Annotated in this window: 56 protein-coding genes, 2 pseudogenes and 1 other annotated feature; of the genes and pseudogenes, 45 read left to right on the forward strand and 13 right to left on the reverse strand. The window is 39.5% G+C overall.

The genetic code is table 11. The annotated features are described in order from the left end of the window. From IQ19_RS23335 to IQ19_RS23345, 3 genes are all read left to right on the forward strand, one after another. Nucleotides 1–257 (forward strand): integrase core domain-containing protein (locus IQ19_RS23335; protein ID WP_144545603.1); only part of this gene is annotated, 257 nt, incomplete at its 5' end. 207 nt (nt 258–464) lie between these two features. Next, nucleotides 465–983, forward strand: a complete 519-nt coding sequence (locus IQ19_RS23340; RefSeq protein ID WP_144545605.1) for a GNAT family N-acetyltransferase — start codon at nt 465–467, stop codon at nt 981–983. Between the two features lie 72 nt (nt 984–1,055). Then, nucleotides 1,056–1,211, forward strand: coding sequence for a DUF1540 domain-containing protein (locus IQ19_RS23345; protein WP_144545607.1), 156 nt, complete (start codon nt 1,056–1,058; stop codon nt 1,209–1,211). Between the two features lie 96 nt (nt 1,212–1,307). On the opposite strand, the gene IQ19_RS23350 is transcribed toward IQ19_RS23345, so the two are convergent. Then, entirely contained in the window at nt 1,308–1,577 is a 270-nt protein-coding gene (locus IQ19_RS23350) for a hypothetical protein (RefSeq protein ID WP_144545609.1), read from the reverse strand. Between the two features lie 123 nt (nt 1,578–1,700). Between IQ19_RS23350 and IQ19_RS23355 the strand changes: the two genes are divergently transcribed. Next, on the forward strand, nt 1,701–1,904 hold the full coding sequence (locus IQ19_RS23355; protein WP_144545611.1) for a hypothetical protein: 204 nt from the start codon (nt 1,701–1,703) through the stop codon (nt 1,902–1,904). Nucleotides 1,905–2,095: 191 nt separating this feature from the next. On the opposite strand, the gene IQ19_RS23360 is transcribed toward IQ19_RS23355, so the two are convergent. Then, nucleotides 2,096–2,671: a DUF1259 domain-containing protein gene (locus tag IQ19_RS23360; RefSeq protein ID WP_144545613.1), complete on the reverse strand. Its 576-nt coding sequence runs from the start codon at nt 2,669–2,671 to the stop codon at nt 2,096–2,098. Nucleotides 2,672–3,064: 393 nt separating this feature from the next. Between IQ19_RS23360 and IQ19_RS23370 the strand changes: the two genes are divergently transcribed. After that, entirely contained in the window at nt 3,065–3,436 is a 372-nt protein-coding gene (locus IQ19_RS23370) for a flavodoxin domain-containing protein (protein WP_144545615.1), read from the forward strand. An 880-nt stretch (nt 3,437–4,316) separates the two neighbouring features. Here IQ19_RS23370 and IQ19_RS23375 read toward each other — a convergent pair. Beyond that, nucleotides 4,317–5,255, reverse strand: coding sequence for a DMT family transporter (locus tag IQ19_RS23375; protein ID WP_144545617.1), 939 nt, complete (start codon nt 5,253–5,255; stop codon nt 4,317–4,319). A 1,664-nt stretch (nt 5,256–6,919) separates the two neighbouring features. On the opposite strand from IQ19_RS23375, the gene IQ19_RS28210 reads away from it, so the two are divergent. Continuing rightward, a complete protein-coding gene (locus IQ19_RS28210; protein WP_199749538.1) occupies nt 6,920–7,066 on the forward strand; it encodes a hypothetical protein in 147 nt (48 codons plus the stop codon). 42 nt (nt 7,067–7,108) lie between these two features. Here the strand turns inward: IQ19_RS28210 and IQ19_RS23380 are convergent, their stop codons facing one another. Genes IQ19_RS23380 through IQ19_RS23390 form a run of 3 tightly spaced genes read right to left on the reverse strand, consistent with a single transcriptional unit; the run spans nt 7,109 to nt 8,517 of the window. Further along, nucleotides 7,109–7,405, reverse strand: a complete 297-nt coding sequence (locus IQ19_RS23380) for a putative quinol monooxygenase (RefSeq protein ID WP_144545619.1) — start codon at nt 7,403–7,405, stop codon at nt 7,109–7,111. A gap of 21 nt (nt 7,406–7,426) precedes the next feature. Beyond that, entirely contained in the window at nt 7,427–8,062 is a 636-nt protein-coding gene (locus IQ19_RS23385) for a nitroreductase family protein (RefSeq protein WP_144545621.1), read from the reverse strand. Nucleotides 8,063–8,088: 26 nt separating this feature from the next. After that, nucleotides 8,089–8,517: a MarR family winged helix-turn-helix transcriptional regulator gene (locus IQ19_RS23390; protein WP_144545623.1), complete on the reverse strand. Its 429-nt coding sequence runs from the start codon at nt 8,515–8,517 to the stop codon at nt 8,089–8,091. Nucleotides 8,518–8,775: 258 nt separating this feature from the next. Here IQ19_RS23390 and IQ19_RS23395 point away from each other — a divergent pair, with 258 nt between their 5' ends. The 4 genes from IQ19_RS23395 to IQ19_RS23410 are packed head-to-tail and all read left to right on the forward strand — an operon-like array spanning nt 8,776 to nt 10,776. Next, nucleotides 8,776–9,243, forward strand: coding sequence for a flavodoxin (locus IQ19_RS23395; protein WP_144545625.1), 468 nt, complete (start codon nt 8,776–8,778; stop codon nt 9,241–9,243). Further along, nucleotides 9,236–10,123, forward strand: a complete 888-nt coding sequence (locus IQ19_RS28215) for a hypothetical protein (RefSeq protein WP_199749539.1) — start codon at nt 9,236–9,238, stop codon at nt 10,121–10,123. The genes IQ19_RS23395 and IQ19_RS28215 overlap by 8 nt, the downstream gene beginning before the upstream one ends. 15 nt (nt 10,124–10,138) lie before the next feature. Then, the gene (locus IQ19_RS23405) at nt 10,139–10,597 is read left to right on the forward strand and encodes a flavodoxin (protein ID WP_144545627.1); all 459 of its coding nucleotides are present in this window, start codon (nt 10,139–10,141) and stop codon (nt 10,595–10,597) included. A 38-nt stretch (nt 10,598–10,635) separates the two neighbouring features. Then, nucleotides 10,636–10,776, forward strand: coding sequence for an FbpB family small basic protein (locus tag IQ19_RS23410; RefSeq protein WP_144545630.1), 141 nt, complete (start codon nt 10,636–10,638; stop codon nt 10,774–10,776). A gap of 366 nt (nt 10,777–11,142) precedes the next feature. On the opposite strand, the gene IQ19_RS23415 is transcribed toward IQ19_RS23410, so the two are convergent. Both IQ19_RS23415 and IQ19_RS23425 read right to left on the reverse strand, forming a co-directional pair. Next, on the reverse strand, nt 11,143–11,937 hold the full coding sequence (locus IQ19_RS23415) for an HAD family hydrolase (RefSeq protein WP_144545632.1): 795 nt from the start codon (nt 11,935–11,937) through the stop codon (nt 11,143–11,145). A gap of 804 nt (nt 11,938–12,741) precedes the next feature. Next, entirely contained in the window at nt 12,742–12,951 is a 210-nt protein-coding gene (locus IQ19_RS23425) for a hypothetical protein (protein WP_144545634.1), read from the reverse strand. A gap of 461 nt (nt 12,952–13,412) precedes the next feature. Here IQ19_RS23425 and IQ19_RS23430 point away from each other — a divergent pair, with 461 nt between their 5' ends. Next, the gene (locus IQ19_RS23430) at nt 13,413–14,345 is read left to right on the forward strand and encodes a D-2-hydroxyacid dehydrogenase (RefSeq protein WP_144545636.1); all 933 of its coding nucleotides are present in this window, start codon (nt 13,413–13,415) and stop codon (nt 14,343–14,345) included. A 202-nt stretch (nt 14,346–14,547) separates the two neighbouring features. On the opposite strand, the gene IQ19_RS23435 is transcribed toward IQ19_RS23430, so the two are convergent. Together IQ19_RS23435 and IQ19_RS23440 are read right to left on the reverse strand one after the other, a co-directional pair. Next, a complete protein-coding gene (locus IQ19_RS23435; protein WP_144545638.1) occupies nt 14,548–14,844 on the reverse strand; it encodes a 4a-hydroxytetrahydrobiopterin dehydratase in 297 nt (98 codons plus the stop codon). Continuing rightward, the gene (locus IQ19_RS23440; protein ID WP_144545640.1) at nt 14,841–16,574 is read right to left on the reverse strand and encodes an aromatic amino acid hydroxylase; all 1,734 of its coding nucleotides are present in this window, start codon (nt 16,572–16,574) and stop codon (nt 14,841–14,843) included. Before IQ19_RS23440 ends, IQ19_RS23435 begins: the two co-directional genes overlap by 4 nt. An 89-nt stretch (nt 16,575–16,663) precedes the next feature. Further along, nucleotides 16,664–16,872 (reverse strand) — a binding site (T-box leader). Nucleotides 16,873–17,064: 192 nt separating this feature from the next. On the opposite strand from IQ19_RS23440, the gene IQ19_RS23445 reads away from it, so the two are divergent. From IQ19_RS23445 to IQ19_RS23460, 4 genes are all read left to right on the forward strand, one after another. Further along, complete coding sequence (locus IQ19_RS23445; RefSeq protein WP_144545642.1) at nt 17,065–17,541, forward strand: 2-thiouracil desulfurase family protein; 477 nt, start codon at nt 17,065–17,067, stop codon at nt 17,539–17,541. A 116-nt stretch (nt 17,542–17,657) separates the two neighbouring features. Beyond that, nucleotides 17,658–17,891, forward strand: a complete 234-nt coding sequence (locus IQ19_RS23450) for a cyclase (protein WP_144545644.1) — start codon at nt 17,658–17,660, stop codon at nt 17,889–17,891. A gap of 390 nt (nt 17,892–18,281) precedes the next feature. After that, nucleotides 18,282–18,563 carry a hypothetical protein gene (locus tag IQ19_RS23455; protein WP_144545646.1) on the forward strand — a complete coding sequence of 94 codons (282 nt, stop codon included), beginning with the start codon at nt 18,282–18,284 and terminating at the stop codon, nt 18,561–18,563. A 313-nt stretch (nt 18,564–18,876) separates the two neighbouring features. Next, a complete protein-coding gene (locus IQ19_RS23460; protein ID WP_144545649.1) occupies nt 18,877–19,446 on the forward strand; it encodes a nucleotidyltransferase domain-containing protein in 570 nt (189 codons plus the stop codon). 262 nt (nt 19,447–19,708) lie between these two features. On the opposite strand, the gene IQ19_RS28730 is transcribed toward IQ19_RS23460, so the two are convergent. After that, nucleotides 19,709–19,885 carry a DUF3291 domain-containing protein gene (locus IQ19_RS28730; RefSeq protein ID WP_242021107.1) on the reverse strand — a complete coding sequence of 59 codons (177 nt, stop codon included), beginning with the start codon at nt 19,883–19,885 and terminating at the stop codon, nt 19,709–19,711. Between the two features lie 602 nt (nt 19,886–20,487). On the opposite strand from IQ19_RS28730, the gene eutB reads away from it, so the two are divergent. From eutB to IQ19_RS23525, 12 genes and pseudogenes are all read left to right on the forward strand, one after another. Continuing rightward, nucleotides 20,488–21,504, forward strand: a complete 1,017-nt coding sequence (gene eutB, locus IQ19_RS23470) for a hydroxyectoine utilization dehydratase EutB (RefSeq protein ID WP_144545741.1) — start codon at nt 20,488–20,490, stop codon at nt 21,502–21,504. A gap of 349 nt (nt 21,505–21,853) precedes the next feature. Further along, nucleotides 21,854–23,566 (forward strand): PucR family transcriptional regulator, encoded by a 1,713-nt coding sequence (locus IQ19_RS23475; protein ID WP_144545651.1) that lies wholly within the window; start codon nt 21,854–21,856, stop codon nt 23,564–23,566. Nucleotides 23,567–24,264: 698 nt separating this feature from the next. Beyond that, on the forward strand, nt 24,265–25,452 hold the full coding sequence (locus IQ19_RS23480) for a M24 family metallopeptidase (protein ID WP_144545653.1): 1,188 nt from the start codon (nt 24,265–24,267) through the stop codon (nt 25,450–25,452). A 16-nt stretch (nt 25,453–25,468) separates the two neighbouring features. Then, nucleotides 25,469–26,473 carry a cyclodeaminase gene (locus tag IQ19_RS23485; RefSeq protein ID WP_144545655.1) on the forward strand — a complete coding sequence of 335 codons (1,005 nt, stop codon included), beginning with the start codon at nt 25,469–25,471 and terminating at the stop codon, nt 26,471–26,473. A gap of 14 nt (nt 26,474–26,487) precedes the next feature. Continuing rightward, entirely contained in the window at nt 26,488–27,690 is a 1,203-nt protein-coding gene (locus tag IQ19_RS23490; RefSeq protein WP_144545657.1) for a cystathionine gamma-synthase family protein, read from the forward strand. 29 nt (nt 27,691–27,719) lie between these two features. Next, nucleotides 27,720–28,967 (forward strand): M20 metallopeptidase family protein, encoded by a 1,248-nt coding sequence (locus tag IQ19_RS23495; protein WP_144545743.1) that lies wholly within the window; start codon nt 27,720–27,722, stop codon nt 28,965–28,967. Beyond that, nucleotides 28,957–30,012, forward strand: coding sequence for a homoserine dehydrogenase (locus tag IQ19_RS23500; RefSeq protein WP_144545659.1), 1,056 nt, complete (start codon nt 28,957–28,959; stop codon nt 30,010–30,012). The genes IQ19_RS23495 and IQ19_RS23500 overlap by 11 nt, the downstream gene beginning before the upstream one ends. A 21-nt stretch (nt 30,013–30,033) precedes the next feature. Continuing rightward, nucleotides 30,034–31,476 (forward strand): aldehyde dehydrogenase family protein, encoded by a 1,443-nt coding sequence (locus tag IQ19_RS23505; RefSeq protein WP_144545661.1) that lies wholly within the window; start codon nt 30,034–30,036, stop codon nt 31,474–31,476. A 283-nt stretch (nt 31,477–31,759) separates the two neighbouring features. After that, complete coding sequence (locus IQ19_RS23510) at nt 31,760–33,304, forward strand: BCCT family transporter (RefSeq protein WP_144545663.1); 1,545 nt, start codon at nt 31,760–31,762, stop codon at nt 33,302–33,304. A gap of 346 nt (nt 33,305–33,650) precedes the next feature. After that, nucleotides 33,651–34,019, forward strand: a complete 369-nt coding sequence (locus IQ19_RS23515; RefSeq protein WP_158638894.1) for a tyrosine-type recombinase/integrase — start codon at nt 33,651–33,653, stop codon at nt 34,017–34,019. Between the two features lie 229 nt (nt 34,020–34,248). After that, nucleotides 34,249–34,451 (forward strand): annotated as a pseudogene (locus IQ19_RS23520) (MBL fold metallo-hydrolase); the annotation flags it as partial. Nucleotides 34,452–34,635: 184 nt separating this feature from the next. Further along, entirely contained in the window at nt 34,636–35,202 is a 567-nt protein-coding gene (locus IQ19_RS23525) for a DUF4256 domain-containing protein (protein WP_144545667.1), read from the forward strand. A gap of 376 nt (nt 35,203–35,578) precedes the next feature. On the opposite strand, the gene IQ19_RS23530 is transcribed toward IQ19_RS23525, so the two are convergent. Continuing rightward, entirely contained in the window at nt 35,579–35,989 is a 411-nt protein-coding gene (locus IQ19_RS23530; RefSeq protein ID WP_144545669.1) for a MerR family transcriptional regulator, read from the reverse strand. A 242-nt stretch (nt 35,990–36,231) separates the two neighbouring features. Between IQ19_RS23530 and IQ19_RS23535 the strand changes: the two genes are divergently transcribed. From IQ19_RS23535 to IQ19_RS23565, 6 genes and pseudogenes are all read left to right on the forward strand, one after another. Beyond that, a complete protein-coding gene (locus tag IQ19_RS23535) occupies nt 36,232–37,272 on the forward strand; it encodes an NAD(P)-dependent alcohol dehydrogenase (protein ID WP_144545672.1) in 1,041 nt (346 codons plus the stop codon). Between the two features lie 469 nt (nt 37,273–37,741). After that, a complete protein-coding gene (locus IQ19_RS23545) occupies nt 37,742–38,119 on the forward strand; it encodes a hotdog domain-containing protein (RefSeq protein WP_144545674.1) in 378 nt (125 codons plus the stop codon). 142 nt (nt 38,120–38,261) lie between these two features. Further along, nucleotides 38,262–39,203, forward strand: a pseudogene (locus IQ19_RS23550) (aminotransferase-like domain-containing protein); the annotation flags it as partial. A 118-nt stretch (nt 39,204–39,321) separates the two neighbouring features. Continuing rightward, nucleotides 39,322–40,617, forward strand: a complete 1,296-nt coding sequence (locus IQ19_RS23555; protein ID WP_144545676.1) for an MFS transporter — start codon at nt 39,322–39,324, stop codon at nt 40,615–40,617. Nucleotides 40,618–40,851: 234 nt separating this feature from the next. After that, nucleotides 40,852–41,130 carry an ArsR/SmtB family transcription factor gene (locus IQ19_RS23560; protein ID WP_144545745.1) on the forward strand — a complete coding sequence of 93 codons (279 nt, stop codon included), beginning with the start codon at nt 40,852–40,854 and terminating at the stop codon, nt 41,128–41,130. Nucleotides 41,131–41,227: 97 nt separating this feature from the next. Beyond that, nucleotides 41,228–41,614, forward strand: coding sequence for a VOC family protein (locus IQ19_RS23565; RefSeq protein WP_144545748.1), 387 nt, complete (start codon nt 41,228–41,230; stop codon nt 41,612–41,614). A gap of 209 nt (nt 41,615–41,823) precedes the next feature. Here the strand turns inward: IQ19_RS23565 and IQ19_RS23570 are convergent, their stop codons facing one another. Continuing rightward, on the reverse strand, nt 41,824–42,468 hold the full coding sequence (locus IQ19_RS23570; RefSeq protein WP_144545678.1) for a YczE/YyaS/YitT family protein: 645 nt from the start codon (nt 42,466–42,468) through the stop codon (nt 41,824–41,826). Between the two features lie 115 nt (nt 42,469–42,583). Between IQ19_RS23570 and IQ19_RS23575 the strand changes: the two genes are divergently transcribed. The 12 genes from IQ19_RS23575 (at nt 42,584) to IQ19_RS23630 (ending at nt 57,326) form a co-directional block, all read left to right on the forward strand. Continuing rightward, nucleotides 42,584–43,036, forward strand: coding sequence for a MarR family winged helix-turn-helix transcriptional regulator (locus tag IQ19_RS23575; RefSeq protein ID WP_144545680.1), 453 nt, complete (start codon nt 42,584–42,586; stop codon nt 43,034–43,036). Between the two features lie 25 nt (nt 43,037–43,061). Beyond that, entirely contained in the window at nt 43,062–43,580 is a 519-nt protein-coding gene (paiA, locus tag IQ19_RS23580; protein ID WP_144545682.1) for a spermidine/spermine N(1)-acetyltransferase, read from the forward strand. A gap of 306 nt (nt 43,581–43,886) precedes the next feature. Next, the gene (helD, locus tag IQ19_RS23585) at nt 43,887–46,223 is read left to right on the forward strand and encodes an RNA polymerase recycling motor HelD (protein ID WP_144545684.1); all 2,337 of its coding nucleotides are present in this window, start codon (nt 43,887–43,889) and stop codon (nt 46,221–46,223) included. 1,046 nt (nt 46,224–47,269) lie between these two features. Continuing rightward, nucleotides 47,270–48,241: a tripartite tricarboxylate transporter substrate binding protein gene (locus IQ19_RS23590; protein ID WP_144545685.1), complete on the forward strand. Its 972-nt coding sequence runs from the start codon at nt 47,270–47,272 to the stop codon at nt 48,239–48,241. Nucleotides 48,242–48,314: 73 nt separating this feature from the next. Beyond that, the gene (locus IQ19_RS23595) at nt 48,315–48,839 is read left to right on the forward strand and encodes a DUF6033 family protein (protein WP_144545687.1); all 525 of its coding nucleotides are present in this window, start codon (nt 48,315–48,317) and stop codon (nt 48,837–48,839) included. Nucleotides 48,840–48,862: 23 nt separating this feature from the next. Next, a complete protein-coding gene (locus IQ19_RS23600) occupies nt 48,863–50,362 on the forward strand; it encodes a tripartite tricarboxylate transporter permease (protein WP_144545750.1) in 1,500 nt (499 codons plus the stop codon). 74 nt (nt 50,363–50,436) lie between these two features. Beyond that, a complete protein-coding gene (locus tag IQ19_RS23605) occupies nt 50,437–50,877 on the forward strand; it encodes a hypothetical protein (protein ID WP_144545689.1) in 441 nt (146 codons plus the stop codon). Between the two features lie 131 nt (nt 50,878–51,008). Then, nucleotides 51,009–51,692, forward strand: a complete 684-nt coding sequence (locus IQ19_RS23610; protein ID WP_144545691.1) for an RraA family protein — start codon at nt 51,009–51,011, stop codon at nt 51,690–51,692. Nucleotides 51,693–51,709: 17 nt separating this feature from the next. Further along, a complete protein-coding gene (locus IQ19_RS23615; protein ID WP_144545693.1) occupies nt 51,710–52,588 on the forward strand; it encodes an NAD(P)-dependent oxidoreductase in 879 nt (292 codons plus the stop codon). A 110-nt stretch (nt 52,589–52,698) separates the two neighbouring features. Further along, nucleotides 52,699–53,868 carry an MFS transporter gene (locus IQ19_RS23620; RefSeq protein ID WP_144545695.1) on the forward strand — a complete coding sequence of 390 codons (1,170 nt, stop codon included), beginning with the start codon at nt 52,699–52,701 and terminating at the stop codon, nt 53,866–53,868. A gap of 66 nt (nt 53,869–53,934) precedes the next feature. Beyond that, on the forward strand, nt 53,935–54,786 hold the full coding sequence (locus IQ19_RS23625) for a MurR/RpiR family transcriptional regulator (RefSeq protein ID WP_144545697.1): 852 nt from the start codon (nt 53,935–53,937) through the stop codon (nt 54,784–54,786). Between the two features lie 983 nt (nt 54,787–55,769). Beyond that, nucleotides 55,770–57,326, forward strand: coding sequence for a glycine betaine uptake BCCT transporter (locus IQ19_RS23630; protein WP_144545700.1), 1,557 nt, complete (start codon nt 55,770–55,772; stop codon nt 57,324–57,326). Nucleotides 57,327–57,671 lie beyond the last annotated feature (345 nt).

The following is a 57,671-nucleotide window of genomic DNA, read 5'->3' on the forward strand; positions in this document are numbered from 1 at the left end:
CCTATCAAAATCGAATAAAAGAGAAGGATTTAGTCAGTAGTATGTCGCGCAGAGGAAACTGTTGGGACAACGCAGTAATTGAGTCTTTTCATTCGAACCTAAAATCAGAGGAATTTCAGTATGTTAAATTTAATTCTTTATCTTTAGAAGAAGTAAGAGAACGTGTAGATCAATTTATGAGGTATTATAACGAAGAGCGTATCCAAGAAAAATTAGGCTACCACACACCAATAGAGTTTGGTGATATGGCAGCCTAAGAAGGTGTTTTATTACTGTCTCAAATGACTAGGTCAGTCTAAAAACACGCAGGTGCTTTTTCGTGCTTATATACGCATGTGCAAAGGGGATGACCCTTTACACCTTTCATTGAAAGACTATAAACACAAGTCGCTTTGAAATTGAGAAGGGAATCCTTTCAAAACAGCCGAATAATATAATTATAAATTTTAATAGGGGAATAGAAAATGGATCTAAAAACAGAGAGATTAATACTGCGCAAGTTTAAGGAAGAAGATTGGCAAGCCGTTTTTGAATACACTTCCAATCCGGAAGTGATGGAATATATTCCGGAAGGCGTTTTTTCGGAAGATGATTCAAAAGAATTTGTCCGCAAACAAAGTGGAGAAAGTGCAAAGCATTTCCCCGTCCTAATAAAGGATGAAAATGTCCTGATTGGCCATATTTCTTTTCATAAGTATTTTGGTGACCATACATATGAGATAGGCTGGATCTTTAACCCGAAGTTTTATAATAAAGGCTATGCTTCAGAAGCTGCTTTTGCAGTGCTGAAGTATGGTTTTGAGGAGCTTGGTCTGCATCGAATTATCGCGACCTGCCAGCCAGAGAACCCGCCTTCTTATCGGGTGATGGAGAAAATCGGGATGAGGCGTGAAGGATTTTTCAAAAAATGCATTCCGCATGGTGATGGGTGGTGGGATGAGTATTATTATGCGATTTTGGAGGAAGAGTGGAATTTAGAGTAACACCTGACTTTTAAATGAGCTATTATAGCACCCTCCTGTATTGTTAAAAATAACAAACAGGAGGTGATATACATGGCTAAAGATGTTCTTTGTGAAGTAAATAACTGCACGTATTGGGAAAATGGAAATAAGTGTGGTGCAGAAGCTATTTATGTTGTAAGCCATACGGGCAAACATGCTTCCAATAGCAAAGAAACAGATTGCAAAACATTTGAACCAGAAGTTTAAGCAGGCAGGGTAACCAATTTTGGTTACCTCTTCTTTCTTTATTATTGATAATAATTATCAGTTTCATTCATACTTTTAGATAGTTATAAAAAAATGTTATAGAGTTGGTTCTTGTGTTTTGCGGAGAGGCGTGAGCTTTTTCATGTTTTTAAATATTTTATAATGTGCAGTTCCCACTTTCTCTTCTACATAGTCCAACGAATAGTCTCCCGATGGATCCGATAGTTCCCCGATGGCTCTTGAAAGATGATCGATAACCGATCTGTATGATTCACTTTTCTTCTGGTCTTCCAACGAATTCATTTCTACCATAATGTCATGAGCAAGGTTTTGAATTCTTCGTAAACGGATTTGTTTCGTTTGCATATTATCGCATCCTCCCTTTTTTGAATCAGTATTTATATATGGTTTTTTTCTGAAAACATAACTAAAAATCGTTTCAGACTGCCGCTGAATTTTTGAAATATTATAGCAAGTGGGAGAAGCGTCATGAGGAGGATAGGGATAGCCTTATTAGTGGGCGGGTTAATTTTATTTATGTCTGGAATCTATTTGTCTGCCTTTTGGAGTGCAGTCGGGACTTTCATCGGAATCATCGGAGGGATCGCCAAGGGAAGTGCTTCATATTTCCTCGCAAAAACATGCCAAAAAAAGCTGTATGGAGAATTTAAAGTGGAATTTTATATGGTTTGATTTGTTTTTATCATTTTTATTTTAATAAGTTCAGTCTTAAATATCCTTTTTAAGATGACTGAAAAGAAACATTTGGGCATGACGTTGGTATTAAGCCTGGTTTTATCCATCATCACTGTTGCCGTACTAGGACATTAGGGGGTTAGCTAATAAAAAACCATTTGTGATGTAAATCATCACAAATGGTTTTTTTAGAAAAGATCTACTTTCCTAGCTGCTTCGATGCTATTTCTGGCAAATTCAAATGGGTCGCCGACATTTTCCCAGTGCATATACATGAGACGCGGTTCTTCAAAAAGCCAATGGTTGTGTAAAGCAGTAACAATAATTCCCCTTTTTCTTAATTCTGATAGGAACGGATTAATCTCTTTTTGAAGGATAACGGTTTCACCCAAATTAAGAGTATCCATGCCGCGGCCGTTTTCAAAAGAAAGTGCGAAGGGAAGTGCAAGTGGGGAACGGGTGGTGCGGTCCAGTATTGTTGCATCAATATCTCGAAGGCGCTGAACTACACAGGCTGGCTCAGTTACCACTACATCTCCTCCGATAATGTCCGCAAGTTCCTGGCACGCTGATGGACTCAAACCTCTTACAGCACTTCGGCTTCTGTGTTTATCTCTTTTTCTCCCTGTCTGGGCTTGTACCTCAGATGGGGATTCAAACTCTTCATCAGAATCATTGTGAAAGTCAAAATTAAAATCCTGACGACGATTGGAAACCCTTAAAAATTTTTGATTGCCAAATCTGTCATATTCTCTCCAACTCATTCTTTTAGCCTCCTTGTCCTTGGTTGAACACACAAACATTTTATTCTTATGAATTAGAAATGAATGGGTTATTTGTTTAAGGCAAACACCTTTTTTGACAAATCAGGTCTTGATTAGTAAATGAAAAAGTAAAAAGCAGCTTGTAGACTGCAACACTCCCATCCTCTTCTTATTTCCCACGCAGGGAATGAAGACTACCTTGGCGATCGAAGCTGTTAAAAACGGGAGCCCGGATTTAAAAATTTTTCTGAAAAGCCCTTTAGCACGTTTGAGATGAAAAGCTGCTTTTTTCGCAATAAGCTGCGATTTACATTTTGCCTTCTTCAGTGAAGCGGACAAAGGTAAAGCGGTTGTCTTCAGGATTTTTCCTGCGGATGAACAGCGATTGCGGATATGATCGCTGAAGAGCTAAAAGGTCAAAATCATGATGTATTTTTAGAAGATTTTATGAGTGTTCAAAGTGCTTCAGAATTACTAAACTATGATCTTACTTTTATTGGTATGTATACATGGGGAGATGGGGATTATTCGGATGAATGTCTCGATATGATTGAAGAAATTGAACAGCTCGACCTCGAAAAGCATCCCTTTGTGATCTTTGGATCTGGAAATACCTCCTATTCTGAATTTTGCGGCGCCCTTGATCAGCTTCAAAGGCTTATTGAAGAACAAGGAGGAACAGTCGTTGGGGACCCGTTAAAAATAGAGTTTAATCCGGAACCAGCAGATGAAGCAGATATTAAAAGATTTGTGTCAAAGCTCTGATGTCTCAAGATCTAAAAGAGAGCTGCTAATTTATTGTAGCAGTACTGCCCTTGAAGGATGGTCTAGATGAAAAGGAAAATATTGCGTGAGCTCATGGAAGAAAACATGAAGAATATTCTGAAGGATAAAGATCAATGAAAATATTTAATGGAGACGAAGAAACGAAGAGTAAATTAATAGTTACATCCTAGTTGAATAAAGATTTATTAAAGCTTAATGGCATTGAAAAGAGAGACTGTGCATTTCTGCAATAAGCAGGAACGTTCATTTTTTTACCATGCATGGTTCAATATTTACTCTCCTGCCCAAGCGGTTTTGGGACTTACTTGACCATATAAAATCCAAGTTTTCAAGAAACTGGCCTTTATATTACTAAGGTGGCATACGGGTTAATTAAATGCTCAATAAGAATGAATGATCATGAGTTAAAAAAAATCATCCTCTAGGGGATGAAAGCGTAATGATTAACAGAGTTAGTCTTATTTGGATTTTTTAGTATTCGACTTTTCCTTTTGAAGTTTATCTTTTTTCTGATGCTCCGCATCCTTCTTAAACGCTTCCATTGCTTTGTAGTAGAGAAAAGTCACCGTTTCCACCTCCTCCCTATCTACTAGTTCGTTATATTATATTTAATTCCTTTTATGTTTTTAGTAAAATTAAAAATTTCTGCATCACGTGATCCATCTTCATTTTTTAAGCTAATTCCGTATTTAACATTTGGCGGTTACAAGTAATCCAGCTGCAATTGTTCTTGTAATTAAAATTATTCTTAGTCCCATGAGGGAGAACTTAGACTAAATCCATATCGGAAGACGTGCTGCATGTATTGTAAACTAGAAAAAGATATTGAAGGAATCAGTTATTGCAGAATTATTATATATTACATGGTAACGCTGGTAGTCTCTTTCTCTTCTTTCTTTACAGCTATTGGCCCACTATTTTGAGATCCTAAGATCACCCCAGAACCAATGAAGAGAAACCCTATAATTTGTAATACCAAGATAGGCTCATGCAATACCAATACTGAAGTAATGGCTGCAACTAGCGGAATACCGTTCATAAAAATGGCGCATTGACCGGGACCAAGGATGCTAATCCCTCGATTCCACAGCATATTTCCTATCCCTGTAGGAAATACACCGACATAGATCAGCATTATCCAGAGTAATACACTAGTAGGCAACTCACTCCAACCTTTCATCGTTTGTTCCCAGATCACCATGGGAAAGTAACAGATTGAAGAAAGTGAGTAGGCGTACAAACTGATGATTGCCGGTGGAAACTTTATGTCAGTTGCTTTTTTAATAAATATGAAGCTAACACTAAAAGTTAGTAAGGCTCCAACGATATACAAATCACCAATGTTAAAAGATAAATTAATTAAGTTTGTGATTGCCCCTTCCAATACAACTAGCGAAACACCAAAAAAGCCAAGACTAATACCAAGCATTTGCTTCCAGTGTAAAGGAACCCTAAAGACCAAATACGAAATCAAGGCAGTTGCTAAAGGGGTTAATCCCATTATGAGTGAGGCATTAGTGGCTAACGTATATTTTAGCCCCAATTGAAAGAAAGCATTGTTAATAACAACACCAATAACAGAAGCACCTAAAACATAACCCCACACCTTCTTATTTCTTGGCAAAATAAAAAGGAATTTTCGAACAATCCAAATCAAAGCAATAGCAGCAAAAAGGTTCCGAAAGAATAATAAAGTCCAAAAAGGGAAACTTTCAAGCAATATTTTTGTAATGACGAAATTGCTTCCCCACATTAAAATTACGAGTAACAAAATCCATTTTATGCGTGTTTGATTCAAGTTTTCATCTTCTTTCGAATTCGTCTATTTATTATTGCACCCAAGATCAATATTTTTAAGATATTATTAAGAATCATTAAATTTGTCCTAAAAAACATTAAACATGACGTCATTATACTAACCAATCATAAATTACTTTATTTAATTAAGATATACTAAGGTTCTGCTGTTTTTCTAGATTGATATTTTTAAAACCTCGAAGACGTTACTTATACTAGATGTGGCATCTTTATTGTATAGAAGAGGGGCCTATTTACAAATAATAGATCAAAGCGCTTAATTATTAGTATAATCCTAATTACCCGCACTTCACTAAAAAGATCCGACCAATTACCATGGTCGGACAATAAATATATATAAGGGGGTCAAAATGAAAAAACTCATTAATCATTTAGACAGATTAATTATAACCAAAATTTGTTAAAGAAATGTTTCGTAGATAATACAAAAATATATCAATAAATAATCCTGATCAGATCAAACCGTTCTGCAGCCTAATTTGTATATATTTCTCGTCCGACCATAACTGAATGGTTGGATCTTTTTTATTTATGGGAAAATCATTTAGTATATTGGGAAGGTTAAATTTTTGATTTCCTATCAAAAAAGCGGCTGCATAAAATGAAAAAATCCAGGGATGAAGAGAACTAAATTACCTTATTAAAAAGCCAAACTCAGTGAAAAGTTTGGCCTCGTTCAAGTACAAGGAATGTTTTTATATATATCGGATGCCTACCTGCTATCTCTCCAAAGGTTCCTGTATCCTTTATATATTTTGGTTTGAAAGTAAAACAGTCTACGTGCTGAATTTGCTCAAACATTGTGTCCAAGTGAACCCTATTATCTTCCCAAAGTGGCTCACAGCATGGACTTAATAAGGCTGTATTTTACCATTAATCTTTAACATATGATCCTCTCCTCCCACTGAAAACGCTTAAAAGTTTTAAAACTCCTTCTTGTTCACAAAACGTTCAAAATGCAAGTTGTTTTCTCAACCTTATGTCGGCTTTCTTTTTGACTCATAAAAACTTAAATACATATAATAGACGAGTATGTTTCCCATGTGCAAAATGGAGATTGCAGGAAACAAAGCCTTTCTTATTTAGAAAGGCTTATTTTTTTGTGAAAGATAAGTTAGTTTTACCGAAAATATTATTGTGTGTATATTGCAACTTAGGCACTAATTTAAAAATGTTGTCTTTTAAGAAGAATTTCTCAGAATGAAGCAATTGGGGTTAGTCTTAGACATGTCTTGACATGAGCGGAATAAAAAGGTTCCGAGCAAAAGTAATTAATTTCCAAAAGGGTTCCGGAGCTATATAATGAACAACGTGGCTTACAATTAAACAATACTATTTAAAAGCTTTTACAATACAATTAATATCCTGCCACACTTAAAAAAATGGAAGGGTTCAAAAATAGTTGAGACAGACAGTTAGAACTGTGATGAGCACAATTTTTTGCATGAATTGTGCTCATTTTTTTGTATCGGGCAAGAGTATTGAATAAGTTATTTGAATCGGGCAGGTTCGTGCAGGAGGGTTGTATTAAGGGAAACTTTTAAATATCTTGTTAATGCTAATATTATTTCCCATCTATCTTGAATAAAAATGGTTCTATAACAAATACTTGATTTAATGAGACTAAATGAAAAGGTGATGAACATGGACAATAAACAGTATGGTTTTGCGAATTTAACGGGTGAAGACCTTCAGCAGGTGCATGACCTTGAAAAGCAGCTAACCAAAGAAAAAGGGGAAGAAGTTATTCTTATTGCTTATCATGATCAGAAAGAGAACCAAGGGAAATAAAAAGTGCCTGCCCCGATATATAATTAGGGGCAGGCATTGTTTTTATTTCTCTATAGGATTGGCATTGAACAACTTCACCTGAGGCGGAGCAGCCATAAACTGTGATGCCTTGGCAGTAAATTGAGTAAAGTGTTCCGTTTGATTATGGAACTTTACAGCATCCATGTCTTTCCACAATTCCACCATGGTGTAGGAGCCGGCTTGTTCTGTATCTTTTAAAAGGTCATATGAAATATTGCCTTCTTCTGCTTTTGAAGCTTCAATTAGCGGTCGGATTTCAGTTAGAAAGTCATTTTCTTTATCGGGTTGTACTTGAAAACCAGCATGAATAATAATCATGTTTCATTTCTCCTTATGGGGTTATTTCCATTCTGTGATGGTATCAACAGGCAAGCGTACAGACTTGTAGCCCTGGTCAGCAGCTTTACCAATTGAAATGAGCATAACAGGGTAGTAGCGTTCCTTGTCCAAATTAAATGCTTTGGCAATGCGGTCTTTTTCATAGCCGCCGATAGGATTTGTATCATAGCCGTGGGCGCGGGCTGCTAGCATGAGCTGCATGGAAACAAGGCCAGCATCGATCAGATTCATTTCTTTCTTTTGCTCAAATGACATGCCTTCTACTAGACCCTTGATCGCTGGAACCTGCTGGTCTCTTACCTCCGCTGGCATGTAGCCTTTTTCCACTGCCGTATTATAGATGGTTTCTATATATTCTTCGCTCTTCATATCCACAAAAACCGCGATAACGGCTGCGGAAGTCTGGACTTGTCTTTGATTGAATTTCGCCAGTGGAGCTAGTGTTTCTTTGCCTTCTTTTGAATCAATGACCACAAAGCGCCATGGCTGCAAATTAACGGAGGAAGGAGCTAAAGCGGCTTCCTCCAGAATTTCAGCCATTTCTTCTCTGCTGATTTTAACGTCAGGATTGTAATTTCGGATGGAACGTCGGCCTGTTACAATTTCATTAAAGTCGTTTATTGCTGTTTTATTCATGATGAACTCTCCTTTTCGTTGTGTAATTAAATTTTCTCTACATTCTCCTGAATGCGTGTAAGCATATTTAAAAGCGCAATACGCTCTTCATTTGAAAAGCCTTTTAGGACATTTGCAATGAACCGCTGTTTTTCTTCGCAGTATGCAGCGATTTTCATTTTGCCTTCATCGGTCAGGCGGACATAAGTAAAGCGGTTATCTTCAGGGTTTTTCCTGCGGATGACCATTCCTTTTTCTTCAAGCTGTTTAAGGTGTCTTGTGACGGCCGCATGATCGATATTTACCTTTTTTTGAAGTGCCCGCTGGGTGATTTCCTCTGCTTCAAAAAGCTCACGCAGGATCTCAAGCCGCGACTGGCTGATGCCTGTACAGCGCTCAAACTTCGGCATTGTCTGTTTATTGAGCTCAAACAGCCGCTGGGCGATTAACTCTTCTTCCTTCGAACATTTGAACAAAGCATCCTCCACCTTTTATTAATTGATAGATCAATTATTGATGCGTCAATTAATATACTCCTATTGATTTCTGAAGTCAAACAGATGAGCTTGAAGAAGAAGTTTTTCAAGTTCTGCATACATAAATCCTATTTATAACCAAAATCATTTAGGTAAATGTCAGCATAAGTGAAAATATCCATTGACATTGATAATCATTATCAACTATTATCAATTTAAACATAATTGAAAATTGTTATCAATTAGGAGGCGGTTGGAATGAAAGCTTTCATTGGATATTTAAGTATGTCAGGAAATACGGAAGATATGGCCAATATCCTAAAAAATGTTCTTGTCTCTAAAGGGTGTGAAGTGGAAATGGAAAGTCTGGATCTGACAGAAGTACAAAGTATCCTGGCATATGATTGTATTTTTATTGGCGCATATACATGGGGGGATGGCGATCTTCCTTATGAAGCTGAGGATTTTTTTGAGGAACTGAATGAATATGATTTAACGGGAGTGCATGCTGCATGCTTTGGGTCGGGAGATCATGCTTATCCTAAATTTTGTGCCGCAGTGGATACGTTTGCGGATAAATTGAACAAAAGAGGAGCTCATGTTTTTCATCAAAGGTTGAAAATAGAACTCAACCCTGAAACAGACGATCAAATTCTTGAATGTCAGCAATTTGCCGAATCCGTCTATGCGTGGGTAATAAATAAAAAGGAAATTGAACATGTTTGACAAGGGCTCTACAGCAGTTTTATCCTCCCCGGAGCTTCCTTTCATGGTAGCAGTAAAGCAGATGGGCATTTATTCCTTTGAGGATGGTGACTGGTTCCTGCAATATGGATTAACACAAAATATCTACAAACTTGTGCAATTAGGTCATTTTATATTCGGTATAGGAGACTATGGCACCATTATTCGTTACGATCTGCAGCGAAAGAAATGGAATCAAACGTCATTCCCAACGGCCCAGCGGCTATGGGATATTACTGGAAACCATAAAGGGTTCATCGTGACTCATGGAGGCAGCAGTCTTTATGTCTCGAATAATTTTGGCTCTAATTGGTCAGTCATTAAACCTTTTAAAATTTTGTCCCAAAAGCCACTTATCCGCTCACTTCTTTATCACCATGAAAGCATTTATATTGGAACCCAAATAAATTGCCAATATGGTGGACTGTGGAAATATCAGGTTGAAACCGGAGAGATTCAGCTCGTTAAAGAAGAAAAGCATTCTATGATTTCCTCCATTTATAAAGATGAAGATGAATGTCTCTTTATTGCGAAAGGAAATGCGCGATCAGGTAAAGGATCGATTGAAATGCTAAACCCCTATTCAAATAGATGGGAAGCATGCCAGCAGCCTAAATCAGAAAAGGCTTTCCTGGATATTTTTAAGGCGGATAAAAAATTATATGCCACGACGAGTCAAGATGAATACGGTTTTTCAAGAATTTACGAAGTGCAGAAGGCGAGTATGTCCTTGCTTCCGATTGAAACCGTGGCTGGGCATGGATTCAGGGGTGCGGGCTTTGAAGACCAGCTTTTTATCTGTTCACATGTAGAAAGCAAATGGATTACACAAAGACTTGAAGTTTCAGCACTAGTTCATTGATTGGAGTGAAGAGGAATGAAAATTGGCGTATTTTATGCAAGTATGTCGGGAAACACAGAAGCGATTGCGGATATAATCACTGAAGAGCTGAAAGATCAAAATCATGATGTATGTTTAGAAGATTTTATGAGCGTTCAAAGTGCTTCTGAATTACTAAACTATGATCTTACTTTTATTGGTATGTATACATGGGGAGATGGGGACTATCCTGATGAATGTCTCGATATGATTGAAGAAATCGAACAGCTTGACCTAGAAAAGCATCCCTTTGCGATCTTTGGATCTGGAGATACTTCCTATCCTGAATTTTGCGGAGCCCTTGATCAGCTTCAAAGTCTTATCGAAGAACAAGGAGGATCAGTCGTTGGGGAACCGCTTAAAATAGAGTTTAATCCAGAACCAGCAAATGAAGCAGCTATTAAAAAATTTGTGTCAGAAGCTCTGATGTTTCAAGATTTAAAAGAGAGCTGCTAATTTTTTGTAGCAGTACTGCCCTTGAAAGGATGGTCTAGATGAAAAGGAAATTATTGCATGAGCTCGTGGAAGAAAACATGGAGAATATCTTGAAGGATAAAGATCAATTAGAAGAAATTTATCGAAAGATCGATGAAAATATTTTAATGGAGACGAAGAAACAAAGAGTAAATCAATAGGGGAATGTACTATCAATATAATTAGATAATTTATAATAGTTTAATAGCATAGGAGGAGAGAGAAAAGTGGGGAACAAGTGGCAGTGATGCGGATATTAACTTCGACGGCAGCGTTGATGCACTAGACATAGGAGCATCCATTCCGTTTGAAGAAAGATCTGAAAAGACATTAAGCACCTATAAAGGGATGAGAATTCCTGTTCAGGATATCGTTTCATTGGTAAAGACCATCACTCATCTTTCCAAAGCATCTTGTGTAAAAGAAATCAATATGCCTGAGATGCTGGATACGAATGCATAATAAGAAATGACAGGTATGAATCACACCTGTCTTTTTTTACTACGAAAAGTCATTATAAAAAACCTCTAAATCGCATATTCATATGATTTAAGAAGATAGCGTTCTATAAACTCAGCTAATCCATCATTTTCATGGTGCCCTGTAACAAAATCAGCTGCTGCTTTAACCCTTTCGCCAGCGTTCCCCATTGCCACACCAATACCGACATGACGAAGCATCTCTATATCATTGGGTCCATCTCCAATGGCTGCGACTTCATTTGGACTAATTTGAAATTCGGTAAGCAAGCTTTTTATAGCAGACCATTTGGAAACATCAGGAGCAACCAGCTCAAACCCGTCATTCCAATCGATGACTTCTGCTTCCGTTTTAAACAAAGCGGATATTTCAGTACTTGGTGAACCTGTTCGAACACTATATTTAAGAACATCTTGATAAGTTGCCTGTCTTAAATCTCCAATATACTGTGGCGGAATTTGCCCAACTTTCGTCCAATAATCGATTTCTTCATTTGTTTCCTTACAATAAAGCCCATTAGCTGTATGGATAATAACATTACAAGGATTTTCAGCGGTAAGGTGGTGAAATCGTTCATCGTTCAATCGAACGGTTTTCAATTGCATAACTCTTCCTGTCTCTGCATCGTGAATAGCGGCACCATTTAAACAGATCATCGGTGTACGTAATCCAATTTCTTTATGGTAGGGAGCGGTTACTTCATAGTGTCGACCAGTGGCTAGAAAAACCTTGACTCCCTGATCAATGAGCCTATAAATGGCTTCCATATTTCGGCAGGAAATGCAGTTTGAGGCTTTTAGTAGTGTACCATCCATATCAATAAATATTGCACGCATATTCATTTATACTGCCTCCTCATTCGTTGATAAACCAATCATATCATCTGAATATTAAAGCCAAGTAAACTCAGTGTATAGATTAGGTGATGTTTAATGCATTAACATTAAGTCAATTTATTGATTGGTATGTGCCGAAAGTGAATATTAATAAGCCAAAAACAGTTGGTACTTTTACATTAGGAAGTGGCAAGTTAATTGTGGAAAATGGACAGTATTCACTCTTACACAGCTGAAGAAGTGGTTGAAAGTTTACTTGTATTTTATGGAGAAAAGAAACCAAGTGGAAAATGGCATGTTTGCGAAAAGCTGATTGGAGTTGACTCTGCACGGGCGCGGACGTTCTACCCTGGCTACTGTTATAATAAGACCATATAAAAAAAGGTCAACCAGAAATATTTTCTTATCTGGTTAACCTTATAATACGAAAGGGCGCGATTTTGGAATAAAACTTAGATTGTTTATTGTAAAATAAAAATGCAGAGAGTTGAAGAGAATTTGGTCTGTACCAACTTTACAGGCCTTGTATGGTGAAGCCAGTCCTTGTAAATGCTGGTTTTCTTGCTTAGGAATCATGCCCGCAGAGGCTCCATGTCAAGTTGCAATTCTGTGAACTCCGCGCTACAGTACAATGTATTTTTCGATGCAAAACACTTGATCAAGAATCAGGCATAAAGTTCCATGTTTTTATGACCCATTCAAATATGGAAAACCCATTAAAATAAGGCATAAATGCCTGTTTTAATGGGTTTTTCCAGGGTTATATGCCGGGGTAAAATGGCCGGAATTCCCCATATGGCAAAGAATTATTTATTCTGTTTGCGCTTGAACTTTCGCCGCATTTTGTGCTTGAATTAATGCACTTTGGGCCTGTGCCAGTTCATTCGAAGCTTGCTTGATTGCCTCTTGGGCTAATGATTGGTCAGAAGCAGATTTTTCAAGTGCCTGTGTAATTAAGGATACGGTTAAATTTACATTTGCCTTTGCTTGAGTAAGCTGATTTGTGTCAATTTGCTGCATTGTTTTCACTCCTTTTAAAGTCTTTTAAAATACTCTTATATCATCTCCACGCTTAAATTTTTTATTAATGGCATTCAACATTTTGTGAAACCAATTGTTTCTATGTATAAAATAGATATTTAAAATTATATGAGTTAAATGATAGGAAAAATAACGGAACCCTTATTACTAACAATAAGTATACGTAAATAATGAAAGGTAATTACCTAATAATATTAATTAGGATGTGATATTCAATGTTGAGATGTGCCTGGTGTATGCTACAGCTATCATTGGAATTGTCTTTCCGTATTTTAAATTTATTGATGTTACGGTTTCGTCAAGTGAAAAAGTTACGTACTAACCTTTTTTTTCAATAAGGCTTTGCAATTATCTTCAACGAATGGGCGCGCTTGTTAAATAGAATATAAATCGGTTGTGATGGTTGAGGTAAATTATATAAAAAGTTTGGGGGAAGTCTAATGAACATACATAATATACTAGTAGCAGGTAACTATCAAGAGCAATTCCAAGTACAGTTACCTGCTAAAATAACTCAGAGCTTTTGTTTTAAACAGATTGATAAAATAACAGAAGAGGATTTGTCATGGGCAGATGTCTATGTCGGTTTCAAGCCATGTCCAGGCTTCCACTTTGCCGATATAAAATGGGTACATTCCTTTAATGCGGGTGTAAACAACTTTTTAGAAATTGATGGATGGAAGGAACATGATATCTTTCTAACCCGCACTGTTTGCTCGTTTGGGTTAAGAATAAGCGAGTATTGTTTAAGCTATGTATTAAGAGATCTTCAATATCATCACTACTTTGAAGGAAAACAAACGGAGAAGAAGTGGGCTCCAAAAACTCCGCAATTGGTGAAGGATCAAACAATTGTGATCTTTGGTACAGGGGAGATCGGACAGGAGGTTGCCAAAGTATTTTCAAGTTTTGGAGCCACCGTTTACGGCGTCTCGCAAAGCGGCAAGCAAAAGGAGTATTTTCAAAAAGTGACGGAAACCAGCTCTGCAAGCACGTTGGTTGCACAGGCAGATTGGATTATCAGCACATTGCCTTTGACAAATGAAACGAGTAAGTTATTTGATCGTGCGTTTTTCAGCAATTTAAACGGCGCTGCCTTTATCAATGTTGGCAGAGGCCTTACGGTGGACGAGCAAGCTCTCATTGAAGCGCTAAATTCACAAAAGGTCCGTTACGCTGTGTTAGATGTTCTTGAAACAGAACCGCTGCCAGAGACTTCCGAGCTATGGGAAAGAGACGATATCGTCATCACTCCTCATATATCAGCTGTAACGGAGCTGAATGAAGCGATAGCGTGCTTTTTAGATACATTAAAGAGAATCGAAAATAATGAAGTTTTACCTAATAGGGTGGATTTTTTGAAGGGGTATTAATATATAAGCAAGGACTTTTGGTGGATAAGCATCATTCGGTTTTTTAGCGTTTACGTTTTCGTCACAGAACAGAGGAAAATTGTTTAAAGTATAGTTATTAAGCAATAGGGCGCGATTGTGGAAGATTATAAAGACATCCCAACAAAATAGCAGAAAGCTCAGACCCTGTCTGAGCTTTCTGCTATTGCTTCACAATCCAATTTCACAGCGGCTGTCCTTCAAATAATCTCTCGATCTGCAGGGCAAGCTTAAAATCCAGCTCAGTCAGCCCATTTTCACTCCAAGAGGTAAGGGAGACAATCACCATCTTGTATTGAATCGTGATAAAAGGATGGTGGTTTTCTTTTTCAGCAAGGGTCGCGATTTTATTAACGAATGCGATTCCGTCTAAGTATTCTTTGAAGCGGTAACGGCGTTCGATCCATTTGCTGTCTTTTCTTTTCCACTCAGGCAGTGTGGTTAATTGCTGGGTTAATTCTTCTTCACTTAATCGTGTCATACAGTTACATGTCTCCGATCGAATATGACATCTAATCCATTTTGAATTAGCCGGACATAGCGTTCCTCTTTACTTAATTTTTCAAGCTGATCGAGCAGCAATTTTTTCAGAGGTGATTCAGGGTCATGCTTTTCCAATAGTTCAAGAACTTCAAGCTGAAGCAGCCACTCCTCTGGGAATTCATTGAGAATTTTTCCGGCAATGCTGTGAAGAAGGACATCTTGAGAGAAGTTGGATTCCCGGATATGCCTTACTTCAGCATATAAATGTTCTAGAGGGATAAGGGCCTTTCCTTCTTTTTGGATGTCGTCTTCATTCATAACTGCTTCCCCATGAAATGATACGTAATCTGCTGCAATTGGGCGTGCTGATACGACTTGGCTGCCTACTGCCAGATCATACGTACCCCATGTTGGATGAAACAGGATGTCATCTCCTCTTTTAACGAGACATTCCTCTAATGTGATCAAGACAAGTGAATCTTGATGAAATAATAAATTAGTCACATGGCCGGAAATTTCAATTCCGCTTTCGAATGATATTTGCATCATTTTATTGATTTCGATCCCTAATTTCTTCAGGCTCTGTTCCGTTTGGTCTTCTAGCCTAATGCCTCCTGCAAGCTTGCCGATGGGGGCGCCAAATCCAGTGTTATGCACATCGGGGCCTTGATGATCAATTTGTTCATTTTGTATAGAAAGGGCACTCGGGCCTGTTGTTTTTACATAGATGGCTTTTCCGTCCGCATCTTTTAGGATATCAGTGAACAGGCCGGTAATCTGAATGCCCGAATTGTATTCAATGTGAGCAATTTGGCTCGAAGCGATCGCTTTCTCAATGGCTTCCGTTCCGCCCGTGCAAAAGGCCATGGTTTCACCGAATCTGGTAACTTCCTCAATCAATTGCTCGAAGCTTTCGCAAACGAAAAGCTGGGTTTGCATGGATGTGACGTCATAGCCTGTGGCAATGGCGTCCTCAATTGTAAACGGACGTTTCACCACATCATCGGATAGGCAATGTTTGCTTTCACCTACAGAAGACAGAAGGCCGGCTCCAAAGATTTTTGGCTGATGAAGTTCGCCGATCAGACCAAATTCTACCGTCCACCAAAAGATTCGGGAGATTTGTTCAGCTTCAGAAAGTCCTTTTACGAGCTGCTGTTTTTCCTTCAACTGCTGTTTGGCTGCTTCAATTTCTTCTTCTGTTGAAGCGGGTCTTTCCATGACAATCGATAAATGCCTGGTTGCTTCAAACACCTCATGTTCTTCTTTTGTCGCAAAAGCATTCGCGCCGATATTTCCGATTAATTTAACAAACTTTGAGTAGGTTTCATCAAATAAAATGGGAGCATGGCCCGCAGCTTCATGAAGAATATCGGGTGCGGGAGTATATTCAATATTCGTCTTCTGGCGTATATCCGTCGCGATTGGAAGTATGCCATGCGCCTGAAAATCGAAAAACGCAGTTCCAGGAATTAATCCGTCGACAATGACCGCTCCCCAGCCGATTTTATCCAAATGAACGTTCATTTCACTCACCTTTGGAATGATATCGATATTAATGCCGGATGACTTCAAGCCTGTAGTGAAGGCATCATGGGCGATGTCCTCAAGGAAATGATGATTTTGCCTCATCACGTATCTCCAAACCGCATGGTCAATGGGGCTGTATGCATTGTAATGCTGATGGGCTGTAAAAGGGCGTAAGTGTACGGGTATCGATTTTTTCATTGTGTATTTCTCCTTTTGTTGAATTTTGCTTAAACGCTTTTAAGCGCGAAAGTATTAGGTATAAAAAAATCCCTGCTGAATTTTCATTCAGCAGGGACGATGTTACCCGCGGTACCACCCTGATAGTAAGCAAAGAACTTTCCACTTCACAAAATAACGGCTAAACCGTCTTATTTCAGTAAAAGAAATAAGAAGCTCCAGAAACGTAATTCATGTTCTCCTTTGTACTGGTTCTCAGCACCACCAGCTCTCTGCAACAGGGAGGATACCACTACTTCAATTCCTTCAAAGCATTTAAGTATTAGGATGCTTTACATCTTAAACGCTTTTGAGTGTTAAAGTCAATTGTTTTTTTGAAATTAAATTTAGATGCTATTCAGATTTGCTATAGAGCAGCATATGAATTCATTTAACACGTGAGCTTGTCTCTGGATGTGTAGTACTATGAAGTTATATTGCAGGATATCTGAAACAATGAGAGGTGCAGGATATGATACTAGTAAGCTCCTGTTTAGCTGGATTAGAAGTAAGGTATAACGGTACACATTCTTTAGAAAATAAGATAAGGAAGTTAGTAGATGAGAAAAAAGCTGTAACGGTTTGTCCTGAATTGCTTGGCGGATTTTTAACGCCTCGGGAACCTGCTGAAGTAACAGGGGGAGACGGAGCGGATGTGCTTGATGGAATGGCTAAAGTGGTTGAGAAATCAGGTAAGGATGTAACCGAACTATATATAAAAGGCGCCTATGCCGCTTTGGAACAAGCACTAAAAATAAATGCAACAATAGTTGTTCTAAAGGAGAATAGTCCATCCTGCGGCAGTTCACTGATCTACAATGGTGAATTTAACGGCAAGAAAAGGGCAGGAGATGGAGTTGCCTCTGCCTTGCTTAAAAGAAATGGATTCACCGTCATATCAGAAGAGCAATTTGTGAACAATCTTCTTCGCGGTGATTCAAATAAATAACCCTGCTTCAGGTCGAGAAGTTTTGTATCAGCATTGGTTCAAAAAAGGGTTATGTATCATACTACTTGAATAGGTATATTAGGATCAACTCAAATCGAATTTAAGGTGGAATCAAAATGGACAAAAGAGTTCAATTTGACTTTGAGATCGATTTTACCAATGGCGGGGGGATACAGGGGCAGGATTTTCGCCTTGATATTGAGGGGAATGACATCACGGATGAGGAGTTAGCTAAGTATATCGTTGAGGACATGCGGCTGCTGATGGTGAGAGAAGTAAGGATATTGAACAAAAAAATAATAAACGAAAAACATAAACGCAGACCTGCTTATGAGAATGATGAGCAATAACAAATTTTGCCGAAAAGTTTCGACTTCTAGGATGCAGGTCATGGAATGATGATAAAAAAGTAAAATGCTTTGCCTCATCAGAAGCAAGGCATTTTATTTTTAAAAATGAGTGCACACAGAAATGAGTATGTCATAACATACAAGTACTGCTTTAAAACGTCTTAAAATAAATGGATAAATCAATGAAGAATATAAAATAGAATATTAAGCCGTTTTCCTTTTAGAAAACGACTTTTGGTGGGCCATAGAACCTAACCACCGTCCGAAAATTGCTAAAAATCACAGACAAAGTTTTTCCAAACAATTATAGTTATTTTGTCATTAGACTATAAAACAGTAGAAAGCATTATTGAAATATTTTATAATAAAACAAATGGATGGTGAACGGAAATGGAAAGCCAAATGATGGATCTTTTGATTAAAATGAGTGAAAGGCTTGAAAGAATGGATACCCGGTTGGAGGGTGTAGAATCCCAGCTAAAGGGTATAGATACCCGACTTATTAGAGTTGAAGATACGGTAAACAGAATCGAAGCCTCACAAGCTGAAGACGTAATTTCCATGTTGAAATTGCAGAAAAAGAAAACGGATTTTGAAGTGGAATACTTGAACAATAGGATAACAGAAATGGACAAGCGTCTTTTTAACATAGAAAAAAGCATTGAAAATTAATCCAAAATAATAGAGGTATAGTTGGGCAGAGTAGCTGTCTGATTATACCTCTTTTTATTTGGCGTTAGGACAGAAGGGACAAAGGAGAATATAATAGGTGCCCTAGATGTATGAATGCGTTATTGACTTAGGCACCTTATTTATTTGTCGGTTGCCTTGGAGCAAGAACGATACTTTTTAATAAAACGGTGCCTTGCTCAAGAGGCCACAGCATTTTTTATTCAATAAACAGAGTTAGTTTGAGAAGAAAGAGGAAATTCATATAGAAAAAGAATCGTATAGAGATAATTTTTCTAAATATGGGGGGAATTATATGTCATTTGAACAATGTCAGCGTATTACCCTATTAATGGCAGGATTTAATAAAGCGTGGTTCATTGCTGGGGGATGGGCGATTGACCTTTTTATCGGTAAAGAAACAAGGGAACATAAAGATCTGGAGTTTGCTGTTTTCCGAAAAGACCAGCTTGATTTAAAACATTATCTAAAAGAATGGGAGTTCAAAAAGGTCATTAAAGGTGAATTCCATACTTGGGGAAATGAGTTTTTAGAGTTACCAGTTCACGAGATACATGCTTCGAATAAATTAAATAGAGAAGAAATAGAAATTCTTCTGAATGAAACCAAAGATCATAATTGGAAATTCAGGAGAGATCCAAGGATTTCCTCCCCTCTCAATTCAGTTTGGAGCTATTCTGCAACAGGCATCCCTTATCTAAAGCCAGAAATTGTACTTTTATATAAGGCGAAAAACACAAGAGAAAAAGACCATCAAGACTTCATGGCAATAAAGGATTATCTCGGTAATGAGCAGAAACAATGGCTTCGTTATTCATTGGAATTGCATAAGCCAGAACATAAGTGGCTTCAATTTTTGTTTTAATAATTATTCAACGATAGGGTGCCTATGGGGAAGATCAGCTGCCAAACCAGGCGGTTTTTTCTTATTGAACGAAGGGGCAGGTTTGTTCAATAAGGAGATGCTCTGTTTCCTATATAGAGCAGGAGAATTGACCCCAGCTATTTAAGCAAGGTAGTTTCCCCAAATTCATCAAAAGCGTGCTTAAAGTCAAATACAAAAGGATCTGGCCCATATTGAATATAAAAGTCGTATCTCTTGAAAGCCTCCTTCCATTAAACATCTGTTAACTTCTCCGTCCACCATACCACATAATTAGGCTGTCGCTCTTGAAGAGATTCAACCATTTGTTCCTGTCCTGTAAAGCTTGCTTATGTAGGCCTGAATAGGTAAAACGATATAAAGATAGAAGGCTTTTCCATACTGTTAGTGTGAGAATGGGGGAACCTTCTCCTTTGATCACTATTAGGCATTTATCAATGAATGGCAGACTATTAATTCTAAAATTCGAATGAAAACTTAGTAAGGTGTTAGAAATTTGTGAAGAAATTGCTGAAGCTAACAGGGCGCTGATCTAAGAAGGATTAACGCTTTATTATGAATTAACGTTTTTTTAAAACGGCGTTTATTGATATTTCTGTCTTTCTGCTTTCTTTTATTGAGGGAGTTTAGCCGAATAAAGAATTGAGGTGATTTCACTGAGTGTTACAGAAGATAATAAATAAAAGACAGTAGGGGAAGCAGTTCAAAAAGACATTCCTTTTATGTTAAGAATGTTATTCATAAATAAAAAGCGTTATTGTTTTATGTACAACTGGACAAAAGGAGAGGGGAAGAGAATTTACTGCTCTAACAGCGTCCAATTTAAAAAGAAATAAAAAAGGAGGACTTAATTGATAATTATTCCATCATTTATGGTCAAGTTTACAAAAAAATTTCCAACAGTGTTATAAAATTTGTATGAAAAAATTTTCCCTTTTATTAGCACTTTGGACAATTGAATTATCTGAAATATCGGACTACTATTAATTCAAGAAATTCTTTTATGGAGGGGAACAAACATTGATGCATTTAAAATCTGTGAAGGGAAGAATAGGGATTTCCATCCGCGATATTTGGGAAGCAAAGAAACGAATTTCTTCCCTGGTATATAAGACTCCATTGATTCAATCAGCGGTCCTGTCTGAAAAAATGGGCCGGAGGGTTTTTTTGAAACTGGAAAATGTTCATGAAATTGGAGCCTTTAAAGTCAGAGGGGCAGCGAATAAAATTTTGAGCTTAAGCTCCGAAGAGAGAGGGCGAGGAATCGCTACATATTCAACGGGGAACCATGGAATGGCTGTTGCGTATGTGGCAAAAAAGCTTGGAGTTAAGGCCGTTGTATGCTTATCAAACCGTGTCCCTAAAGCTAAGATCGATTCATTAAAAAGGCTGGGAGCCAAAATAGACATTTACGGTGACAGCCAGGATGCCGCCGGGGAACGGTGCTATGAGCTGGAGAGGATGGAAGGGCTGACTGTAATTCAGCCGTTCGATGATCCCTATGTGATTGCCGGACAGGGAACGATCGGGTTGGAGCTTTTGGAGGAACTTCCGAACTTAACAGATGTGATTGTCCCCCTTTCAGGTGGAGGTCTTCTTTCAGGGATTGGGCTCGCCGTAAAATCAAATGACAAGGGGATAAGAGTTTCAGGTGTTTGTATGGAAAAATCTGCTGTAATGCATGAGAGTTTAAAAGCGGGGCAACCTGTATTGCTTGAAGAGAGTGAGACTCTTGCCGACAGCTTGCTGGGCGGAATCGGTCTGGATAACAGATACACCTTCCGTATGGTTCAGGAATACATGGATAACGCTTATCTGATTCCCGAAGAGGAGATTGCATACAGCATGGCTTTTATAATAGATAAGCACAGAATGATTATGGAGGGAGCGGCAGCCACTGGAATTGCAGCAATTTTAGGCGGGAAAATTCCCCGGCAGGAGGGGGACGTTGCTGTAATCATCAGCGGACATAATGTGGATCTTTCTGTCATTCATCGGGTAATTCAAGATTATGCAATTTGTAACGATGGGTGGGGTTGATAATTACTGCCGAGGTACCGAAGGATTCAAAATATTCTGTACCGATGGAAATTTCCACATCACGGGCTATCGTATTTAAGAAAGATTAAAAATATAGCAAAAAAGTCCAGCATTAGCTTAATTTTAGTCCTTATGAAATACAGAGCCAGGATTCCTGAATTCGCACTTTTGGCAAAAGAATAGAATCCTTTCCCCACGATTAATATGGAAATATGATGACATTGTTATATTAATAAAATATTAACTGGAAGAGCATAAAATTAATAGTAGACGTTGCTGTCTGAATATGGTTTCCTATAATAAAAGTCTTTTATCTTATTAATCTTAAGGTGTTCAGAGGGGAGCCAACATGAGATTAACAGTTAAAGATGTACTAAAATACATGATTCTCAATAGCGCCAAGATTGTTACAGGAAAGGAATATGCCGAAAAACGTCACATCCAATGGATTTCAGCCATCGAAATGCCAGTGGAAAACTTTGTCCGAAAAAATGAAGCGGTATTGACGACAGGGATTGGCTGCGGGGAGGACGCCGAAACTTTCAAAAAGTTTGTTCAGGATGTGATCGACTCCGACGCTTCCGCGCTGATGGTCGCTTTGGGAAGATACATTTTCGATATTCCCACTGAGGTAATAGAATTGGCCGAAAAGAATAATTTTATTATTATTGAGATTCCATGGGAAATCCGTTTTTCCAGTATTATAGAATCGGTCATGAAAGAGATTAATGACATCGAATATAAAGAACGTGAAAAATCAGAAAAGGTTCAGCAGGAACTTCTTAAATTCATTCTAAAAGACACGGACCTGAAGGAAATCTCAAAATTCGTTGAAAAGCATATTGGGTACCCGATCGCCATTACAGACCGAGCTGGCACCCTTCAGGAAAAAAGCATCCACTCACAAGCCTTTATAAAAAAGTGGAAAAAATATGTCCTGCAAGGAATCCTTCCATCAAGGAAAGAAACCACTCTTTTAAAAGGAGACCCCATGTTCCAAAAGTTCCAAATGGTTGAGATAGAAAACCGAACTGTTTTTCAGATTCCGGTGCTCCAGGTAGCCGACAATCCACAAGGCTATATATTTGTAATGGTTCCTAGTTCCGAATCGATCGAATCCTTTCTCACTCTCTTTCGGGTTAATGTGTTAGAGCATGCCGCAACCACGATTGCTCTTTGGCTTTCAAGGAAAAATGCCATTGAAGAGACAAAAATGCGTCTTCGCAGCGATTTTGTACAGGAGCTTTCTAAAGGCGAATTTCTCTCATTTGAACAAGCAGATTCAAGGGCAAAATTGCTTGGATATAATCTTAAACATCCGTATGTGTGTATTGTCGGATATCCGGAAAATATGAAAATACTATTCCAAAAGCGCAAACAGGACTATGATTCCTATGAACATTGGCTCGAAAGCATGATCCATTATATCGAGGAAGAAATCTACTATGCTGCCCAGTCCCTTAAAAAGGACATGATGATGACCTATCAGGGTGAACAGCTTGTCATTTTCCTGGAAACCCCAGGGGTAAAAGGAAATGAAAACGCGACGAATTTCCTTGACCTTGTAGAAAGGCGCCTGGGAAATTTGCTTCCGGAGGTTGTCATATCCTGGGGCATCGGCAATGCCTTTGAAGGAATTTCAGGATTTGGGGAAAGCTTTCGTCATGCAAACACTGCTTTAAGTATCGGGCGGCGAAAAAAGGGTTCCGGGCAGCGGATGATGTATGAGCAAACAAAAGTGGACAGGGTGCTATTAAATTTTGCGAGCAATAAAGAGATGAAAGAAATAATAATGTCAACGATTGAGCCTCTTGTGAATTATGACGAACAGCGACACATGGATTTGATCGGCACTTTCATCGCCTATAACCAGTTTCATGGAAATGTAAGCCAGACAGCAAGGTCGCTCAATCTTCATCGGCAGTCTTTGCTATACCGACTAAGAAAGATTGAATATTTGACAGGTCTTTCCCTTATTGATCCGGATGATTTATTTCTTTTGGATCTGAGCATAAAGATTTGGAAAATAGGAGAACATGCCATTATGGTAGGTCAAAATTAATTTTATTGAAAAAAATAGAACTGCGGCAGAAATCCTTTGTGGATTTTTTCCGCAGTTTTTTATTTTTTTTTGTTGGCTCTTTTCGTATAGATTGTTGTTTTTGCTTAAGAACTCTGCCCGTTGATTTCCGCTACAGGCACTCAGCGACACACGGGGCTACCGGGAGCCTCCTCGACGCTCTGCGTCTGCGGGGTCTCCCTTGGAACGCTACTACCGTAGGACGTTGAATAAGCTTCCTCGAATGGACACCGCACGAAGAAAATGCGATAGCATTTTCGAGGATCTCGCGCCTTCCGCTCCAATCAACTCAGTGATTAAAATGGCTCGAAAGCAACAAACTTTGCGAAAACAGGTTTCTGTTAAACTTCAAAAGCCTCACTTTCTCGGATCCGCTTCCCTCCCCGGCTCTCTCCCTGTTATTGGTCTCTCTTGGACAGGAGAATCACGAACCATCCGCTCCAATCATTTAAGAAGCTAAATCAGCACCCATTTTTGCCCATAATTCAATTTTAGGAAAATATTTTTTACTGACATTTTTGAAATTGTTGAATTCTTAATCTTTTGATAATTTGACTAAAATAAAATTTGAATTTTCATACAACTTTGCGGATGATAGATTTCTTACCCTGACACTATAATGAATCTACAAACGAAATACCTGAAAATTAAATACTGGTTTGGTAGGAGGGAGCACCACCATGTCATTTGGAACAGCAGAGTATAAAAAGAGAATCTTGAAAACAAAAGAAAGAATGGCAGCAGAAGGGATTGAAGTTTTGCTTATTACGGATCCCGCTAATATGAATTATTTATCCGGTTATGACGGATGGTCCTTCTATGTGCATCAAATGCTTATCATCATCATTGATGAAGAACAGCCGATTTGGATTGGCAGGGGACAGGATGCAAATGGAGCCAAAGTAACGACATGGCTTTATCATGAAAATATCATTCCCTACCCTGACGATTATGTACAATCTGAAACCAAACATCCAATGGATTTTGTAGCAGATATTTTAAAGCAAATCGGACAGCAAAACCGTTTTATCGGTGTTGAGATGGAAAACTATTATTTCACTGCAAAATGCTATGAGCAACTGAAAAAGGGACTTCCGAATGCTAGTTTCCGCGATGCATCCCTGCTGGTAAACTGGGTCCGCATTATAAAGTCCGAAACAGAGATTGAGTATATGAAGCGAGCAGCAAAAATTGTGGAGAAAACAATGGCAGCAGGAATTGAGCTGGTTAATGAAGGCGTACGGGAATGTGATGTTGCAGCGAAAATCTTTCATACACAAATAACAGGCACGGATGAATTCGGCGGGGACTACCCGGCGATCATGCCTCTTCTCCCATCAGGAGAAAGAACTTCCACTCCGCATTTAACCTGGACGGACCAGCGTTATAAATCAGGCGAGCTTGTGATTCTGGAACTGGCCGGATGCTATAAGCGCTATCATTCCCCTCTTGCTAGAACCGTCCATATCGGCCAGCCTTCCGAAAAAATTAAAGCACTTTCGGAAGTAGTTGTCGAAGGATTGAACGCTTGTCTCGATATGATTAAGCCAGGGATTGCCTGCGAAGAAATTGAGGAAGCATGGAGAAAATCGATTGAAAAGAGCGGAATTATAAAGGAATCGCGCCTGGGATATTCCATGGGTCTGAACTATCCTCCAGATTGGGGCGAGCATACAGCGAGCATCCGCAAAGGAGATAAAACCATCCTTCAGCCCAATATGACATTCCATTTGATCCCGGGTATCTGGCTTGATCAATATGGTTTCGAAGCAAGTGAATCATTCAGGGTAACCGAAAATGGATGCGAAACATTTGCAGAACTCCCAAGGGACTTATATATAAAAGAAGCATCACTAACAAAAATCTAGGAGGTGAAGCGAAGGGATGCTAATTTATACAGAGCAGGAACTTAAACAGTATGTCCAACTGAACAATGAAGCGATCGCTATTGTGGAAGCAGGATTTACGAAGCTTGCAGAAGATGAAGCCGTCATGCCGCCGATTATGCGTGTGGACCTGCACGACCAAAATGGGGAAGTGGATGTCAAAACCGCATATGTAAAAGGGGAAGGCATGTTTGCAATCAAAGTATCTTCCGGATTTTTCAACAATTATAAGCTTGGACTCCCAAGCGGCAATGGACTTATGCTCTTGATCAGTACTCAAACAGGCATCCCCAAGGCAATGCTGCTGGATAACGGCTATTTGACCGAGGTACGGACAGCCGCAGCGGGAGCGATTGCTGCAAACTATCTTTCCCGTGAAAACATTGAAACAGTCGGTGTGATTGGAGCCGGAAGCCAGGCGAGGTACCAGGCAAGGGCTCTCAAACTCGTACGGAATTTTAAAAGAATCCTGGTTTATTCCAGGTCAGAGGACCGCTCGAGAAAATATGCCGAAGACATGTCCGCCGAATTGGGGGTTGAGGTCCAAGTGGCAGAGAGTGCCGAAGTTCTGGTGCGTAACAGTGATACGGTAATTACGACTACTCCGACAAAAGAGCCGGTGATCAAAGCAGAATGGCTTCACCCCGGACTTCATATTACGGCTATGGGATCAGATGCTGAACATAAGCAGGAGCTTGAAGCAGAAGTTCTTGTCCGGGCGGATAAGCTTATATGCGATACAAAAGCACAGTGTGCAAGGCTTGGAGAATTGCATCACGCACTTAACAAAGGAGTATTAACGAATGAATCGCCCATTATTGAACTGGGCCAATTAACATCCGGAAAGCTAAGCGGGCGGATAAATGACGAGGAAATCACGGTTTGTGATTTAACTGGTACAGGAGTCCAGGATACCGTCATTGCCTTGTTTGCATACAGCGAAATGGAGAAGCGGGAAATCGGATTGAGAGTTGAGAACAAGAAACTGGTATTAAAAAACTGAGAAGGAGTGATCGTATGGTAAAAGAAAATGTTCAGGCAGGTACAAAAGCAGTGTGGGCAGGAGAAAAGGATTATTTGGTGCATGGAGCCACCCAGGTGCCCATCGTACTCAGTGTGGCATATGGATATGATGATATGGATGAGTGGTATGATGTGGCGATTGGGAAGAAAAAGGGACATATTTACGGAAGAAATACGAATCCTACCGTACAGGCATTTGAAGATAAAGTGAAAATTCTGGAAGGCGCCGAAGCAGCGACAAGCTTTTCAACAGGCATGGCTGCGATCAGCAATACATTATCCACGTTTTTGGTGCCGGGCGATCGCATTGTATCGATGAAGGACACTTATGGCGGAACGAACAAAATTTTTACGGAATTTCTGCCCCGCCAGCAAATCGATGTGGTTCTTTGCGAAACAGGGAATCACGAGCAAATAGAAGCGGAAGTGGCAAAAGGGTGCAAAATTCTTTACCTCGAAACACCGACGAATCCAACCGTCAAGATTACCGACATCGAGCGTATGGCAAGAGCCGGACACGAATCCGGAGCCATTGTCATTGTGGACAATACATTTGCAACACCAATGAATCAGAATCCCATTTCACTGGGTGTGGATCTTGTTATCCACAGTGCTACAAAGTTCCTCGGCGGGCATGCTGATGCACTTGGCGGAGTCGTTTGCGGTCCGCATGAACTTGTGGAAAAAATCTATCACTATCGCGAAATCAATGGCGCCACAATGGATCCGATGGCAGCTTATCTGATGATCCGCGGCATGAAAACTCTTCACCTTCGTGTCCGTCAGCAATGTGAAAATGCAATGGCGCTTGCAAAATACCTGCAGACAAAAGATATGGTGGAATCTGTTTATTATCCAGGGATTGAAACACACCCAAACCATCATATTGCCAAAAAACAAATGAAGGATTTTGGCGGTATGCTCAGCTTTGCAGTCAAAGGCGGAGTAGATACAGTCCGTGATTTGCTTCCGAAATTGCAATTCGCCAACCGCGCTGCAAACCTAGGAGCTGTCGAAACAACAGTAGGGCCGGCACGAACAACCAGTCATGTGGAATGTACGCCTGAGGAGCGTGCAGCGGTTGGCATTCCGGAAGGGTTAATCCGTGTCTCCTGCGGAATTGAGGAAATTGAGGACATCATTGCAGACTTTGAACAGGCATTTAGCCATGCCGAAAGTGTTTTGCAGGTAAAGTAGATTACTAGTTCCGATTGAGGTGAGAGATGATGTCAGATAATCATCCTATCGTTGAGCAAGCGAATAATTTGGCAGGTCGTCTGGTTGAATGGCGCCGTCATTTTCATCAGCATCCCGAACTTAGTTTTCAGGAGTTCGGGACCTCCCGTTTTGTTGCAGATGTGCTAAGGGAAATGGATGGAATGGAAGTAGAAACAGGAGTTGGGATTGAAACAGGAGTAGTGGGCACTTTGACATCGGGGGATGGACCAGCCATTGCACTAAGGGCCGATATGGATGCCTTGCCGATTACGGAGGAAAATAGAACAGGCTATTCGTCCAAGAATAAAGGTGTGATGCATGCTTGCGGCCATGATGCACATACCTCTATTCTCCTCGGGGCCGCTTCCATCCTCTCGGACCATTTTAAAAAAGGCGAATTGAAAGGGACGGTTAAATTTATTTTTCAGCCGGCAGAGGAGAGTACCGATGCAAACGGACTTTCCGGTTCTCCGTACATGGTCCGTGCCGGGGCATATGATCAGGCTGAAGCTGCCCTTGCCCTCCATGTCTGTCCATGGCTTCCTGTAGGGAACGTGCAAATCAGCGATGGCTACAGCATGGCTAATGTGGATGTTTTTGAAGTGAAAATTTATGGCTCAGGGGGCCACGGGGCTTATCCGGAGCTTGGCACCGATTCTATTTGGATGCTTGGCCCGGTAATGCAGGCACTGTATGGAATTACAGCAAGGAGAGTTTCAGCGTTGGATGCTGCAGTTATCAGCATTGGCCAAATTCATGCCGGCACAGCAAGCAACATCATTCCGACAGAGGCAGTTATTCAGGGTACTATTCGGAGCTATACACCGGAAGTTCGTGATTTTTTGGCATCAGAAATAAAGAAAGCGCTTTCTATAGTGGAGCATTTGGGGGGAACCTTTTCATTGAATATCCAAAGAGGGGAGCCAGCTTTAAAAAACCATCCTGCCATCAATCAATGGATAACGCAAGCTATCACAAAGACATATCCAGGCATGGGGATTACTAGACGCCCATTTGGCCTTGGCGGGGAAGACTTTGGCTATGTGACTGAGAAAATTCCAGGATCCATGTTTTTTCTTGGGTGTGCACCTCTAGACGGGGGGCAGCGCGATCTTCATACCCCGATTTTTGATTTGGATGAAGCTTGCTTGCCGATCGGAACTGTTATTTTGGCACAAACAGCTGGGATGTTTTTAAAAAAGAAAACGAAATTACAAATAGACCAAAATTTGGAGGTGGAAATGCTTGGCACATAAATTGGCGTTTATAGGATTTGGGGTTGTTGGCCAGGGATTGGCGGAAATTTTGCGTGATAAGAAAGAATCGCTTAAACAGAACGAGGGATTTGAAGCTGACATTGTAGCCATTTCCGATTTAATGAAAGGTTCGATCTACCATCCAGGGGGACTGGATATCAGTACAGTTTTGCGAGTACTGCAAGAAACAGGGAATTTGGAGAATTATCCGGAAACACCGGGGCTAATCAGGGGGTGGGACAGCCTCAAAACAATCAAGGATACCAATGCAGATACAGTTATTGAGGTTTCCTATACAGATGTCAAAACCGGCCAGCCCGCCATAAGCCACTGTAAGGCTGCATTCGAAAAAGGAAAAAATGTGGTGATGACCAATAAAGGACCTGTTGCCCTCGCTTACCGGGAGCTATCTGAAATGGCGGAAAAGCATGGAGCCTGCTGGGGATTCGAGGGTACGGTCATGAGCGGTACACCAGCACTGCGGATGCCGGCTGCTGCGTTGGCCGGGAATGACATTACGGAAATCCGCGGCATATTAAATGGGACAACCAATTATATTCTGACCAAAATGGAACAGGAAGGTGCTTCTTATGAAGCTGCTCTTAAAGAGGCACAAAAGCTCGGCTATGCAGAGGCAGACCCTACCAGCGATGTAGAGGGCTATGATGCAAGATATAAAATTGTCATTCTCTCCAACCATGTGATGAAAGCTCCTTTATCAGTCGGGGAAGTGGAATGCAATGGCATTACAGGGATCACTTTAAAGGATATTGAAAAGGCAAAGGCGGAAGGGAAGTGCTGGAAGCTAATTGCAAAAGCCAAAAAGGAAAACGGCAAGGTTATTGCCTCGATAGCTCCTGAAAAATTGGATGCTGAAGATCCCTTGGCTTCCATCAGAGGCGCTGTCAATGCCATTACGTATCAATGCGATCTTTTGGGCACAGTCACATTAAGCGGTGCAGGAGCAGGAAAAATAGAGACAGGATTCTCCCTTTTGATTGACTTAATTTCCATTCATCGTGCAAGGCAGCTTGTTTCAATCTAAAACGGAAAGGCGGTAATACGCATGACCACTCAACTAACGGGACAAAGAATGTTTCTCGCAGGGAAATGGAAGACGGGCGAAAGATTAATTGAAGTTCGTGATCCGCAGGATAACAGCTTAATTGATACAGTGCCAGCAGCTTCGAAGGAAGATATGCTTAATTGTATTGAAGAAGCGAAAGAGGGGGCGAAGATTGCTGCTTCCCTGCCTGTCCATCAGCGAATGGCGATTATTAATCGAGCTGCAGACTACATCGAAGCAAAAAAAGAAAAATATGCAAAAACGATTGCAAAGGAAGGAAGCAAAACTATTCGGGAAGCTTCAAAAGAAGTGGCAAGAGCCATTCAGACCTTCCGGATTAGTGCAGAAGAAGCAAGAAGGATTCATGGAGAAACCATTCCGTTTGATCAGATGCCCGGGAGTGAAAACCGCCTGGGATACTACCGCCGTTTCCCGATTGGTATTATAGGCGCAATTACGCCCTTTAACGATCCATTAAATCTTGTAGCGCATAAGGTGGGTCCCGCCATCGCCTCCGGGAATGCCATTATCGTAAAACCGGCAACAGTAACTCCTCTCAGCGCCCTTTTAATTGCCGAAGCACTTGAACATGCCGGATTGCCTTCTAAAGTATTATCGGTCATTACTGGCTATGGAAGCGAAATTGGGGATGTTCTTGTAACTCATCCTGCTGTACGAATGATTACCTTTACTGGCGGCCTGGACGCCGGGGAACAAATTACCCGGAAAGCGGGATTGAAAAAGATAAGTATGGAGCTGGGGTCCAATTCTCCTGTCATTGTGCTGGAGGATGCTGATCTGGAAGAGGCTGTTGAATCAACGGTTTCCGGGGCATTTTGGGCAGCAGGTCAAAATTGCCTCGGCGTGCAAAGAGTTTACATTCAGGATTCTGTTTATGAAGTATTTCAACAGGCATTCGTTTCCAGGACGAATCAATATTGTGTAGGGGATAAGCAATCAGAACTGACTGATATGGGGCCGCTTATTACGGAAAAAGAAGCTATCCGGGTTGAAAAAATAGTCAATGAAGCGAAAGAAAAAGGAGCAGCCGTATTAACAGGCGGGAAAAGGGACGGGGCTTTTTATGCACCTACTATTCTCGAAAATGTCCCGGAAGATTGTACCATTGCTAAAGAAGAAATTTTTGGTCCGGTTGTTCTTTTGTATCAAGTATCTTGTCTTGATGAAGCAATCAGTAAATCGAATGACATAAATTATGGCTTGCAGGCCGGAATCTTTACCAAAGATATCGAAAAAGCGCATCAAGCCATTGCAAAAATGGAGGTAGGCGGAATAATGATCAATGATAGCAGTGACTACCGTATTGATGCGATGCCATTTGGGGGAGTAAAAAATTCAGGGCTAGGCAGGGAAGGAATTAAATTTTCCATCCAGGAAATGACAGAACCAAAAGTAGTCTGCTTTAAATTATCCAACTATTAGGAATTTTTAAACTGAATACAATCAGACAGCAGGCAAGCTGCCTGAGTATAGTGTGAGGAAGAACAATCCGGCTGCAACGGAGGGTCTTCCTTTCCTTTTAGATAGCTGAAGTCATAATTTATGTCATTCAACCACATTCATTAACCTTGAAATGCAGACAGGCATTATAAAAAGCTTAGCTCAATCAAACTTGCATAGCCGTTTTCCAGCAGGCACACAAATACTTAATCAAAGCTTTAATAGAGCCATATAAAAGAAAAAGACTAATAAGGAGGATTTTATTTTGAAGAAAAACAGGGACCGCGCTTCATATAACAATCCAGTCTTTAAAATCTCAGCCATAATCGTTGGACTTTTTACCATTTGGGGAGCCTTTTCGCCTGATAGTCTTGCCAAAAATGCCTCTACAGTTTTTAGCTTCACAAGTAAATCATTTGGATGGCTTTATTTACTCAGTGTGGCTGTGTTTGTTTTCTTCTGTTTATACCTTGCTTTTAGTAAATATGGAAGCATGAAACTCGGACCGGATGGAGAAAAAGCCGAATATTCCTTATTTGCCTGGATCAGTATGCTATTCAGCGCAGGTTTTGGGGTAGGAATTGTCTTCTGGGGTGTAGCAGAACCGCTGACTCACTTTTCTTCTCCGCCGCTTCCTGGGGTTGAGCCCCAATCAGCAGAAGCTGCCCGGGTAGCCATGCGATATTCCTTTTTTAACTGGGGCATTCATCAATGGTCAGTCTTTGCCATTGTCGGACTGGCTCTTGCTTATTATCAATACCGTCATAAACGGAGGGTTCTTGTGGGCGAAGTCTTAAGCGCAAATCACCCTGAAAAAAGAAAAAAGCTGAAGTCAGCGGTTAATATACTGGCTGTCATTGCTACCGTAACGGGAATTGCCACATCGATGGGAATGGGTGTCCTGCAAATTAATGGTGGCTTGAACTATGTCTTTTCAGTTCCAAACAACCCTTTGGTGCAAATCGGCATTGTTGGCATCATGCTTGCTCTTTATCTAGTATCAGCTACAACCGGTATTGATAAAGGAATTAAGATTTTGAGTAATACAAACATGATCATGGTCCTTGCTTTAATGATGTTCTTCCTGTTCAGGGGCCCTACCGTATTCATATTTGAAAGCTTCGTCCTTGCTATAGGCGATTATATCCAGCATTTTGTGGAAATGAGCTTCTATTTGACTCCATATACAGGTGAGGCGTGGGTTCAGGATTGGACAGTGTTTTATTGGGCATGGGTTATTGCCTGGTCTCCTTTCGTTGGTTCCTTTGTTGCCCGGATTTCAAAAGGAAGAACAATCAGGGAATTTGTAATAGGTGTAATGGTTGTCCCTCCAGCCATTGGGTTTGTATGGATGGCGATTTTCGGAGGAACGGGATTATACATGGATTTGTTCCAGGGTACAGCCATATCCGAAGCTGTTTCGCAAGATGTGACAACTGCCATTTTCGTGCTGTTAAAGGAGTTTCCGTTATACACATTGTTATCAGTGATCATGCTAGTCCTGATCGTCATATTCCTTGTTACCTCGGCAGATTCAGCTGTTTTCGTTCTTGGCATGATGACATCGGAAGGGGATTTGAATCCATCCAACAGGGTAAAAGTGATCTGGGGGGTATTAATGGCTGGAATCACTGCCGTGTTAATTGCCAGCAGCGGATTAAAAGGGCTGCAAACCGCTTCCTTAGTCTCCGCTCTTCCTTTTACGATCATATTGGGCATCATTAGTATATCGCTCTATAAATCATTGTCCAGGGAGAGAAAAGAAGCAAAAGCACAGGCCCAAACGGTTCCCCTGCAAAAAGCCCAGTAATAACTGGTGGAAAAATTCAACTTCTAAAGAGGGTCCTATCACATGCCCATCAAGCTAAGACAACTCATTACCCCCTTAACGAAAAAAACGCTATTCTTTCTGTAATATCATGGAAAGGATAGTGTTTTTTATGTGTAGCGAGGTTTTAAATGAACTTACTCTGTTTTACTCAGGATTTGCAACCTCTTTGGTTTGGCTTCTCCTCCTAAATCCTATTGCCGGTGCCCTAATCCTTTTTTAGTATAATCAGGCTGGAAGCAACCAAATGGTAGAACATTTATTATTACAAAATTAACTTAGCTATAATTATGAAAAGGATTGATATAGAAAAAAGAGCACTTGCATTTTGTGGCAATTTGATCCCGGAACGAATGATAACGATACAAAAAGGAAACGTAAAAAAGACCGGGTTGTACTATTTGAACGAGAGTGTGCGGAACATCTGAAAGCCTATTTAGATACACGAGAGGACACAATCCCGTTTGTTTTTGTGAATTTTAAAAGTACTGGTCAGATGTTTCCGCGGACCATTCAATTAGAATTTGATTGCTATACCAAAAGGCTGGGTGTTCACATTTCGACACATACCTTACGCCATACGTTTGCTGCCCATTTAGCACGGAAGGGAATGCCATTTGCGTGTATACAGGTTCTGTTATGGCATAACGGTCAGCATCAAACGCAGCTTTACGCTGTTTATATCATAAAGCAATAAAAGAACTGTATGACCAATGGATGTAAAATAATGGTAGAAATATTCGTATAATACAAATTAACGCTTTCTTAAACTTAGTTTAGGAAACGTCCAAACCCTTGGTGTAAAAGGGTTTGGACGTTTTTATCATTATATCATATTTAACATTAAGAAGGATTAACGCAACTTTTTGTTGAACTCTTATGGTACTAAAGAGCAATAGGAGATGATTTTGGGCAGGGGGAGTAAAATGGAGATTTTAGAACTGCCGATAGAATTTGAATTTAATAGACGTAAAAAATCAAATTTATCCCAGCCTAATTATTACTAATAATGATTTAACGTTGGTAGATACTAAGTATGCAATCTTTTTACCCCTAATTGAAAAGGAATTAAAAAAATGGATATGTAATAAAGAATTTAAAGAATATTATTATCACTCACTATGAGGATATATGATTTTCTTTGTAAAGAATAATGAAGTAAGTATACAATACTTAAAAATTAACTAATAGAGAATATATGTATGTTGAAAAGGAAATTAAAGATCAAGGCTGTCATGCGCAGCTTTTCTTATTGTGCTAAAGAGGCAGTTTTGTCCTTATACAATTATGAGTAAAAACAAGGAGGAGCTAATATGACAAAGAGAAATACGGAGTTGTCACCAGAACAACGTGAAGAACTACTCAGAACTTTGAAAGCCCGTTTTGAGAAAAACATGAACCGACATAAAGGTCTCGAATGGGCTAATGTGCAAGCTAAGCTCGATGCTAATACTGAAAAGCTGTGGTCGCTCAATGAAATGGAAGGAACCGGCGGTGAACCGGATGTTGTTGGCCATGATGAAGAGACGGGCGAATACATTTTTTATGATTGTTCAGCGGAAAGTCCTAAAGGCCGCAGAAGTGTTTGTTACGATCGAGAAGCGCTGGAGTCGAGGAAAAAACACAAACCAGAAAATAACGCTATTGATATGGCAGTTGCCATGGGCATTGAACTTCTAACGGAAGAACAATACCGGGAGTTGCAGAAACTTGAAAGTGTCGATATGAAAACGTCGAGCTGGGTGCAAACACCTGCTAATATTAGGAAACTTGGCGGGGCTATCTTTTGTGATCGCCGCTACGACACTGTTTTTGTGTACCATAATGGAGCAGATTCCTACTATGCAGCAAGGGGGTTCCGTGGCTCGCTGAGGGTCTGAATTTCACAGGCAGCCAATTCTGTATTTGAGAACAGACTACCTGGGGAAGGCTTTAAATTCATTCTTCAATTATGGGTGCATATGTTCAATATCAGTCTGCTTGCCAAAACTTAATTATCTACATGTTTATTTTTATAAGATTAAGTATAAGAGCTAGAGCTAACTCTAGTGCAAGAGGAGAATTTCGAAAAAAAGGGGAAACCACTGTAACATCGTTATATAATACCTAACTCCAGAAGCTCGTTCCTTAATGAACAAAGTAGTGGATTTGACTTCTTCCTTTCTGTTAGGATTTAAATACGAAGGCGGCAGTAAATGATACAATTAGAAAACCACCTGCTCATATACAAGTTTATGAAATACAGGTGGCTTTCTGTTAATTATTAATCTCTATTATATCTTTTTTATAAATTTCTTCCGTTCCGGCTTCCAGTGCAGTCTTGTAGTATAAGCATTTATGCTCGATGACTTCCATTGTTTTTCTTAGTTCTTCCATTTGTGCTTCTACGTTTGCTTTGCGCTCCAGAAACATGTCATATCTTTGCTGCAGTGTGGCATCCCCTTCAGAACACCAATCAATGAAATTTTTAATCTCCTTAATAGGCATCCCGGTGGCTTTCAGGCATTCTATTACTTTTAGAGCGCTAAGGTCGGATTCTTTAAACAAGCGGTTTCCGCTGGGGGTCCGTTCTACAAAAGGCATCAGACCTTCTTTGTCATAGTAGCGCAGGGTATATACTGTCAGATTCAATTCCTTTGCCACTTCGCTGATCGTGTATGTCTTCATTATTTATCTCCTCCTTATAAATGTAGACTTCGAGTTAACTATAAGGTGTGTTGTGAGATTATCATGGTATTTTATAAATGTCAAAGTCACTTTATTGGGATTGAAAAAAATAAAATTTATCGCTTGACCTAGAGTTAACTATAAGCCTTAACATGATTGTGAAAAGAGAAAAATGATGGGAACTTAACTGAGTTCTTTTTAAAATCTATCATTCTCTTAAAAAAATTCAGGAGGTTTTATTCATGATAACTGCTAAAGCGCGGGCTGTTGACGGTCCGGACAAGCCGTTTAGAGCGGCTGAAATTGAAAGGCGCGATCTGGATATGCATGATGTTCTGATTGAAATTAAATATGCTGGCATTTGCCACTCCGACATTCATACTGCTCACGGGGAGTGGGGACCTGTGAACTATCCGCTCGTACCCGGGCATGAGATTGCAGGAATTGTTACGGAAGTAGGAGCAGAGGTTACAAAGTACAAGGCAGGAGACCGGGTAGGAGTCGGATGTATGGTTGACTCCTGCGGCGAATGTGAAAACTGCCGTAAAGGAGAAGAACAATACTGCCTCAAGGGAAATATCCAAACCTACGCGGGTGTTGACAAATACGGCGAACCAACTCAAGGCGGGTATTCTACACACATTGTAGTACAGGAAGAATTCGTACTCAGAATTCCTGATAGCATTGAGCTTGACGCGGCTGCACCACTGCTTTGTGCGGGGATTACCACTTATTCGCCGCTAAATCATTGGGAAGCTGGGCCGGGCAAGAAAGTAGCGGTTGTCGGTATGGGTGGCCTTGGCCATATGGCTGTCAAAATTGCACATGCCATGGGTGCAGAAGTGACCGTTCTTTCCCAAACATTGAATAAAAAGGAAGATGGCCTGCAATTCGGCGCAGACCACTACTATGCGACAAGTGATCCGGAAACTTTCAAGGAACTTGCCGGAACGTTTGACTTAATTATTAACACGGTAAGTGCGAAAATCGACATAGATGCTTACTTCTCACTGCTCACGCTTGACGGAACATTGGTTAACGTTGGTGCTCCTGCAGAGCCATTGTCAGTCAATGTGTTCTCACTCATCGGCCATCGCCGTTCCTTTGCAGGTTCTATGATTGGAGGCATCCGTGAGACTCAGGAGATGCTGAATTTCTGTGCAAAACATAACATCGTTCCAAAGATTGAAGTCATTACAGCTGATCAAATAGATGAAGCTTACGATCGAGTATTAGCTTCAGATGTGAAGTATCGATTCGTGATAGATATCAGCACTATGTAAATTGTTCAAAGATGTCCTGAAAGCCTGGCTTTTGGGACATTCTATTTTTAACTTGGATTTTTAGAATAATATAAAGTTAGGTGGTTAAAAAATGAACATGGAAGACTTTATAGATTTCTGCCGAAAGGGAAATCCCATTTCAGGTGAGGACAAAGAATTGCGGGGCTATTGACTCAATGCAGCTATGAAGCTCAAAGAATCACTATGGAATTGAATACTTCGTATTATTCAAAAGAAGAAATAGCAGAGATATTCAGTAAACTGACAGGCAGGAAAGTTGATCCACCTTTTTGTGTTTTCCGCCATTTATAAGGATATAAAGCCTAAAGATTGGAACTTCATTACATAAATAATAAGTGAAAACCAAAGAATTGCTAAGGGACAAAGATAGTTGAATGCTATTCAAAGTTATTGTAATATTCAGATTGTTGAAAGCTAGCAGTGTAAAACCTTGGGGAGGGAGATTTATTTGCCATTAAAAGTTGGAGACATCATTACGTTCGAACGGACTTTTACAAAAAGGGATGTTGAATTATTTACAGAGAATTCAGGTGATGAAGGAATTCATCATATAACCCCGGATGAACAGGGGAGACTTGTGGTTCAAGGGTTATTAACGGCCACTCTTCCAACCAAAGTGGGCGGAGACGCAAACGTGTTGGCCCGTACGATGAATTTCGAGTTTTTGAGACCTGTTTTTACAGGAGATACAATCATTTGTGAAGTAACAATCGATAAATATGAAAAGCAAGATAATCATAGAATGTCCATAGCGGCGTCTTTCCTTTGCGCGAATCAAAATGAGAAACTAGTATTGAGGGGGAATTTTGCGGGTGTGATATTATAATTATACTTTCATAAAATGGTGCTTATGTTTAAGAATAGCTGCCGAACAAGGGGCTTTTTCTTTTTGAACAAACGGGGCAGGTTAGTACAAAAAGGAACCAAGGGTTATAATGAAGGATGCAGCTTTATTGAAAAATTGTATGAAAAAGGATGCGGCAGTAAAGCTTATCCGAAGAGGCGGGTTAGAAACAACCATTGATCACATTTTATTTGCAAATGGGGGTCAAAATGCGATTGCTGCTACACTGGCAAGTCTTTGTAAGCCTGGAGAACGCATTGGTGTTGACCAGCATACGTACCCTGGCTTAAAAACTGTTGCAGCGATGCTTAGTGTGCAAATAGTACCAATAAAATCAGAGAACGATGAAATGAGTCCAGCGTCTTTTGAATATGCGTGTAAAAATGAAAATATTAAAGGCATTTACTTGATCCCAGATTATCATAATCCGACAGCTTCCTTTATGTCGGTAGAGAATCGAAAAATGATTGCAGCCATTGCAAAAAAGTATAATCAGTTCATTATTGAAGATGCATCGTACCATCTTCTCAATAAAAAACCACTGCCGGCAGTCGCATCATTTGCACCAGAACAGGTTATCTATATTGCAAGTTTATATAAATCATTCGCACCAGGCTTACGACTAGCCTATGTAGCAGTGCCAAGTCAATTTAAGGAGCCAATATCAAAGGCACTTTATAACTTAAATGTATCCGTTTCCCCATTACTGGCAGAACTAGCTGCACGTACGGTTGTATCGAATCAATTTGAAGTCTTAATTGAGGGGCATCGGGAGCAGACTATTCGCAGAAACCAACTCGTAAACAGATATCTGGCAGACTTTACGTGCTTAGGTGCTGAAACAGGCATCTTTCGCTGGCTGCTATTGCCAGGCAAGATTACAGGTGCTGAATTTGAAACGTTAGCTAAACAGCAAGGGGTACAAGTGTATGCAGCTGAACGTTTTGTAGTTGGAAATAGTTGTCCGGAGAGGGCTGTAAGAGTTTCTGTCTGTGCACCGGAAACGCTTGAAGAGCTTGAGCGAGGTTTGATTATCCTTAAGCGTCTGCTAAACGATCTTACCTAATATTGTTCGCCATACAATTATAATATTGTATGGTTTTTTTGTGCGTGTTAAGATGATTCAAATCTAGTTGGAGGATTATGAGAAATTGGATTAGCTTTCTAGAAAGGGAGGTTAGATTGTGTTAACAAAAGAGCGTTTAAAAGTGTTAGATGTCCAATCAGCTTCGTTACAAAGCTACATTAGTTCTTCAGAAAAACAACAACAATTATATAAAAGAACATTAATGGTTGTTGTCATATCCCAGATTTTTGGAGGAGCAGGACTTGCAGCAGGAGTAACAGTGGGGGCATTAATAGCCCAAGACATGTTAGGTACAGATAGTGTAACGGGAATTCCGACGGCGTTATTTACGTTAGGATCAGCAGGGGCTGCACTGCTTGTGGGAAGACTTTCTCAGCGATTTGGACGCCGTCCTGGACTTGCGGCAGGATTTTTGGCTGGAGGCATCGGTGCGATTGGAGTAGTGGTTTCATCATTAATAAACAGCATTCTGCTATTATTTATTTCATTGCTCATCTACGGGGCTGGAACGGCTACAAACTTACAAGCACGCTACGCTGGAACTGACCTGGCAAACCCGACACAAAGGGCAAAGGCAATTAGCATGGCCATGGTTTCCACTACATTCGGTGCTGTTGCAGGTCCAAACCTGGTGGATGTAATGGGGGAGTTTGCTATATCCATAGGAATTCCTGCTTTAGCCGGTCCCTTTATATTAGCGGCTGCGGCGTATATACTTGCTGGATTCGTTCTATTTATTTTCCTTCGTCCTGATCCCTTTATGGTGGCAAAAGCAATATCAGATGCACAAAGTAAAACCAATCATTTAGAGGAAAGTTCGAATTTGTTATCGGTAAACAGGCGAGGCATTTTTGCAGGAGCTGCCGTAATGGTTTTAACTCAATTTGTGATGATGGCCATTATGACCATGACACCCATACATATGGGACACCATGGACATGCTTTGAATGAAGTTGGTCTGGTCATTGGATTTCATATAGGTGCGATGTTTTTGCCATCGTTAGTAACTGGCTTACTTGTTGATAAAATTGGCCGTGCTGCTATGGCTATTGCTTCTGCTATTACGCTGCTTGTTTCTGGCATTTTGGCTGCAACAGGACCTGCTGATTCGATGGCCGTACTCAATATAGCCCTTGTTTTACTAGGGCTTGGATGGAATTTTGGCTTAATTAGCGGCACGGCCATTCTGGTAGATTCAACTTCGCCATCTACTCGGGCTAAAACGCAGGGTTCTATCGATTTATGGATTGCTTTGTCAGGAGTATTAGGAGGAGGAATATCCGGAATAGTTGTTGCACATTCCAGTTATGCAGCCCTTTCCATTGCTGGTGCTGTTCTTTCATTACTGCTTATTCCAATTGTTATTTGGGCCGGTATCCATCAAACAAAGTAAGGAACAAATATAGGTGACTGAATATTCGGTATTATATTAAAGTAATAGTAGCAATTAAGCTTTTAAAATAATTCTGTTCACAGATATATAAGAAATAATCCGAATCTATTTTCCTATAATGATTCAAACTACTTTTATTTGATTTAAAGGGTTGTGTGATATGGTTCCCTTATCACGCAACCAAACGGTTGCTTATGTTTGACGAGCAACCGTACAGTTGCATATAATCGACATATGGATTGTGAAAAAGACGCTATATTCAAAGCACTTGGCGACTCGACTCGGCGGCTAATATTAGATGAACTTTCCGAACGCAACGAGCTGACATTGTATGAACTTACGGCACGTCTCGTTATGAAACACAACCTTTCCATTTCGCGACAGGCAATAGCTAAACATCTTAATACATTGGAAGATGCAGGGCTCGTAATATCAAAACGAAAGGGAAAATATCGAGTACTTATGTTTAACAAAGAACCACTTAAAAATTTGCTGAAAGGATGGGTAGATTAATTTTATAAATAATGACAAATGTATTAGTTTTTCTATTTGTAGCCAGATTGGTAGAAGAGAACCATACATCGCAAATATCAAAGGAGGCCGAAACATGATGAAAATCATTATTACTAGTATATTCGTTCAAGATCAAGACAAAGCATTAGAGTTTTATACAAAAACGCTCGGCTTTGTAAAAAAGCATGACGTTCCCAGCGGAGCATATAGGTGGATAACGCTTGTTTCTCCTGGTGAACAAGACGGTACCGAGCTTTTACTCGAACCTAATGAACACCCTGCTGCCAAAGAGTATCAACAGAAGCTATTTGCTGATGGCATTCCAGTAACAATGTTTGGGGTTGCAGATATTCGCAAAGAGTACAAACGATTAGTAGAAAAAGGCGTAAAGTTTACTATGGAGCCAACAGAAATGGGGAAAGTCACAATAGCTGTCATCGACGATACATGCGGAAACCTTATTCAGATGATAGAGCAGAAGTAACGTTATGGAAAGAACCTAGTTTCTAAACGACACGATTGGTAAGTTTAAGACCGGTGAAGTGTTATTTCAAAAATTAAACAACTTTATGTTAACCCTGTCCTCATTTCAGGTGGGGGTTTTACATATCTAAGGATTAACGGCATAAGTTAAAGATCCGGCTGCCCGCTTGGGTGGCCGAATCTGTTGAAAAATAGCTAATAAAAAGTATTTTATATTGGATGGTTCCTATCTTTATCATAATTTAGTGATGTACTAGAGTGTGCTGATATTCGGTCTAATACTTTTTCGGTTAATGGCATAAAGCCATTAAGTATTAGCCCCCCTAAACAAACGGTTAATAAAGTTCCAATACCAATTGGTCCATTGAATTTCATCGCCATTAACAAAAATACGAGATATATAACAGTTCTTGAAAAAAATAGATTTGATTTAGTTAAATCTTTTAGGATTAATGTTAGTCGGTCAACGGGAATCGGTGCAAAATTGGTGTATAAATATGTTGCAGTTCCTATTCCTGTTACCAATAAGCCTACTCCAAAACAAACCAGTCTGCTGTACCATAATTCAGGTTCGAGCAGATGGGGTAATACGTAAAGCCACAGATCAATACTTATCCCCGTTATAAAGGCTGTTAACAACCCCAAAATTTCTGGTCTTTGTCTTTTTAAAAATGAATTACAACCTATCAAAAATAAAGCTATTATGATTTCCCAGCTTCCCACACTAAGCCCCACATTTTTCGACAGTCCTACCAAAAGTGCATCAAAAGGTGAAGTTCCAAGATCTGATTGTATAGTGAGTGAAATACCAAGGGTTAAGATTACAATTCCTAATACATAGAAAATATATTTCACTTTATTCACCCCTTTATGATGGTTTTTTTATTGCAAATGCAACAAAATTAAGTTAGATTAAATATATGTCATTATTATTGCATTTGCAATAAAAATATAGATTAAGGAGTTGATTATGCTGGAAATTCTCCGTGAAATTGGAATGATAGCGAGGGCATTGGATTCTATAAGCAATATAGAATTTAAAGAGCTTGACCTTACAAAAGGGCAGTACCTTTACCTTGTGCGAATATGTGAAAGCCCGGGAATTATTCAGGAAAAGTTAGCTGAGATGATAAAAGTAGATCGGACAACGGCAGCTCGTGCGATCAAAAAACTTGAACTGAATGGCTTTATTCAAAAGAAAGATGATGAACAGAACAAAAAAATTAGAAAACTCTTTCCAACAGAGAAAGGGAAAAAAGTTTTTCCTTTTATAAAAAGAGAACATGATTATTCCAATGCGGCTGCATTAGAGGGATTGTCCGAGAAAGAAGCAGAAACCATTTTCAATCTGCTTCAAAGAGTAAGAAAAAATGTCGAGAAAGACTGGGAATTTGTTAAAAAGGGAAACAAGAGAAATTATTGATTATATAAAGGAGAGGCAATTTCAAATGACTATAAATATGAAAAGATGTACCCTTGAAGATTTAAGCAAACTTCAAGAAATTAGTTATGAAACATTTAATGAGACGTTTAAGGATCAGAATTCACCCGAAAATATGAATTCCTATTTGGAAAGGGCATTTAACTTAAAGCAATTAGAAACTGAACTATCTCATACTTCTTCGCAGTTCTTTTTTGTTTATTTTAGGGGTGAAGCGGCTGGATATTTAAAGGTTAATACCAATGAGGCCCAGACTGAAGAAATGGGCGATGAAACACTCGAAATTGAGAGGATTTATATAAGAAACAAATTTCAGAATCATGGGCTTGGTAAATATCTGCTAAATAAAGCGCTGGAAATTGCGATGGAACGAAATAAAAAGAAAATCTGGCTGGGTGTATGGGAAAAAAATGAAAACGCCATTGCTTTTTATAAGAAAATGAGGTTTGTCCAAACGGGAGCCCACTCCTTTTATATGGGTGATGAAGAACAAACGGACTTTATAATGACCAAAATTCTCATGTAATCGAAGGGCGGATGATTATGTATATTCCACAATGTTATAAAGTCACAAATATGGATGAAATCTGGGAGTCCTAACGGGGCAGATTAACAGAACAAGAAAACAAAAAGAGCAGTATTGACGTTGGAAACGTCAAATACTGCTCTTTTTCATATTAAAAAATACATTGAAAAAAAAGAGATCCTGTGGTAAATTTATATAGATGTACATTGTGTAATTGAATTTAATTATATTATCCCTATCATAATTATACAATGTAATCACTTCGTTAGTCAACCCTTTTATAAATTTTTTTAAGGAGTGTTTGCTATGAATTCAAAACTTCAGCAGGAGCAAAAACGAGTGGACAGTGTAATGGCAACAATTACGGAGGAAATCAACAGATTGGAAGAAGAAACTTCCAGGCATAAAAACGAAGTAGTTCATATCCGCAAACACTTTTGGGATGAAGTCAAGGTGAATATTGATACCTTTGATGATTATCTTGAGACCATCATCGGGTTGAGGCAGGAGGCTCAAGCTCTGTCCGTAAGCCAAAGCACCCATAGACATGCATCCAAGCGCTTGTTCACGCTGCGCCGAATGAAGGAGGTTCCCTACTTCGGCCGGATCGATTTTATTGAAGAGGGCTCTTCAAATCAGGAACAAATCTATATTGGCATCAGCACGCTGAGAGATGCCAGTGGCGAAAACTTTCTTATCTACGACTGGAGGGCTCCAGTCTCGAGTGTTTACTACGATTACCAGCCCGGTCCGGCTAAGTATGAAACACCTGGAGGCACAATCCAGGGCACATTGGAGAAAAAGTGGCAATATCTAATCCGCGGCGGAGTTCTTCAATCCATGTTCGATACGAGTCTCACCATTGGAGATGAGATTTTACAGCAGGTTCTGGGGAAGGGTACTGACAAACATATGCACAATATCGTAGCGACCATTCAACAGGATCAAAACCGGATTATCCGTCATGATCGCGGAAGGCTGCTCATTGTTCATGGTGCGGCTGGCAGCGGCAAGACATCGGCTGCCCTGCAGCGGATTGCTTATCTGCTCTACAAATATCGGGATAATCTTAATGCTGATCAAATTATCCTATTTTCTCCTAATTCGATGTTTAACAGTTATGTGTCCAATGTGCTTCCGGAACTCGGTGAAGAGAATATGCAGCAGGTCACATTTCAGGAATACTTGGACCATCGGCTGAGTAAAGAGTTTCAAGTTGAAAATCCATACGAGCAATTGGAATATGTTTTAACTGCAGCGAAAACCCCTTCGTACAGGTCAAGGGTTCCGGGCATCCGGTTTAAAGCATCTGCCCGTTTTTTTGAGGCGATCAATGCATATATGAAGTCGCTGGAGTTATCTGGAATGTTATTTAAGGACATGACCTTCAGAGGAAAGCCGATTGTTACCGCTCAGCAAATAGCAGACCGGTTTTACAGCAGTGACACCTCACTCCGCTTCCATAATAGACTTGAAAAGCTGATGGATTGGCTAATTAAGCAAATCAATGAAGCTGAAAAGGCCGAACGGAATAAGCCGTGGGTACAGGAGGAAATCGAGCTGCTCAGCAATGAGGAATATCATAAGGCACATGCCTATCTCGCGAAAAAACGCGGCTTTAAAGAAGATTCGATTCATGATTATGAAATCGAGCCTGAAGCGTTAGCCCGCTTGATTGTCCGGAAAAAGCTGAAGCCGCTGCGAAAACGAATCCGGGCGTTGCGTTTTGTCGATTTCAAGGCGATATATAAGCAGCTTTTTGCTGATCCCTTGCAGATCAAACAGTGGATAGAGGGGGAAACACCCGCGGAGTGGGCTGAGATTTGTCAAGCGTCGCTGGAAATGTTAGATGAAGGGAAACTATTTTACGAAGATGCCACACCTTTTTTACTCTTGAAAGAGCTCATTCAAGGCTTTCAGACGAACAGTTCGATTAAACACATCGTCGTTGATGAGGCGCAGGATTACTCACCTTTTCAATTCGAGTTTTTGAAGCGTTTGTTTCCTGCGTCCAAGATGACAGTTCTCGGCGACTTTAATCAGGCGATATTTGCCCATGCCAGCGAAATGGTTGATTTTCACACACTTACCAGCCTGTACGGACCGGATGAAACGGAAGTGATCAATATAGCGCGGAGCTACCGGTCCACAAAGCCGATCATCGAATTTACCCGAAGACTGGTTCCAAACGGCGAAAGGATAATCCCTTTTGATCGAGACGGCAAGCGGCCCGAGCTGAAACAATTGTCCGATTACGCAGAACTGCATAGCAGTATTGACTCCAAAGTCGCTGATTTGCGAAATCTAGGCCTTACTAGTATTGCGATCATATGCAAATCTGCTGAAGAGAGTTTAAATGCATATGAAGCCCTGTCCGGCATCGATGGAATTAAACTCTTGAAGAGCAACTCGACTGAATATGAACAAGGAGTAGTTGTCGTACCGGCGTATTTGTCAAAGGGCATCGAATTTGATGCCGTCATCATCTATGATGCATCGGAGAACGTATACGGTGATGAGAGCCTGCGCAGAATTTTCTACACCGCCTGCACCAGAGCTATGCATGATTTGCAGCTTTACAGCGTAGGTGAACCGAGCCCATTTTTGCGAAACGTTTTGCGGGAAGGTTTCATCCATGCATGACTCGGCTAAAGAAATGAGAGGACTACCAAGAGATACATTTGAATATTACAAAACTTAAAATGAAAAAGGTAACAGGTTTGGTTTGTTTCCTTACATTCCACATTTACTTAAAAGATGTAGAAACAATAACTTGGAACCAGCTTGAATGAGTTGAAGATCAAAGTTGTCAATTTAGGCAGCTTTCTAATTGTGTTAACGGGGCAGATACTTTCACTGAGGGAGTTTCGTTAAACAAGAAACTTGTATCATTTAATCATCATATCTAGTACTTTTGAAACTTTAATCAAAAAAATAAAAATAACACCAAGTAACGAATCAACAACAAGAAGTTTAACAAACTAAAAATGTCCAAAGAACCAGTCGCATCATCCGGGAATAAACTAGACCAATGACTTTCACAAGGTCAAAGGCCGCCCCTTTGATATGATTGGTTCTTTTTAAAGATGGTGGGAACTAAGAAATAAAAAAACAAGAAATCACTTTATACTACTGGATATAAACTTTGAGGCATCTTGATTCATAAAAATACGATTACCATGATAGAATGTCTTCATTTCAGTTGATTTAAATCCAACTTTGGATAATCTTTTTTTCAGTTCTTCATGCGAAAAACCGTTATGAACTTTCGGACTTGAACAATAGGATAACAGAAATGGACAAGCGACTATTCAACATCGAAAAAAGCAATGGAAATTTATTAATGATAATAGAGGTATAGTGGGGCAGAGTTGCTGTCTGATTATACCTTTTTTTATTGGGCGTGAGGACAAAGATAAAAATAAAGGTTTCTCCGTTGAATTCCTAAGAAAATCCAATAAATAACGTAAGAAAAATCATAGGAAAAAATTCAAAGAGCTCTACCATTATAGGTTCAACATAAAAATCAGACTATAATAATAAGTCGGAATTATCAATAGTGTAAGCGCTTAAAAAAATGTTTACATAGTGAAACACCCATGTTAAGATATAACTCGAAAGTAAGAATTTTTACTTTTCTAATAAAAGAAGTTATTTTTACTACATTTCACAAAAAGGGTGGGTAAGAAATGAAAACTTTTAAATCTTTAGCAATTCTTACAGCAGCAGCGTCAATTTTCTTAGGAGGCTGCGGAAGCGGAGGTTCAAATGGTGCAGCAAATGAATCTGCTTCAGAAAACTTTCCTGAAGAACCAATTAAGATTATCGTGCCCTTCGCGGCAGGTGGTAGTGCTACTACAACTGCTAGGCTTCTGGCAGAGTATTCTGAGGAACCGATGGGTGAATCAATAGTTATTGAAAACAGAGAAGGAGGAGGAGGTACAATCGGCCAACAGTATGTTTCTACAGCAGAGCCAGATGGACATACCTTGCTTTTAGCAACTACATCGATTGTAACAAGTCCGATTTTTAATGAAACTGCTTTTACTCATGAAGACTTTGACCCTATATTACAGGTTGTCAGCGATGTTTCGTATTTATATGTAAATACCGATGCGCCTTATGATGATATTGATTCATTTATTGAATATGCGAAAGAAAATCCTGGAAAAGTAACAATTGCTACATCTGGGGCACAAGCTTCTGATACGATTGCCGCAAAAGAGTTTATAGAAGCAGCTGGTATTGATGCAACTGTCATTCCTTATGATGGTGCTGCTCCTGGTGTTGCCTCTGTTGCCGGTGGACATGACTCAGCAGCAATGAGTAGCTTTGGAGAATCAGAAGGTCAGGTTCAGGCAGGAAAAATTAAGCCGATTCTTGTTTTCAGTGAAAATAAATCTACTAAATACCCTGATGTTCCTACTTCTTATGAAAAAGGATATGAAATATCTGATGAGTCATGGCGTGGTGTTGTTGCGCCAGCAGGCACGGATCCTGAAATAATTAAGTATTTACAAGATGCATTTAAAGCCGGCTTTGATAATCCAGAATTCAAAGAAAAAATGGAAAACCAAGGGATGGATCCAATATACAAGGACAGTAAAGAATTTAAGCAATCAATTGATAATGTTTACAAACGTTTTAGTGAAAATATGTAAGAGGAAAGTTGGTGCGTAGCCCTCGTAAAGAGGGCTGCCATTGGTTTTTCAAAAGATCTACAGGAGGTTTGAAATGGCAAAAGTTAATCGTTTATTTTCTGGTGTAATGATTCTCCTGGCTTTAGCTTTTTATTTAATGAGCAATGCGCTTTCTGAAGATGCAGCAAAATGGCCCCAATTTTTCGCTATCATCTTAATCATTCTTTCCATTGGTTTAATTGTTGACACGTTTATTAAGCCAAATAGAGAACAAGTAGAAAAAGAAGAAAAAGAAGAAAAAGAAGAAAAAGAAGAAAAAGAAGAAAAAGAAGAAAAAGAAGAAAAAGAAGAAAAAGAAGAAAAAGAAGAGAAACCAGCTAAAGATCGCAGTGTCCTGTATACAATTATTTTAACGTTCGTTTACTTGATATTAATGGATTTCATTGGCTTTTTAATTTTGACACCAATATACGTGTTTGTACTGCTTTGGGTGATTAACTACCGTAATACGACACGATTAGTCGCTTTGTCAATCTCTGCAACAATTGTTATAACGGTTATTTTTCAATTTTTATTAAATGTTCCGATTCCTCAAGGAATTTTGGATAACCTTTTCTAGGAAGGAGAGAAGCAATTTTGGATATGTGGCTTACTGCTGTAGGAACAGTATTTTCGATGTCAACTTTATTATTAATACTAGCAGGCACAATTTTTGGAATCATTATGGGATGCTTGCCTGGTATGAGCTCTACAATGGCAGTTTCAATCATCATCCCGTTTACATTTACGATGGATCCTGCTACAGGTATTATCCTGCTTGCAGCTATCTACTGTTCTTCCGTTTATGGTGGTTCTATATCAGCTATTTTGTTGAATACTCCTGGTACACCAGCAGGGGCTGCGACAGTCTTAGATGGTTATAAGATGACACAAAAAGGAGAGAGTGGGAAAGCTCTGGGGATATCAGCGATCGCTTCGGCAATTGGGGGTATTATTAGTGCCATTATTCTTTCCACAACAGCACCCTTTTTAGCGGAGCAAGCCTTGCGCTTTGGGGCGCCTGAATATTTTGCAGTCGCTATTTTTGGTATTTCGGTCATTTCGAGCCTGAGTGGAGTTAATCCTTTTAAAGGATTGCTTGCCGGTACTCTTGGTATTTTGATTGCTACAGTTGGTATGGATCCGGTTAATGGCTACCCAAGGTTTACTTTTTCAGAGCCACACCTCGCTGGTGGAATTTCTCTAGTCCCTTTGTTGATTGGTCTATTTTCCGTTTCACAAGCTTTTGTGCTAATTAAAGAATCAGTTAATTCAAAAGAGGAAACCAAGATTTTATCCGTTTCAGGAAAAATACTCCCCACTGGTAAAGAATTCACAAGATTAATGCCGAATATTTTCCGTTCATCGATTATCGGTACATTTATCGGCATCATCCCTGGGATTGGGGGGGACCCTGCCGCGTTTATGGCTTACAACGAAGCGATGCGCTGGTCGAAACATCCCGAAAAATTTGGAACAGGTATTATGGACGGAATAGTAGCACCAGAAGCTTCTAATAATGCCGTGACAGGTGGTGCAATGATCCCGCTATTAACACTTGGGATCCCTGGTAACACGGTAACAGCTATCTTAATTGGAGGGTTGTTAATTCATGGTCTTAGACCCGGTCCAATGTTGTTTCAAGAGAATGGGGATGTTGTTTATTCTTTATTCTTGAGTTTAATTGTTAGCAATCTTTTATTTTTAATTATTGGGCTTGCATGCACGAGATACTTCACAGCAATCTTAAAAGTGCCTGGCATTATTTTAGGCCCAATCATCTTAATTTTGAGCTTTGTCGGTTCTTATGCGATTCATAACAATTACTTTGATATCTGGATCGCGTTAGCATTCGGATTAATCGGCTACTTATTCCGTCTTATTAAAGTACCTGTCACTCCTATCGTTCTTGCAGTTATTTTAGGTCCACTCGCAGAGCAAAGCTTTAGACAGGCAATGTTGCAATCTGGAGATGAAGTGAGTATTTTCTTTACACGACCAATTAGTGCGGTTTTTCTAGTCATAGCCTTTATTACATTCGTCACTCCTTTTGTAAGAAGCTATCTTGGCAAAAAGAAGGAATCATCTAGCATTAATGGGTAAAACTTTAAAAGCAAAAAAATATTTCCTTCTTAAGAAAAGGGCCAGATTTTTCAGTGTATGAAGGAGGGTTTCCTATGTTAGAGGTAAAGCACCATAATGTGCATGATCTTTCAAGTAAGGAATTTAATTTCCTTATAAATGAGAAAGAGTATCGATCATTTATCGAGTTATTATTAATGGAAAATACAAAAGGTGAAAATGGCTTATTATTTAAAACGATTATCGAAAACTGTTCGAAGATAGAAGAAGAGTTTGTAAAAAAAGAAATAGAAAAAATGAACGAATCAGTAAACGATATCAATGTTTGGAAGGAGCCGGCGAAAGAGAAATATATCGGTTTTAAGAGAGAATATCAAAAGTTATTTAAACAAACTGACGAAGAATCAATTGTAATAACACTATTTATTTTAATGACTTTAAATTATGTTTTTGTTTCTTATAAAAAGCCCGATTTTAGAAAGTTTTTAGGAATAAGAAAACGTGGTCTTTTCAGTAAGCAGAAAGGCAGCTCCTAAATTCTCCTGTTTTGTGCGCTGGAATTACTTTCTATTTATCTATGTTAATTAATTTCGTGAACTAAGAAACTCATAAGCTTGCATCATTTTGAAGACAGTCAAATTATTAAAAAGTAAGGAAGTGTTTTAAATTGCATTATACAGCACCACTTTTACCTGAAGAAGTAATTGAACGGGCAAAGAAATTAAATTCAACACTAATCTCAGATGCGATGGGCTGCACTGGTTCAATGGATCATAAAGTCAAACCAGTAGCCGCGGGAATGAAAGTAGTGGGAACGGCGCTAACAATAGATATGAGAGCAGGAGACAATCTCTTTTTACATCAGGGAATTTATAGTGGTGGAGCAGGATATGTAATTGTAGCTGATGGAAAAGGGCATTCGGAAAATGCGTACCTTGGTGAATTAATGGCGGGTGCAGCAAAAGCAGTTGGACTTGAAGGAATTGTCATTGATGGTCTTGTCCGTGATAAAGAAATGCTTGGTAAAATCGGACTGCCGATTTTCGCGAAAGGATTCATTCCGAACGGTCCATTCAAGAATGGTCCAGGAGCAATTAATACAGTTATTTCCTGCGCAGGTGTAGCTGTTCATCCTGGTGATTTAATTGTCGGTGATGAAGATGGAGTCGTTGTTGTTCCGAAAGAGAAGATTGAGGATGCCCTTCAGAAAGCAGAAAAAAAACTTGAATATGAAGAAAAGCGTTTAGAGACCATTGCAAATTATGAAGAAGAACGCAAACGTGGCAACGTCGATGGAGTCAGCATCTCACCTCCTTGGCTGGAAAATAAAATCAAGGAATTCGGATATTAATAGGAGGTGGAAAGAAGATGCATTTAGGATTTATCGGATTTGGAGAAGCAGCGTTTGAATTAGCGTCAGGCTTGAAACAACATGGATTAAAAAAAATTACTGCATATGATCCACTTTGGAAAATGAAGACGTACCGTGGTTTAGTATTAAGTCGTGCAGAAAAAGCAAAAGTGGAACTCGTTGAGTCACCAGAGAAAGTTTTACAGATAGCAGATTCAGTTATCGTTGCAGTACCAGCTGACAAAGCACTTGATGTAAGCAATCAGCTGAAGTCGCATTTACAAAACGGCTGTGTGTATATTGATGTATCTGCATCCAGCCCGGATGTAAAGCGAAAAATAGCTGCCAATGTTAATGAACATGGCGGGAAATTTGTCGATGCAGCTATGATGGGACCACTTCCAGTTTACAAGCATAAGGTCCCTATTCTTGCAAGTGGTGACGGTACTGATACTTTTATGGAATTAATGACTGCCTTTGAAATGAATATTACAAAAGTTAGTGAAGTTCCTGGAGAAGCGACAGCGGTTAAGTTAATCAGAAGTATCCACATGAAAGGAATTGCTGCCTTGTATTTCGAATTACTAGAAGCCGCTCATGAATTTAATGTTGATAAACTTGTCATTGATTCAATAAGCGAAACCATGAATGGACACACATTTGAAGAAACAATGAATCGTCTCGTGACCGGTACGTCTATTCATGCGTTAAGACGTTCAATCGAACTTGGTGGCACCATTGAAATGTTAGAATCAGTCAACATTGATTCAGTGATGTCTCAGGCAGCAAAAACGAAACTTGAAAATCTTGCTAAAAAGAATTTAAGAGATTCTTTTAACGGTGCAAAGCCAGATCATTGGCTCCAAGTGATTGAAGCATGTAAAACAGCACATTAGTCACAAAATACAACTTTGTAACTTGGCAATAAAGCCTTCCATTGAATATAACCATCCGGCGGACTAATCTATTTAGGTCTGCCTTTCTTCTTTAATGAGGGGGGGTAACATTGATTAAAAAAAGGCTTGACCGCTATTTAGTATTTATGTGTACATGTTTATTTACGGTTAGTATTGCTGGTAGTCGACCACTTATCCCGTTATATGCGAAACAACTGGGGGCGGAGAATATTCATATTGGTGTGATAATAGCCTTGTTCTCCATGTTGCCTTTATTGCTGTCTGTTAAAACGGGCACAGTGATTGATTACATTGGTGTCAAAAAACCACTCATTTTTAGTATTGTCATAGGAAGCATTTCAATGTTGATATTGTCAATTTCAAGGGATTATATAGGAATTTACATATCGCAAATCTTTGCAGGATTTGCTCATTTAGTATTCGTACTCTCCATACAATCATATGCTGGGCACTTTTCAAAAAATAAGTTAAGAGAATATTATATTGCCATTTTTAGTATCGCTGTTGCATCAGGAAGCTTTGCTGGACCGGTGATTAGTGGATTTCTTACGGATACAATAAGTTATTCTTACGCTTTTTTAGTATTAGGATTAATCATTTTAATTGCACTGCCCTTATCGTGGTTATTTCATGAAATACAGATAAAAGCACCAAAATCAATTGAACCGCATGAGAAAGCAGAAAAAGCTTTTCGATTATTGCAGGATTCACATTTACGAAAAGCGATATTAATTAGTTCGCTTGTATTGCTTGTAAAAGATGCATATATTGCTTTCTTTCCATTGCTGGCAGCAGAAAAAGGGGTTTCCACTTCAGTCATTGGTGTAATTATTTCATTAAATGCAGCCGCTGGTATCTTAATTCGCAGTATATTGCCGTGGATTGTCCAACGTTATAAGCGGAAAATGATTATTATCATTTCAATTATCATGGCAGGGATTATATATATGATAAATCCGTTCGTCGATCATGTGATATGGCTTTGTATCCTTGGCTTTATTCTTGGTTTTTGCTCGGGAATAGGACAGCCTTTGTCCATTTTCGTTACAATAATAGCTCTGCCCAAGGATCGGATAGCAGAAGGTCTTGGTCTTAGGCTTATGTTTAATAAAGTTACGCAAGTAGTGGCACCGTTATCATTAGGTGCAGTATCTGGGGTGGTTGGCATGTCGGGTGTATTCTATTTATGTGGCGCGGTGATTTTAGCAGGCGGCATTCAGCCATGCAAGTCTCTTTTTTACAAAAAATACAAAAGGTGATATTATTACTTTATAGATAAAAGGCGGAAAATTTACAACAAATCGTGTCTGTATGGAGAGAATTATATGGAAAATCCAATAGTAAAGCTGCAGCAGAAAATATCGGAATTGACGGAAACACAGCGTAGAGTTGCAGACTACATTATAAAGCATCCACTAGATGTTGCTTTTTTAACAGTCGATCAACTAGCTGCTATTGTCGGAACAAGTACAACCACCATCATGCGATTGACATTCAGTGTCGGCTATTCAGGATACACTGAATTTCAAAAAGGTCTTCAAGAAAATTTGCGCCATCAGGCTGCACCTCAAACAAGATTGGAAGCCAACATAAAAGGGATTAGTGGGAATAATTTGTGGAGTCGCTACGCAGAAAGCCAAATTAACAGTATACAAGATACAATTAATATGACTTCACCGGAATCACTTGAACAAGCAATGGATATGATTACTTCTGCGAAACGAATCATTTGCACAAGTGTTCGAAGCGGATTGCCAATAGCACAGTATTTAACGCACGGATTGAACCGTCTATTTGGAAATGCTCAGCTGGTTGTCGCAGATGTTAGTGATTGGGCCGACAGTGTTGTGAATATGAATTCTAATGATTTACTTATCGCTATAAGCTTTCCACGATATGCTAGAAGAATTATTGACTTTGCTAAAATAGCAAAAGATAACGGAGTGCAGGTTGTATCAATTACAGATAGTTATTCCTCTCCACTTGTGAAGTATTCTGATCTAATTCTTCTTTGCAACTCTAGCAGTATCGCTTTTCATAATTCTGCAGTTTCGTCTATGTTCATAGCCGATTATTTAATTAGCGCACTTGCGATCAATTCCCCAGAGAAAACGAAGGAACGTTTAGATAAGGTAAATTCAATTTTGACAGGTATGAATTATCACCATCTAAATTAATACTCATAGGGAATGTTTATCATAATTGCTTCATTCTAAAATAAACACATAATTACAAACCCCGCACCTTCGCAACGAACATAGTTATCTGGCGCTTTTCAAAATAAAGATGGATTCCCGGCTTGAGGGGGGTGATCCCCGATTAGAGCTGTGGAGTCATGATTAGAAGGTGTAGAAACCCAAGTCAAGGGGATAGATAACCGGTTAAAGGGTGTAGAAATCCAAGCAAGTCAAGGGGATAGATACCCGGCTGATTAGAGTTGAAGATACGGTAAACAGAATTGAAGTCCCACAGGCTGAAGATATAATTCCATGTAAAAATGCAAATAAAGAAAACGGATTTTGAAATGGAATACTTGAGCAATAGGATAACAGAAATGGACAAGCGCCTTTTTAACATCGAAAAAAGCAATGGAAATTTATTAAAAATAATAGAGGTATAGTTGGGCAGAGTTGCTGTCTGATTATACCTTTTTTTATTTAGCATTAGGACAGAAGGGGGATAGGAAAAATTAGGTGAATGAAATTAGGAACTTAAGCCTCCATGGACTGCTATCTCTTGAATAACGGCTGTATACAGAGGATCCGAGAGTTATATTAAGAATATGTCTTAGGGAATCCTTCTAAGCAGGGATTGTTGGACTAGAGTACTAAATAAGCGCCTTTTTCGTATGTGATTGGTTTAGCGCATTTTGTTAAAATTAATATATTCCCCAAAAAAGTCTGTAAACTAATTCATACTAAATACCTCTGCCGTATTCAATCTATCTAATTTCCCAATATCCAAAAAAGATGGACAATGGTTTTACGTTATTTAGAATGTCGTCGTTAAGAGTAATTAAATATACGCAATAATTGAGGGTTCGTTTCGTTTGTATTATTACATAAAAAATACTTTAATCATGTGCTTTTGCATTTTATATGTTTACCAATCGAAGTAAAACCCTCTGCGAATAGATCAAAGATGGGAGTTAAAATTTAATATGAAAAAGGCTTCAACTGTTTTTTATGTATCATTAGCATTCGTGATTTGTCTTGTTTTGATGGGCATCACGATGCCCGCATCGTTAGAACAGATCACAAGCAGTACACAAGGGATGATTACGAATTCATTCGGGTGGTATTACCTTTTGGTTGTTTCGTTGTTTGTGTTTGCGTGCTTCTATTTATTAGTGAGTCCAATTGGCCGGATTAAGCTCGGGAAACAGGGGGACAAGCCTGAGTTTTCCCGTCCAACTTGGCTTGCGATGCTTTTTAGTGCAGGTATCGGGGTTGGGTTAACTTTTTATGGTACTGCTGAACCAATTAGCCATTACATCGTTAGTTCTCCTACAGGTCAAGAGGGCACGGACCAAGGGGTTAAGGATGCGATGAGGTTTACTTTCTTTCATTGGGGAATCCATGCATGGGCCATCTATGGTTCGGTTGCATTGGCTCTAGCTTATTTTACCTTTAGAAAAGGTGAGCGGAGTTTAATTAGCAGAACGTTACGGCCGCTGATTGGGAAGCATGCAGATGGACCTGTCGGGAAGGCGATTGATGTCATTGCGGTCATTTCTACGGTGATAGGGGTCGCTACCACTTTGGGATTTGGTGCGATGCAAATTAACGGGGGACTCTCTTACCTATTTGAAATACCTAGTACGATGACAACTCAAACCGTCATCATTCTCGCTGTTACAGTCTTATTTATGATTTCTGCTTTAACAGGTCTAAGCAAAGGGATTAAGCTCCTAAGTAATGTGAATATGGGGCTTTCGGCTGTCCTCTTCTTGATTGTATTTATTTTTGGACCGACACTTTTTACACTGAATTTATTTACAGATACGATAGGGGCTTATATGCAAAACTTCATTAACATGAGTTTTCGGATTGCACCGATGAACGAAGAAGCCCGCAGCTGGATTAATGGGTGGACGATCTTTTACTGGGCATGGTGGATTGCATGGGCTCCATTTGTTGGTGTGTTTATTGCTAGAGTCTCAAAGGGTCGAACGATTCGTGAGTTTGTAGTATATGTCCTGCTCGTTCCGTCAGTTATCAGTTTCCTTTGGTTTACAACCTTTGGGAGTGCAGCCATTGTCACTGAAAATTCAGGGCTCCTTTCCATTTCATCATTAGCTGTTGAGGAATCCCTTTTCGGCGTGTTAGAAGGATTTCCGTTCGGCATGGCATTATCCCTTTTAACCATCTTGATTATTGTAACGTTCTTTGTTACATCGGCGGACTCTGGTACATTTGTTCTAGGGATGATGACAACGAATGGCTCTCAAAATCCTAGTACATCGATTAAAGTTACTTGGGGAGTCTTTCTCTCGTCTACTTCGCTAGCACTCCTTTATTCTGGGGGCCTGCAAGCTCTTCAAAACACAATGATTATTGCAGCATTGCCATTTTCAGTCATTATCGTGTTAATGGTAGCTAGCTTATTTAAATCTTTAAAACAGGAAGCAATAGAGCTCGGACTCGGTCAGATTAGAATGGATCGGAAGTTAAATGTTGATAAACAAAGCAAAGAGGATATTAAGGAAGCTGGATAAACGATATCCATTAAACAAGGCAATGTTTCAACTGTGGTTGGGACGTTGCTTGTTTATATTAAAAGCAATTCTGATATGTTTGTTTTTATTATTTCTTCTTGGTTTAATTTCTTAGGAGTGCAATACGGAAGTGGTACTACACAGTAATCTTATTCAACGAAAGCAGAGAGCAGCTCCTTTTTCTTCTTCGACCTAACGCTGCAGTTTAGTTGCATAAGAATAGATTCCAGAAGATCGTCATTAGAGTCGATCTTTTTCTTTTCACTGTTTCAGGTAAAAAAGTTACGATTGAAAGCACGTTGGAACCAAATTTATAGTGATAATATTTTATGAATCAGCAAAAGA

This window comes from Cytobacillus oceanisediminis, from assembly GCF_007830235.1.
In the GTDB taxonomy this organism is placed as follows: Bacteria; Bacillota; Bacilli; order Bacillales; family Cytobacillaceae; genus Cytobacillus; species Cytobacillus oceanisediminis.

Coding starts and splice junctions, on each gene's coding strand:
- IQ19_RS23535 (WP_144545672.1), top strand. CDS start 36,232: ATGATAACTGCTAAAGCGCGGGCTGTTGACGGTCCGGACAAGCCGTTT.
- IQ19_RS23360 (WP_144545613.1), bottom strand. CDS start 2,671: ATGAGTTGGAGAGAATATGACAGATTTGGCAATCAAAAATTTTTAAGG.
- IQ19_RS23405 (WP_144545627.1), top strand. CDS start 10,139: ATGAAAATTGGCGTATTTTATGCAAGTATGTCGGGAAACACAGAAGCG.
- IQ19_RS23380 (WP_144545619.1), bottom strand. CDS start 7,405: ATGATTATTATTCATGCTGGTTTTCAAGTACAACCCGATAAAGAAAAT.
- IQ19_RS23605 (WP_144545689.1), top strand. CDS start 50,437: ATGTTAGAGGTAAAGCACCATAATGTGCATGATCTTTCAAGTAAGGAA.
- IQ19_RS23395 (WP_144545625.1), top strand. CDS start 8,776: ATGAAAGCTTTCATTGGATATTTAAGTATGTCAGGAAATACGGAAGAT.
- IQ19_RS23475 (WP_144545651.1), top strand. CDS start 21,854: ATGAGATTAACAGTTAAAGATGTACTAAAATACATGATTCTCAATAGC.
- IQ19_RS23495 (WP_144545743.1), top strand. CDS start 27,720: ATGTCAGATAATCATCCTATCGTTGAGCAAGCGAATAATTTGGCAGGT.
- IQ19_RS23595 (WP_144545687.1), top strand. CDS start 48,315: ATGGCAAAAGTTAATCGTTTATTTTCTGGTGTAATGATTCTCCTGGCT.
- IQ19_RS23600 (WP_144545750.1), top strand. CDS start 48,863: ATGTGGCTTACTGCTGTAGGAACAGTATTTTCGATGTCAACTTTATTA.
- IQ19_RS23505 (WP_144545661.1), top strand. CDS start 30,034: ATGACCACTCAACTAACGGGACAAAGAATGTTTCTCGCAGGGAAATGG.
- IQ19_RS23450 (WP_144545644.1), top strand. CDS start 17,658: ATGGACAAAAGAGTTCAATTTGACTTTGAGATCGATTTTACCAATGGC.
- IQ19_RS23435 (WP_144545638.1), bottom strand. CDS start 14,844: ATGACACGATTAAGTGAAGAAGAATTAACCCAGCAATTAACCACACTG.
- IQ19_RS23440 (WP_144545640.1), bottom strand. CDS start 16,574: ATGAAAAAATCGATACCCGTACACTTACGCCCTTTTACAGCCCATCAG.
- IQ19_RS23560 (WP_144545745.1), top strand. CDS start 40,852: ATGGATTGTGAAAAAGACGCTATATTCAAAGCACTTGGCGACTCGACT.
- IQ19_RS23525 (WP_144545667.1), top strand. CDS start 34,636: ATGACAAAGAGAAATACGGAGTTGTCACCAGAACAACGTGAAGAACTA.
- IQ19_RS23490 (WP_144545657.1), top strand. CDS start 26,488: ATGGTAAAAGAAAATGTTCAGGCAGGTACAAAAGCAGTGTGGGCAGGA.
- IQ19_RS23410 (WP_144545630.1), top strand. CDS start 10,636: ATGAAAAGGAAATTATTGCATGAGCTCGTGGAAGAAAACATGGAGAAT.
- IQ19_RS23625 (WP_144545697.1), top strand. CDS start 53,935: ATGGAAAATCCAATAGTAAAGCTGCAGCAGAAAATATCGGAATTGACG.
- IQ19_RS23370 (WP_144545615.1), top strand. CDS start 3,065: ATGATCGCTGAAGAGCTAAAAGGTCAAAATCATGATGTATTTTTAGAA.
- IQ19_RS23340 (WP_144545605.1), top strand. CDS start 465: ATGGATCTAAAAACAGAGAGATTAATACTGCGCAAGTTTAAGGAAGAA.
- IQ19_RS28210 (WP_199749538.1), top strand. CDS start 6,920: ATGGACAATAAACAGTATGGTTTTGCGAATTTAACGGGTGAAGACCTT.
- eutB (WP_144545741.1), top strand. CDS start 20,488: ATGCATTTAAAATCTGTGAAGGGAAGAATAGGGATTTCCATCCGCGAT.
- IQ19_RS23575 (WP_144545680.1), top strand. CDS start 42,584: ATGCTGGAAATTCTCCGTGAAATTGGAATGATAGCGAGGGCATTGGAT.
- IQ19_RS23345 (WP_144545607.1), top strand. CDS start 1,056: ATGGCTAAAGATGTTCTTTGTGAAGTAAATAACTGCACGTATTGGGAA.
- IQ19_RS23425 (WP_144545634.1), bottom strand. CDS start 12,951: ATGCAGCAAATTGACACAAATCAGCTTACTCAAGCAAAGGCAAATGTA.
- IQ19_RS23480 (WP_144545653.1), top strand. CDS start 24,265: ATGTCATTTGGAACAGCAGAGTATAAAAAGAGAATCTTGAAAACAAAA.
- IQ19_RS23590 (WP_144545685.1), top strand. CDS start 47,270: ATGAAAACTTTTAAATCTTTAGCAATTCTTACAGCAGCAGCGTCAATT.
- IQ19_RS23615 (WP_144545693.1), top strand. CDS start 51,710: ATGCATTTAGGATTTATCGGATTTGGAGAAGCAGCGTTTGAATTAGCG.
- IQ19_RS28215 (WP_199749539.1), top strand. CDS start 9,236: ATGTTTGACAAGGGCTCTACAGCAGTTTTATCCTCCCCGGAGCTTCCT.
- paiA (WP_144545682.1), top strand. CDS start 43,062: ATGACTATAAATATGAAAAGATGTACCCTTGAAGATTTAAGCAAACTT.
- IQ19_RS23455 (WP_144545646.1), top strand. CDS start 18,282: ATGGAAAGCCAAATGATGGATCTTTTGATTAAAATGAGTGAAAGGCTT.
- IQ19_RS23460 (WP_144545649.1), top strand. CDS start 18,877: ATGTCATTTGAACAATGTCAGCGTATTACCCTATTAATGGCAGGATTT.
- IQ19_RS23445 (WP_144545642.1), top strand. CDS start 17,065: ATGATACTAGTAAGCTCCTGTTTAGCTGGATTAGAAGTAAGGTATAAC.
- IQ19_RS23485 (WP_144545655.1), top strand. CDS start 25,469: ATGCTAATTTATACAGAGCAGGAACTTAAACAGTATGTCCAACTGAAC.
- helD (WP_144545684.1), top strand. CDS start 43,887: ATGAATTCAAAACTTCAGCAGGAGCAAAAACGAGTGGACAGTGTAATG.
- IQ19_RS23415 (WP_144545632.1), bottom strand. CDS start 11,937: ATGAATATGCGTGCAATATTTATTGATATGGATGGTACACTACTAAAA.
- IQ19_RS23565 (WP_144545748.1), top strand. CDS start 41,228: ATGAAAATCATTATTACTAGTATATTCGTTCAAGATCAAGACAAAGCA.
- IQ19_RS23430 (WP_144545636.1), top strand. CDS start 13,413: ATGAACATACATAATATACTAGTAGCAGGTAACTATCAAGAGCAATTC.
- IQ19_RS23530 (WP_144545669.1), bottom strand. CDS start 35,989: ATGAAGACATACACGATCAGCGAAGTGGCAAAGGAATTGAATCTGACA.
- IQ19_RS23385 (WP_144545621.1), bottom strand. CDS start 8,062: ATGAATAAAACAGCAATAAACGACTTTAATGAAATTGTAACAGGCCGA.
- IQ19_RS23355 (WP_144545611.1), top strand. CDS start 1,701: ATGAGGAGGATAGGGATAGCCTTATTAGTGGGCGGGTTAATTTTATTT.
- IQ19_RS23350 (WP_144545609.1), bottom strand. CDS start 1,577: ATGCAAACGAAACAAATCCGTTTACGAAGAATTCAAAACCTTGCTCAT.
- IQ19_RS23630 (WP_144545700.1), top strand. CDS start 55,770: ATGAAAAAGGCTTCAACTGTTTTTTATGTATCATTAGCATTCGTGATT.